Annotated in this window: 42 protein-coding genes (2 of these 42 running past the window's edge); 19 read left to right on the top strand and 23 right to left on the bottom strand. The window is 57.2% G+C overall.

The features are described 5' to 3' along the window. Together BFP70_RS19285 and BFP70_RS19290 are read left to right on the top strand one after the other, a co-directional pair. A protein-coding gene (locus BFP70_RS19285) for an antitoxin Xre/MbcA/ParS toxin-binding domain-containing protein (RefSeq protein WP_176715608.1) crosses the window boundary here: on the top strand, window positions 1-38 show its final stretch. It extends 430 nt beyond the left edge of the window; the window shows 38 of its 468 coding nt (coding positions 431-468); its start codon lies beyond the left edge, outside the window; its stop codon occupies window positions 36-38. Then, window positions 35-517, top strand: coding sequence for an RES family NAD+ phosphorylase (locus tag BFP70_RS19290; protein WP_083217625.1), 483 nt, complete (start codon window positions 35-37; stop codon window positions 515-517). Before BFP70_RS19285 ends, BFP70_RS19290 begins: the two co-directional genes overlap by 4 nt. Window positions 518-523: 6 nt before the next feature. Here BFP70_RS19290 and htpX read toward each other — a convergent pair whose 3' ends face one another. Then, the gene (gene htpX, locus BFP70_RS19295) at window positions 524-1,456 is read right to left on the bottom strand and encodes a zinc metalloprotease HtpX (RefSeq protein ID WP_066013628.1); all 933 of its coding nucleotides are present in this window, start codon (window positions 1,454-1,456) and stop codon (window positions 524-526) included. A 221-nt stretch (window positions 1,457-1,677) separates the two neighbouring features. On the opposite strand from htpX, the gene BFP70_RS19300 reads away from it, so the two are divergent. After that, the gene (locus BFP70_RS19300; protein ID WP_066013629.1) at window positions 1,678-2,052 is read left to right on the top strand and encodes a hypothetical protein; all 375 of its coding nucleotides are present in this window, start codon (window positions 1,678-1,680) and stop codon (window positions 2,050-2,052) included. Next, window positions 2,049-4,163, top strand: a complete 2,115-nt coding sequence (locus tag BFP70_RS19305) for a pyrroloquinoline quinone-dependent dehydrogenase (protein WP_066013630.1) — start codon at window positions 2,049-2,051, stop codon at window positions 4,161-4,163. The genes BFP70_RS19300 and BFP70_RS19305 overlap by 4 nt, the downstream gene beginning before the upstream one ends. Window positions 4,164-4,217: 54 nt before the next feature. Here BFP70_RS19305 and BFP70_RS19310 read toward each other — a convergent pair whose 3' ends face one another. Both BFP70_RS19310 and BFP70_RS19315 read right to left on the bottom strand, forming a co-directional pair. Further along, window positions 4,218-5,363 carry a CaiB/BaiF CoA-transferase family protein gene (locus BFP70_RS19310; protein ID WP_066013631.1) on the bottom strand — a complete coding sequence of 382 codons (1,146 nt, stop codon included), beginning with the start codon at window positions 5,361-5,363 and terminating at the stop codon, window positions 4,218-4,220. A gap of 3 nt (window positions 5,364-5,366) precedes the next feature. Then, entirely contained in the window at window positions 5,367-6,560 is a 1,194-nt protein-coding gene (locus tag BFP70_RS19315) for an acyl-CoA dehydrogenase (protein WP_066013632.1), read from the bottom strand. Window positions 6,561-6,676: 116 nt separating this feature from the next. Here BFP70_RS19315 and BFP70_RS19320 point away from each other — a divergent pair, with 116 nt between their 5' ends. Further along, window positions 6,677-7,558, top strand: a complete 882-nt coding sequence (locus BFP70_RS19320; RefSeq protein ID WP_066013733.1) for a LysR family transcriptional regulator — start codon at window positions 6,677-6,679, stop codon at window positions 7,556-7,558. Between the two features lie 275 nt (window positions 7,559-7,833). Here the strand turns inward: BFP70_RS19320 and BFP70_RS19325 are convergent, their stop codons facing one another. Beyond that, window positions 7,834-8,343, bottom strand: coding sequence for a hypothetical protein (locus BFP70_RS19325; RefSeq protein WP_066013634.1), 510 nt, complete (start codon window positions 8,341-8,343; stop codon window positions 7,834-7,836). A gap of 334 nt (window positions 8,344-8,677) precedes the next feature. Here BFP70_RS19325 and BFP70_RS19330 point away from each other — a divergent pair, with 334 nt between their 5' ends. Continuing rightward, entirely contained in the window at window positions 8,678-9,232 is a 555-nt protein-coding gene (locus BFP70_RS19330; RefSeq protein WP_066013636.1) for an exonuclease domain-containing protein, read from the top strand. A gap of 3 nt (window positions 9,233-9,235) precedes the next feature. Here the strand turns inward: BFP70_RS19330 and BFP70_RS19335 are convergent, their stop codons facing one another. The 4 genes from BFP70_RS19335 to fucP all read right to left on the bottom strand — a co-directional run bounded on the left by BFP70_RS19335 (window position 9,236) and on the right by fucP (window position 13,236). Next, entirely contained in the window at window positions 9,236-10,663 is a 1,428-nt protein-coding gene (locus BFP70_RS19335) for a hypothetical protein (RefSeq protein ID WP_066013637.1), read from the bottom strand. A 124-nt stretch (window positions 10,664-10,787) separates the two neighbouring features. Then, on the bottom strand, window positions 10,788-11,624 hold the full coding sequence (locus tag BFP70_RS19340; RefSeq protein ID WP_066013638.1) for an amidohydrolase: 837 nt from the start codon (window positions 11,622-11,624) through the stop codon (window positions 10,788-10,790). A 107-nt stretch (window positions 11,625-11,731) separates the two neighbouring features. Further along, window positions 11,732-11,860 carry a hypothetical protein gene (locus BFP70_RS21500; RefSeq protein ID WP_255356790.1) on the bottom strand — a complete coding sequence of 43 codons (129 nt, stop codon included), beginning with the start codon at window positions 11,858-11,860 and terminating at the stop codon, window positions 11,732-11,734. Window positions 11,861-11,949: 89 nt separating this feature from the next. Beyond that, window positions 11,950-13,236: an L-fucose:H+ symporter permease gene (gene fucP / locus BFP70_RS19345; RefSeq protein WP_066013639.1), complete on the bottom strand. Its 1,287-nt coding sequence runs from the start codon at window positions 13,234-13,236 to the stop codon at window positions 11,950-11,952. 260 nt (window positions 13,237-13,496) lie between these two features. Here fucP and dld point away from each other — a divergent pair, with 260 nt between their 5' ends. Then, a complete protein-coding gene (dld, locus tag BFP70_RS19350) occupies window positions 13,497-15,170 on the top strand; it encodes a D-lactate dehydrogenase (RefSeq protein ID WP_066013641.1) in 1,674 nt (557 codons plus the stop codon). 13 nt (window positions 15,171-15,183) lie between these two features. Here the strand turns inward: dld and BFP70_RS19355 are convergent, their stop codons facing one another. The 9 genes from BFP70_RS19355 to BFP70_RS19395 form a co-directional block, all read right to left on the bottom strand. Next, the gene (locus tag BFP70_RS19355; protein ID WP_066013643.1) at window positions 15,184-15,492 is read right to left on the bottom strand and encodes a cupin domain-containing protein; all 309 of its coding nucleotides are present in this window, start codon (window positions 15,490-15,492) and stop codon (window positions 15,184-15,186) included. 26 nt (window positions 15,493-15,518) lie between these two features. Further along, a complete protein-coding gene (locus BFP70_RS19360; RefSeq protein ID WP_255356791.1) occupies window positions 15,519-16,259 on the bottom strand; it encodes a FadR/GntR family transcriptional regulator in 741 nt (246 codons plus the stop codon). A 393-nt stretch (window positions 16,260-16,652) separates the two neighbouring features. After that, window positions 16,653-18,083, bottom strand: coding sequence for an amidohydrolase family protein (locus BFP70_RS19365; protein ID WP_218059697.1), 1,431 nt, complete (start codon window positions 18,081-18,083; stop codon window positions 16,653-16,655). A 35-nt stretch (window positions 18,084-18,118) separates the two neighbouring features. Further along, window positions 18,119-18,880, bottom strand: a complete 762-nt coding sequence (locus BFP70_RS19370; protein WP_066013645.1) for a DUF1028 domain-containing protein — start codon at window positions 18,878-18,880, stop codon at window positions 18,119-18,121. A 20-nt stretch (window positions 18,881-18,900) separates the two neighbouring features. Then, window positions 18,901-19,674: an ABC transporter permease gene (locus BFP70_RS19375; RefSeq protein WP_066013647.1), complete on the bottom strand. Its 774-nt coding sequence runs from the start codon at window positions 19,672-19,674 to the stop codon at window positions 18,901-18,903. After that, window positions 19,674-20,516, bottom strand: a complete 843-nt coding sequence (locus BFP70_RS19380; RefSeq protein WP_066013649.1) for an ABC transporter permease — start codon at window positions 20,514-20,516, stop codon at window positions 19,674-19,676. The genes BFP70_RS19375 and BFP70_RS19380 overlap by 1 nt, the downstream gene beginning before the upstream one ends. 14 nt (window positions 20,517-20,530) lie before the next feature. Then, window positions 20,531-21,661 (bottom strand): ABC transporter substrate-binding protein, encoded by a 1,131-nt coding sequence (locus BFP70_RS19385; RefSeq protein WP_066013650.1) that lies wholly within the window; start codon window positions 21,659-21,661, stop codon window positions 20,531-20,533. A 62-nt stretch (window positions 21,662-21,723) separates the two neighbouring features. Continuing rightward, complete coding sequence (locus BFP70_RS19390) at window positions 21,724-22,794, bottom strand: ABC transporter ATP-binding protein (RefSeq protein WP_066013651.1); 1,071 nt, start codon at window positions 22,792-22,794, stop codon at window positions 21,724-21,726. Window positions 22,795-22,900: 106 nt separating this feature from the next. Continuing rightward, window positions 22,901-23,815, bottom strand: coding sequence for a LysR family transcriptional regulator (locus BFP70_RS19395; RefSeq protein ID WP_066013653.1), 915 nt, complete (start codon window positions 23,813-23,815; stop codon window positions 22,901-22,903). A 98-nt stretch (window positions 23,816-23,913) separates the two neighbouring features. Here BFP70_RS19395 and BFP70_RS19400 point away from each other — a divergent pair, with 98 nt between their 5' ends. Further along, on the top strand, window positions 23,914-24,849 hold the full coding sequence (locus BFP70_RS19400; RefSeq protein ID WP_218059698.1) for an N-carbamoyl-D-amino-acid hydrolase: 936 nt from the start codon (window positions 23,914-23,916) through the stop codon (window positions 24,847-24,849). 86 nt (window positions 24,850-24,935) lie between these two features. Here BFP70_RS19400 and BFP70_RS19405 read toward each other — a convergent pair whose 3' ends face one another. The 6 genes from BFP70_RS19405 to BFP70_RS19430 form a co-directional block, all read right to left on the bottom strand. Continuing rightward, on the bottom strand, window positions 24,936-25,664 hold the full coding sequence (locus BFP70_RS19405; protein WP_066013658.1) for an amino acid ABC transporter ATP-binding protein: 729 nt from the start codon (window positions 25,662-25,664) through the stop codon (window positions 24,936-24,938). Beyond that, window positions 25,645-26,301, bottom strand: coding sequence for an amino acid ABC transporter permease (locus tag BFP70_RS19410; protein WP_066013661.1), 657 nt, complete (start codon window positions 26,299-26,301; stop codon window positions 25,645-25,647). Before BFP70_RS19410 ends, BFP70_RS19405 begins: the two co-directional genes overlap by 20 nt. Then, a complete protein-coding gene (locus tag BFP70_RS19415; protein WP_066013662.1) occupies window positions 26,298-26,975 on the bottom strand; it encodes an amino acid ABC transporter permease in 678 nt (225 codons plus the stop codon). Before BFP70_RS19415 ends, BFP70_RS19410 begins: the two co-directional genes overlap by 4 nt. 70 nt (window positions 26,976-27,045) lie before the next feature. Further along, complete coding sequence (locus BFP70_RS19420) at window positions 27,046-27,834, bottom strand: transporter substrate-binding domain-containing protein (RefSeq protein ID WP_066013663.1); 789 nt, start codon at window positions 27,832-27,834, stop codon at window positions 27,046-27,048. A 1-nt stretch (window position 27,835) separates the two neighbouring features. After that, window positions 27,836-28,564 (bottom strand): GntR family transcriptional regulator, encoded by a 729-nt coding sequence (locus BFP70_RS19425; RefSeq protein WP_218059699.1) that lies wholly within the window; start codon window positions 28,562-28,564, stop codon window positions 27,836-27,838. A 234-nt stretch (window positions 28,565-28,798) separates the two neighbouring features. After that, window positions 28,799-29,461, bottom strand: coding sequence for a GntR family transcriptional regulator (locus BFP70_RS19430; RefSeq protein ID WP_066013667.1), 663 nt, complete (start codon window positions 29,459-29,461; stop codon window positions 28,799-28,801). A gap of 257 nt (window positions 29,462-29,718) precedes the next feature. Between BFP70_RS19430 and BFP70_RS19435 the strand changes: the two genes are divergently transcribed. The 11 genes from BFP70_RS19435 to tssM all read left to right on the top strand — a co-directional run. Next, window positions 29,719-31,788: a hydantoinase/oxoprolinase family protein gene (locus tag BFP70_RS19435; RefSeq protein ID WP_066013669.1), complete on the top strand. Its 2,070-nt coding sequence runs from the start codon at window positions 29,719-29,721 to the stop codon at window positions 31,786-31,788. Then, entirely contained in the window at window positions 31,785-33,431 is a 1,647-nt protein-coding gene (locus tag BFP70_RS19440) for a hydantoinase B/oxoprolinase family protein (protein WP_066013671.1), read from the top strand. Before BFP70_RS19435 ends, BFP70_RS19440 begins: the two co-directional genes overlap by 4 nt. 91 nt (window positions 33,432-33,522) lie before the next feature. After that, on the top strand, window positions 33,523-35,052 hold the full coding sequence (locus BFP70_RS19445; protein WP_066013673.1) for an ABC transporter substrate-binding protein: 1,530 nt from the start codon (window positions 33,523-33,525) through the stop codon (window positions 35,050-35,052). Between the two features lie 3 nt (window positions 35,053-35,055). Next, window positions 35,056-36,012 carry an ABC transporter permease gene (locus BFP70_RS19450; protein ID WP_066013675.1) on the top strand — a complete coding sequence of 319 codons (957 nt, stop codon included), beginning with the start codon at window positions 35,056-35,058 and terminating at the stop codon, window positions 36,010-36,012. After that, a complete protein-coding gene (locus tag BFP70_RS19455) occupies window positions 36,009-37,904 on the top strand; it encodes a dipeptide/oligopeptide/nickel ABC transporter permease/ATP-binding protein (protein ID WP_066013677.1) in 1,896 nt (631 codons plus the stop codon). Before BFP70_RS19450 ends, BFP70_RS19455 begins: the two co-directional genes overlap by 4 nt. Further along, window positions 37,889-38,863 carry an ABC transporter ATP-binding protein gene (locus BFP70_RS19460; protein WP_066013679.1) on the top strand — a complete coding sequence of 325 codons (975 nt, stop codon included), beginning with the start codon at window positions 37,889-37,891 and terminating at the stop codon, window positions 38,861-38,863. Before BFP70_RS19455 ends, BFP70_RS19460 begins: the two co-directional genes overlap by 16 nt. Before the next feature lie 18 nt (window positions 38,864-38,881). Continuing rightward, on the top strand, window positions 38,882-39,727 hold the full coding sequence (locus BFP70_RS19465; RefSeq protein WP_255356792.1) for a creatininase family protein: 846 nt from the start codon (window positions 38,882-38,884) through the stop codon (window positions 39,725-39,727). A 402-nt stretch (window positions 39,728-40,129) separates the two neighbouring features. Beyond that, the gene (locus tag BFP70_RS19470; RefSeq protein ID WP_066013681.1) at window positions 40,130-51,928 is read left to right on the top strand and encodes an autotransporter-associated beta strand repeat-containing protein; all 11,799 of its coding nucleotides are present in this window, start codon (window positions 40,130-40,132) and stop codon (window positions 51,926-51,928) included. A 138-nt stretch (window positions 51,929-52,066) separates the two neighbouring features. Then, window positions 52,067-53,401, top strand: a complete 1,335-nt coding sequence (gene tssK / locus BFP70_RS19475) for a type VI secretion system baseplate subunit TssK (protein ID WP_066013682.1) — start codon at window positions 52,067-52,069, stop codon at window positions 53,399-53,401. Beyond that, on the top strand, window positions 53,398-55,134 hold the full coding sequence (icmH, locus tag BFP70_RS19480; protein ID WP_066013683.1) for a type IVB secretion system protein IcmH/DotU: 1,737 nt from the start codon (window positions 53,398-53,400) through the stop codon (window positions 55,132-55,134). The genes tssK and icmH overlap by 4 nt, the downstream gene beginning before the upstream one ends. A gap of 31 nt (window positions 55,135-55,165) precedes the next feature. After that, on the top strand, window positions 55,166-57,671 hold the 5' portion of the coding sequence (gene tssM / locus BFP70_RS19485; RefSeq protein WP_066013685.1) for a type VI secretion system membrane subunit TssM. 1,091 nt of this gene lie beyond the right edge of the window; the window shows 2,506 of its 3,597 coding nt (coding positions 1-2,506); its start codon is at window positions 55,166-55,168; its stop codon lies off the right edge, out of view.

The following is a 57,671-nucleotide window of genomic DNA, read 5'->3' on the forward strand; positions in this document are numbered from 1 at the left end:
ACCTGCTGCGCCGCGCAGACGCAGGGTTTGCCATATGACCACCCATCGGGGTTTGCCAAACCCGATGACAGCCTACAGGATTGGCGATCCAAACGGAGACTTTCCAATTTGGGATGCTGGTGGGGCACGCCTGGCGTCAGGGCGTTGGCATCAGGCGGGGGCCGAAGTCATCTATGCGTCGCAGAATTATTCAACTGCGATGCTAGAGAAACTGGTGCATTATCAAGGGGCTTTGCCCCCGAACCAGCATTTCTTGCAGATCACATTTCCCACAGGTCTGAGCTATGAGGTTGCAAATACCGATCTGATCGACAATTGGGCAGGCCCGACCAGTGACACGGCCCGGCAATTTGGCCGTACCTGGTATGAGGCCGCCCGATCCGCCATTCTACAGGTGCCATCCGTTGTGGCGCGGATGGAATATAACCTTGTGATAAACACCCGTCATCCTGATTTTGCCCGCATTCAGATCGGGCTGGAAACGCCAGTGTGGTGGGACAAGCGGCTGTTTGCCTAAGGCGTATCAGACCCAAGGCCCGCGTTTGCCGCCCTTGCGCACCTTGGGCACAGATGTGGTCGATGGGCCCATGTCGGTCTGGCGCATGCGGGGCGCATTTGGTTGCATGGTTCCTGCCAGCGCTTGCAGCGCCGCGATCCGATTTGCCGTCGCCGGGTGGGTTGAAAACAGCTTATCGCGGCTATGGGCATGCAGCGGGTTAATGATGAACATATGTGCGGTGGCGGGGTGACGCTCGGCCGCGTCATTGTCAATCTGCGCGGCGCCATGTTGAATTTTCTGCAACGCCGAGGCCAACCACATCGGATGGCCGCAAATCTGCGCGCCTGCCTTATCCGCAGCATATTCCCGCGTCCGCGAAATCGCCATTTGTACCAAAGCCGCCGCCATTGGTGCCAATATCATCATTGCCAAAGTGCCGATCAGGCCAAGCCGCTCGCGCGAGCCCCCAAAGAATAGCGCGAAATTGGCCAGCATCGAAATGGCACCCGCAAATGTAGCGGTGACGGTCATGATTGCTGTATCGTGGTTTTTGATATGTGCCAGCTCATGCGCGACAACCCCTGCCAACTCCTCGCGTGTAAGGCTGCGCATCAGCCCTGTGGTGACGGCCACGGCGGCGTTTTGTGGATTGCGCCCGGTGGCAAAGGCGTTCGGCTGTGGCGTGTCGATGATATAAACTGCCGGCATAGGCAGCTGCGCATTGCGTGCCAGCTGTGCGACCATATCCACCAGCCCGAACCGATCCCCGGCCGCCAAAGCCTGTGCATTGTGCATTTTCAGCACCATTTTGTCAGAGTTCCACCAGGTGAACAAATTCATCGCCCCAGCCATGACCAAAGCAATTACCGCGCCACCGGCACCGCCCATCAGATACCCAAGCCCCATGAACAGCGCGGTCATCGCAGCCATCAGAAACGTCGTTTTTACATATCCCATCGAAGGTCTCCGGAGTGGGGAACACTGATGCATTGGATATAGGCACGCCGTGGCACACTGCAATCCCAGCGCCTTGCTGCGTATCATCTGCGCCAAGGTTTCAGACCATAACATTGGCAAGCCGATCACAATTTCACACAAAACCTTTGATCTGTTTGATTGCGCGCTACCATGACCAACAGGCATCGCTATTTCAGATGCCTTGGCTGAAAAATTAGGGAATGACCATGCGTTCAGATTCAACCGCCGGGACATCACGCACGATTGTGATTTTCGCCGGCGCGCTCGGTGGGTTCGCCGTCGCACTTTATAATTATCTCACGCCATTAACGGGCGTGACCGGAACATTTGGCGCGGGGCTGGTGATTGCTTCGACGCTTTTGCTGGCCATCGCGGCTGTGTTGATACAGATCAGCCGACCTGGCGCATGGCGCGTTGTGTTGCGCATCTTGGTCGCATTGGGCGGAGTGCTGACCGCCCTTGCCGGATATTTCTTGCATGAATGGTGGTTGATCGTGGCAATGGCGATTGTTTTGCTTGGCCTGCTTTTCGACATTTACCAAGGCCGGAACAGCCAAACAGGAGCCTTCGCATGATCCGTTATTCTTTCCCCTTGGCTGTGGCAATTTTAGGGCTTGTGCCGCTGCATGGCCACGCGCAAGATACCGCAATGCCAGAGCCCGCAGCGCCCGCGACCGCCGTAGATACGCCGCCTGCCGCATCCGAGGCTGGTGCCGTGGCACAGACGGACACCGCATCGAATACAGGCGCACAGAGCGATCCGGCTGACCTGTTGCCCGGTGTCGCCGACCCAATCTTGAACCCAGAGGGCCGCACCCGATCTGACATCCCCCTGGTTCCCGAAACCGCCACATGGGATGGGTTCCACGGCCAGCTGAACGCACAAAAATATTCGCCGCTCACGCAGATCACAGTGGATAATGTGAAAGATCTGGAAAAGGTCTGGGATATCCACACCGGTGACGTCTCGGACGGCTCTGGCGATCTGGCGGCTACGGTTTGGTCCGCGACGCCGGTTTTTGCCAATGACACGCTGTATCTGGGCACGCCATTTTACCGCATCCTTGCATTGGACCCTGCGACAGGCGCAGAGAAATGGCATTTCAACACAGATAGTGCATTGGAGCCGTTGACACAGCCTGCTTTGAAAAACCGTGGCGTGGCCTATTGGGAAAACCCCACCCCGGTTGAAGGCGCAACGTGCCAAAAGATCGTCTATATCGGCACGATGGATGCGCAATTATTCGCGGTGGATGCGGATGATGGCCAGCCATGCACAGATTTCGGCAACAATGGCGTGTTGGACGTCAATCAATGGAATACGGTCAATGATCGCTTCCCATTTTCTGTGCTGCAACCGCCTACAGTGGCGGGCAACCATGTTGTGCTGGGATGGGCCGGTAAGGATTGGGAATATGCCGAAGCCCCTCCGGGCGCGGTATTTTCGGTCGATCCGCAGACCGGCGAATTACAATGGTCCTTTGAGACACTTCCAGAAGAAATCCGGCGGCAAACCGGAACGGCGAATGTTTGGACCGCGATGTCAGTGGATGAGGGGCTAAACCTGATCTATCTGCCGGTGGCTTCGCCTTCGCCCAATTATTGGGGTGGCAACCGGGTCGAGGAAATTCCCTACGCCACATCTACTACTGCCCTGGATCTGGACACCGGCGAAGTCGTCTGGTCGCGCCAGTGGGTGCATCATGACATCTGGGATTACGATATCAACTCTGCGCCGACATTGATGGATATCACGGTTGATGGCGAGGAAATCCCGGCCCTGATGCAGGCTACAAAAATGGGCTTTTTGTTCGTGGTGAACCGTGAAACTGGTGAAGATGTCTGGCCGATTGAGGAACGTCCCGTTCCCCAAGGCGACGGCACGATTGACGGCGAATATTATGCGCCCACACAGCCTTTCCCAACCAAACCCGCGCCACTGTTGGATCAATCGCAAAAGCCGAAAGTCTGGCCGATTGCGGATATTGTCGGGATGGGATCATGTTCCAAACTGTTTGATGACCTGTGGTACGAAGGGATGTATACCCCGCCGACAACCGAGGGCGAAGGCGTGCTGACCTATCCTGACAGCGCCGGCGGCGTCCAATGGGGTGGTGTGGCCTTTGATCCGGAAACACAAACTGCGGTCGTCAACACCTCGCATATCGTGCAATATATCAAGCTGTGGTCGCGTGAGGATTATGACGCGAACGCAGGTGGTTCGGGCAATGAGAACGGCTTTTATCCGCAAGAGGGCGCGCCCTATGGCATGAGCCTGATGAACGCGCTGAATTGGTTGGGAATGCCCTGCTGGGAGCCCCCGTTCGGCGAACTGGTGGCATTGGATATGCATACGGGCGATGTAAAATGGCGCAAGCCGCTGGGGTCGTCACAGCAATATGGGTTCTTTATGCCGGAATCGATGGGCTCGCCGACGATTGGCGGTCCTGCGGTGACAAAAGGTGGTTTGGTATTCATCGGTGCGACGATGGATGGCAAGGCGCGCGCCTATGATCTGGCTACCGGCAAAGAGCTGTGGTCCGATCAGATGGAAGCCCCGGTGGTCGCCAATCCAGCCATCTATGAGTATCAAGGCAAACAATATGTCGCTTTTGTTTCGGGTGGGAATTCGATCTTGAAGCCTGCTGTGGGCGATCAGGTTGCGGTCTACGCCTTGCCGAACTGAACTGCCAGAAAAGCGGAATGAATGGGGGCGGGCAACCGCCCCTTTTTCATGCGCTCAGGTCCAACCGGTGGTGCCGATTTTTGGCCCCAGTGGCGGGGCCGCGCTGTCATGCACCATGACTGATTTGGAAAAACCAATCGGCGTGCGCAAACCTTTGATCCCTTCGGGTGCGATTTGCAGGCCACGCGCGGCGATCTGCGGCTCGTCCAGAGCTTCAGCGACGGTGTTGATCGGGCCGCCGGGCACTTGCGCGCCCTCTAACGCGGCGATCAGATCAGCACGACTGCGCTGCGCTGTGGCCTGTGCCAGCAGTGGCGTCAAGCGGTCACGATGGGCCACACGGTCGGCATTTGTTGCGAAGTCTGGATCATCGCGCAACGCGGCCAGCCCTAGAATATCGCATAAGGCGCGGAATTGGCGATCGTTTCCGCAAGCGATGATCAGGTGCCCGTCATTTGCAGGAAATACCTGATAGGGAACAATATTGGGATGCGCATTGCCCAAACGTGTTGGGGTGACTCCGCCCAAAAGATGGTTCGTGGCCTGATTGGCCAAAACGCCGACACCGCAATCAAGCAGCGACAGGTCGACATGCTGCCCAAGGCCAGACCGCGCCCGTTCCGCCAAAGCCGCCTGAATACCAATCACACCATACAGACCGGTGAAAATATCGATCCACGCGACGCCAACTTTTTGCGGCTCGCCGCCGGGATCGCCTGTCAGATCCATTACACCACACATGCCTTGGATCAAAAAATCATAGCCCGGCTGCGCAGCACGCGGGCCATCCTGTCCGAAACCGGTGATCGAGGCATAGATCAGCCCCGGGTTTCGGGGCTGAAGGCTGGCATAATCCAGCCCGAATTTGCGCAGTCCACCCAGCTTAAAATTCTCAATCACAATATCGGCGCTGTCGATAAGCTGCTTGAGCTGCTCCAGATCAGTGGGGTCAGCGAAATCACATCGAACCGAGCGTTTGCCGCGGTTGGTCGCATGAAAATAGGCCGCGACGGTTTCTTCACCGCCCTTCCCATCGGGGCGGGTGATGAATGGCGGGCCCCAGCGGCGCGTGTCATCGCCTTCGGGGGCCTCAACTTTAATCACCTGCGCACCCAGATCAGCAAGGGTCTGGCCGATCCAGGGACCGGCCAAAATCCGCGCCAATTCAACGACTTTCAGGCCTTCCAATGGCGCGCCCATCGGTCAGGAAAACGCCTGAATATCGGTGATCGCGCGCCCCAGGATCAACGCGTGAACGTCATGCGTGCCCTCATATGTGTTGACGGTTTCAAGGTTCTGCGCGTGCCGCATCACGTGGTACCCGATCTGAATGCCGTTGCCGCCATGCATATCCCGGGCGATGCGAGCAATTTCCAAGGCTTTGCCGCAATTGTTGCGTTTGATCAGTGAGATCATCTCCGGTGCGAAACGGTCTTGATCAAACAGATGCCCCACCCGCAAACAGGCCTGTAGGCCCAGCGAGATTTCGGTTTGCATGTCGGCAAGCTTCTTTTGGTACAGCTGCGTCGCGGCCAGCGGGCGGTTGAATTGCTTCCGGTCCAGACCATATTGCCGCGCCCGGACAAAGCAATCCTCGGCGGCGCCCATCACCCCCCATGCAATGCCATAGCGTGCACGGTTCAAACAACCGAATGGACCGCCCATGCCCGATACATTCGGCAGCAAGGCCTCTTCACCCACTTCAACATTTTGCATCACGATTTCGCCGGTGATCGACGCACGCAAGCTGAGCTTGCCGCCAATTTTCGGTGCGGACAGCCCTTTCATTCCCTTGTCCAAGATGAAACCGCGTACCTTGCCACCATGGGCTTCGGATTTCGCCCAGACAACGAATACATCCGCAATCGGTGCATTCGAGATCCACATTTTCGACCCGTTCAGAACATAGCCACCTTCAGTTTTCACCGCACGGGTGGTCATGCCTGCAGGATCCGATCCCGCGTCAGGTTCGGTCAGGCCGAAACACCCGATCCATTCCCCCGATGCCAGCTTCGGGAGATATTTTTTACGCTGAATATCAGATCCATAGGCATGAATCGGATACATGACCAAAGAGGACTGCACCGACATCATTGACCGATAGCCACTGTCGATCCGCTCCACTTCACGCGCAACCAGACCATAGCTGACATAATTCGCGCCAGTGCCCCCGAATTCCTCCGGGATGGTCACGCCCAGAAGCCCGGCCCCGCCCATTTCCCGAAAAATCTCCGGGTCGGTCTCTTCGTTTAAATAGGCGTCTTCAACGCGCGGCAGCAGCCGATCTTCGCAAAAGGCGCGCGCAGCGTCAGAGATCATCTGCTCATCTTGTGTCAGCTGATCCGTCAGTAAAAACGGGTCCGCCCAATTAAATGCGATACCTTTATGCGACGCCATGCTTCCCCCTGAAATGTGACTGCCTGATTAGATCATGTATTTTATGATGGAATATCATGCGAAATCAGACAATAAAAACAGAGTTTGTCGATCAAAACATTCACAAAAGGCATGATATGCGGCAGCGACGCTTTCTTCCATCAATCCGGGTTCTGCTGGCGTTTGACGCGGTGGTGCGGCATCGCTCTGTCACGGCAGCGGCGCAAGAACTGAGCTTGACGCAATCCACGGTCAGTCGGCTGGTGCAGACATTGGAAGAACAGCTGGGCCGAGAACTGTTCTCGCGCCAGCGTAAGCGCCTGATCCCAAATGCCGCAGCGCTGACTTATCAGAAAGAGATTGGCCGGGCGCTGGATCTTATTCAACACGCCAGCACATCGGTTGTGGTGAACCCGCAAGGTGGATCGTTGTCACTGGCCGTGCTGCCCACATTTGCAACCCGTTGGTTGGGCCCCAGGCTGGGTCGGTTTCTACAAAGCCATCCGGGCGTTGCGCTGAACATGTCCACCCGGATACAACGCGTTGATTTTTCTACCGAACCCTTTGATGCGGCAATCTATTTCGGCACCCAAGATTGGAGCGGCCTTGACCATCTTAAACTGTTTGATGAACGTGTAACGGCTTGTGCATCTCCTGCGTTTCTGGCGCAAAATCCGGTGAGGCAGCCAGATGATTTGCAGGGGCTGCCATTGCTGCACCTGCAATCGCGACCCACTGTTTGGTCGGATTGGTTTCATGCACAAGGCGCAGATGTGCCCAAGGGGGGCGGCATGTTAATGGACCAATTTTCAATGGTTATTCAGGCGGCGATTTCCGGCCTTGGGATCGCATTGTTGCCCGATTACCTTGCGCAGGTTGAGATTACAGAGGGGCGTTTAGCGCCGGTTTTGCATCAAGGCGTAGCCGTGCGCGGGGCCTATTGGTTGGTCTGGCCGCCAGAGAAATCGAATGACGCCGCCTTACTTGCGTTGCGGCATTGGTTGGACCTGAACAGATAAAAAGGTGCCCCCGCAGGAGGAGGGTTCTGCGGGGGCGGATCGACATATACACTGCCGAGGAGGATCTGATCCGTTTTGAACATAAAAATACTTGTTAAGGCTACGGTTTAATACACAGCACCAACGCCAATTTTTACAACACTCTTGCAAGCACTCTTAACAGATACGGGTGACGCAAACAGAACTGGTGAAACAGGGCACTCGTTACGAAAACTCGTTAAAATAACGAACCAGATAGACGACAGACCGATACAAAAGGTCGCCGTATGGGGAGGTCAGCTACAGGCCGGAACGCCTTGACGGATCAATTCCGCGCCTCTGATACGGTAGTAATTTTTGCGGGCGTGACGGCCGGTTTTCATATACCAGCGCGCCAAATTCGCAGGGTAAAAGGATGCCATGCGGGCAGACCAATATTCGAATTTTTCGGCCGGCAACTCCTTTCCAGATTTACTTGGACCATGAAACCCGAAAACCGTTTTAGGGTAAACACATACATTCCGCAAAGAAATATACATTGTGCAGGCAGAGATACAGTAATCACCATTGATGACAACTTGGCGACCTGATCGTTCAAGCTGCGAAATTTCCTGAATCCGCGCGCTTAGCAGCCCACCAATGTCATTTCCCACGATCTTTGGCGGTAGTCGACGCATCGGTTCGGTTGCAAGGCTTGGTGCCGCGACCGCGGTAAGGGCACAGGTAATCACAAGGCCATGAACGATCCGACGCGACAGGGAAGCAGTGGCAATATACGCGTGCTTTAAGGTTTGGAGCGGTGTCATGGCGGTTCCTCTTTACAAAATGCCATCGGGCATCTGTTTACTGATACTCTCTGCTGTTTGATGTGGCAGTTTCTCCACGAGGCGCGGCCGTTTTGGCGCGGTGACATCGGCTGTCATGAGCGGTTCTTTGCAAACCCGCTGGTGACGCGTTGTCGATGAAACATATATGCGCGGCCTAGGGGACGAAAATGCGGCCAGCTGCGACTGACCACGGACAATGCAAAGGCAAGAACATGGCAGAGCCTTACAATTTATGTCAAAGACGCTGAAAATTAGAGCGGCTGGATGGGGCGAGAATCGCGTAATCTTGGCCCTTTACAGATGAAGGTAACGGATGACACAGCAGATCCCCGCAGGCACATTTCGCTTCATCGCATTGGATGTGGAAACGGCGTGCAGCGATGCTTCAAGCATCTGTCAGATCGGGATCGCCTGCGTTGGTTATGACAATCAGATCCAACAATATACGACCTATATCAATCCGCACTGCCGGTTCTCGCGGTTCAACATTCAGCTGCATGGCATTGGCCCCGATCATGTGGTCGATGCCCCCGATTTTGCCGAGGCGATGATCAGCCTGTCGCCACTGTTGGCACGCCATCATCTGATTCAGCACAGCAGTTTTGACAAACGAGCGATGGGGGCGGCGCATGATCTTGCCGGTTTGTCTGTGCCGCCCTGGGTTTGGAGCGATAGTGTGCGCATTGCCCGTGCCGCCTGGCCGGAGTTCAAGGGGAATGGTGGGCATGGGCTGGGGCATTTGAAACAGGCGCTGGGGCTGGAATTCACCCATCACGACGCAGGCGAAGATGCCCGCGCCGCCGCGATGGTTGTTTTGCTGGCCGAAGAACGGCTGGGCCGTAGCTTTGATCTGATTTTGCGCCGCTAATACCTAGGTCAGGATCAGGTCAGGCGTTTGCCCGGAATATTCCAAATGCCAATTTGCGGTCCAGTGGTCTTGGCGGCGGTTCAAAATCAGGAAGTTGCGCTCGGCAGTATAGCGGTTTTTCTGACCCGGCAAGGGGGCGATCCGGATCGGGTGTCCCTTGAGCGGAGCTTCCCCCAAGCCGGCCAACACACCCAGTCCGCGCGCATAGCCTGCAGGCGGCGCACGATGTGAGATGCCCGAGGCCACAAGCTGATGCACAGGCGCGGGCTGTGCCGCCAACACAGCGCGGGTGGCCAAGTGGATCTCACCAGAGACGACGGTCACAGGACTGGTATCGTGCCAGCGCAGCACATGGCGAAGCATTCTGCGCCATTCGTCCCGATGCGCCCGGCTTTGCCATTGGTCCCGCAGATCGTCTTCGTATTTTTGCATTCGCGGGATGGCCATCATCACCCCCTCGACCAAGGACAGGCGCGGGCCCAGCAGTGGCACGCTGGACACAAGGATAACGTGATTGCCTTCGGGCACATCAATGCCCTCCATTGCGGCCCAACCGTTTGGTCCCATCACTTGGCGGCGTCCGCGTTCCGAGCGCAAATCCGGGGCAATCAAGGTCACGCCGGGAAGCTGATGTGCCCATGTCAGGCTTGCCCCCGTGGGATCTTTGAACAGGGCAGGAATATCGCGCTCTACCGCACCGTGCTGAAACAGCAAATAGAACCGTCGCGCCACTTTGAACAGGCATTGCCCCACTGGACCCGCCGTCACCGGACGCTTCAACGAGCCCCAGCCGTCGCAAATATCGTGATCATCCCACACGGCCAAACTGGGCACCCGGGCCATGAGCCGTGCCGGGGCGCTGGCGGCCAAAACACGCATGTAGCGGTCGATGAACCGCGCGCTAAGATGCGCTTCCAGCCCTTGCAGATCTTCGTCCGAAACCTCTTCGGGCAGATCGTCGGGCCAGCTGTCGCTGAGCGGGTGGCCATCCGTCGCCTCGTCCGCATAGACCTGATCACCGCCTTGCAGCAAAATGGCCAATGGCTGCGCATCATGTTCCAGCCCCAGTCGGAGCCACATTGCGTTGCGCTCGTTTTCATTGCGGGTTAGATCACCGATCTCTTCGCCATTGCAGGAAACAAAGCCAATTCTGATATCGCCTTGATGATGGGTGACAACCGGATAAAATACGCCCTCAAACTGGTAGCCCTGTGCCGATTTTGGCAAGATCAGCATATAGCGCCAAACATCCAGCGCACCCAGTTGATCCAAATGTTCCGGCGTGAAAAGACGGTCTTCGACTGTGACACCGCCCGGTTCCCCCATGGCATGGGGGCGGATGACCAAGGCGTGCACATGAAGCCCGTGATCATCTGCGCGGCGGAAATATAAAACGGGTCCGATCTGATCTGGACAAGGGGGATGCGTCACGTCGGTCCTATCTTTGGCTGCGTTTCATTGCAGATAGGGGTGGCGGGACGAAATTACATCTGCCATCCCCATCACGGATGCGCCAAATCCTGTCAGTGGCCCCGAAAACCCCAATAATGAACTGTCACGACCCTCGGTCAAACCCAAACAACCGATTTGGGGTGTCCCATAAAATTGCCCGTTGCACAGCGGGATCAGTAAAGCGGGTCGCGAACAGGTCGACCAATGGTGCATAGTCCACCCGCTCTGTCGCGCGCAAAAACGGCCAATCGGATCCCCATACACAGGCTTGCGGGCCAAACGCCTGCAGCAGGGCTTGGGCATAGGGTGCTGTGTCGTGAAACGGATAGGACTGTGTCGAAAACTTCATATAGCCGGACAGCTTTACCGCCGCGCGCCCGTCACGGCCCAGTGTCAGCAACGCTTCAAACGCCGGTTGGTCCAAACCTTTGGCAGGTGCGGGCCGGCCGCAATGATCGAACAACAGCTTGACCCCGGAGGCCAGCAACATTGGCAACACATCCAACAACATATCATCTTCAACCTGCACCTGCGCATACATGTCCAGCGCTTGCAGCTTAGCCAAAAGCGGGGCACAGTTTTCGTAATGGCCGCGCGGGTGGAACGGTAGGTTCAGCGCGACCCCCACGATCCCCTTTGATTGCAGATCTGCCAGCGCTTTCTCAGAGATATCCGCGGCCACAACGGCAATTCCGCGATAGGCGCCGCCGCTGTTGGTGATGGCCGAAAGCATACAGGAATTGTCGTCCCCATAGCCGGAGCTGGGCTGAACCAGCAGCGCCCGCTTTACGTTATGGGTGGCAAAAACATGACCCATCTGTGCGTGCGTGGCGATTTCATGCCCTGTTGGATGGTAGGACACTTCTGGATTATAGGGAAACGCCGCCGGGTCAAACAGGTGGCAGTGACAATCAACCTTGGGAATATCGGAAAGAAACATCAAAAAGCTCTCGCATAAATTTGCCGTTGCGGGAAGTTTGTCCGTTTTAGATGTATAGGAAAAGTAGCAATCCGTCCGCAGCCATCACGAAGTGACAAGCGCGCAGGCTAACGGTTCAATGCGGCAATCTCATGTGGTTGCAACATGAACCGGGGGCGCCGTGGCAACTGCGCACTGTAAAGGCCAAGCGCACGGAGCGCGCGTGCATCGTTATATAACGCAAAAAAACCAAGCATGGGGTGCTCCTTTCTTAGTCAGGCACACCCCAGCATATTGGTTGGACATTTACGCAGACAAGACGCGCGATCTGCAGCCCGGTTTGCGCTTAGCGCATGGCCGCGGATTTGCGATTTGAGACAAGGTCAAACGCGCCATAGATCATCACCATCGCAAAACAAAGCCCCGGAACGATAAAGGCGATAGCCGGACCATAGGCATCAACGGTTGCTGCGTGGATCATCGGCATGATGGCCCCGCCTGCAATTGCCATTACCAACCCGGCTGCGCCGAATTTCGTATCCTCGCCTAGCCCTTGCAATGCGATGCCGTAGATGGTGGGGAACATCAGCGACAGGCAGGCCGAAAGCGCGACAACCGCCCAAACGCCCATGATCGATGGCACGCCTGCGGCAAACAGGGCCAATGCCACGCCGATCGCGGCCATCATCGTCAATAACAGCGACGGGCGAATGAACCCCATCAACCCCACCATAGCAAACCGCGCCACAAGGAACACAATCAGACTGATCTGCAAATACCGTCCCGCGCCGGCCTCATCCCCGCCGATCGCGCCCAGCACATATTGGATCGTGAAGGTCCATGTGCAGGTCTGCGCAGCCACATTGAAAAACTGCGCGACAACGCCAAAGGCATAGTGGCGGTTTTTCAGCAAGCGTTTGACCGTGGGGCGAAAATGCACGCGCGGGCTGATACGTGTGGTTTCATCCCGTGCCGGCATAGGCTTTAACGCGATCAGCACCCAAATGATCAGTAGAACAAAGGCGAAGGCAACATATGGGCCCATGACAGCGGCAAGCTCTTGCTCGCGAATTTCTGTCAGCTGTGATGGCAGCATCAGCGCACGTTGCGCATCGGTTGCTGGGTTCAAATTGGGCAAGATAAAGCTGGCCGACAGCAAAACACCGATATTGGTGCCCACGGGATTGAATGCCTGCGCAAGGTTCAAACGCCGTGTCGCGTTCCCCTCTGGCCCCATCGAAATTACAAAAGGGTTGGCCGAGGTTTCAAGGATCGACAACCCCCCTGCCAGACAAAACAGCGCGACCAGGAAAAACCCATAAGTCATCGCGATGCTGGCGGGATAAAACAAAAACGCGCCCAAAGTCGCCAAGCCAAGCCCTGTTAAAACCCCGGTTTTATAGGTGAACCGGCGATTGATGAACGCCGCCGGCAGGGCCAGAAGAAAATATGCGCCGTAATACGCAAATTGCACGAAAGAAGCTTGCAGCGTGCTCATGGAAAAGATTCGGGAAAAGACCTGAACCAAAGGATCGGTCATGTTGGCCGCGATCCCCCATGCCGCAAAACACACCACCAACAGAACGAACGGCAACCACATGCCCTTATACACAAGACGCGGTTTGTTAGCCATTTTTAGCCCCTCCAAGCAATTGTGTGTTGAGACCTAAGGCAGTTTCAATCGTATTCCCATGCTCAATGATGATATTTATCAAATAAAGTGACTAATTAATTTGGCGGGGCGGCATCCACGTCACTTTATCAGGCAAAATACACGGGGTGCGCGGCGTGCCTGTCTTTCCCTTGACCCGTAGGCTTGGACGCGTATTGCTGAGGCTGCAACCGCCGATCGGTGATTTTGCGCGATGCGCTCTTCTTTAAGGTGATGGCATAATGACAGGCAATGATGATCTAATCGGGCAATTGCGCAGCATCGTCGGGCGGCGCCATGTGCTGACAGAGCCTCGTGCGACCGAAAGATTTCGTCGCGGCTATCGCTCGGGGGAGGGGGCGGCGCTGGCTGTTGTTCAACCGGGCAGTTTGCTGGAACAATGGCAGGTGCTACAGGCCTGTGTGCGCGCGGATAAAATTATCATCATGCAGGCGGCCAATACCGGTCTGACCGAAGGCTCTACGCCCAAAGGCAGCTATGATCGCGATGTGGTAATCGTTTCGACCAGCCGGCTGACGAGGATACATCTGCTGGATGGAGGACGGCAAGTGGTGGCGCTGCCGGGTGCAACACTGTTCGGGCTTGAAAAGGCGCTGGACCCTAAGGGCCGCGATCCGCATTCCGTCATCGGCTCATCATGTATTGGGGCTTCCGTCGTGGGCGGGGTCTGCAACAATTCAGGTGGTGCATTGGTGGAACGGGGCCCATCCTATACCGAGCTGGCGCTATTTGCCCAGCTGGGTGCAGATGGCGTTTTGCGGCTGGTCAATCACTTGGGTCTGGCACTTGGCGACACGCCAGAACAAATTTTGACACGCGTGCAGGCCGGGGAGTTTTCAGTGGACGAGGCAGGAAACCGCCAAGCCTCTGACCACGGCTATGGGGCGCGTGTGCGTGATGTGGATGCACCAACGCCAGCCCGGTTCAATGCCGACAAAGGCCGATTATACGAGGCCTCGGGCTGTGCAGGAAAACTGGCGGTGTTTGCCGTGCGTCTGGATACGTTTTCTCAGCCCGACCGTAGCAAGACATTCTATATCGGCACAAATTCCACCGAAGTGCTGACCCGGTTACGCCGTAAGATCTTGTCGCAATTTAATACATTGCCGGTGTCAGCAGAATATATGCACCGTGAAGCGTTTGATATCACGCATCGCTATGGCAAGGACACGGTGCTTGCGATTGACAAGCTGGGCACTGCCCGCTTGCCGCGTTTTTTCGCCATAAAAGGTGCGTTGGACGCACGATTGAACCGGTGGTCATTGACACGCGGGTTGACCGATCGCGTATTGCAAGGGGTCGCCACGCTGTGGCCCGAGATCTTACCAAAACGTCTGCTGGACTATCGCAACCGCTATGAGCACCATCTGATTTTAAAAATGCGTGACGGTGGCATTGACGAAGCTGTCGCCACATTGCCAGAGTTGTTCGCACAGGAAGATGCTGATTTCTTTGAATGCGATGCAAGAGAAACCAAGATTGCCGGCCTGCACCGCTTTGCTGCAGCGGGCGCGGCCGTGCGCTACATGGCGCTGAACCGGGAAGCGGTGGAAGATATCTTGCCGCTGGATCTGGCATTGCGCCGAAATGATCGCGATTGGTTTGAAACATTGCCCCCGGATATTGACGCAGCGATCAGTCATAAAATGTATTACGGGCATTTCATGTGCCATGTGCTGCATCAAGATTACATCGTGAAACGTGGCCATGATGGTGCGGCACTCAAGGCGAAGATGCTGAAACTGCTTGATGCGCGCGGGGTGGAATACCCCGCAGAGCATAATGTTGGTCATCTTTATGTGGCCAAGCCGGATCTGGCGCAGTTTTATCGCGAATGCGATCCGACAAACAGCTTCAACCCGGGGCTTGGCAAGCAATCACGGTGCAAACACTAACTACGCAAGCTCATCACAAGAAGTCGTCGCGCCGTGGGGTGAAGCAATCTACCAGTTGGCCGGGCTCTAGGCATTCACAGCCGTGGCGCGCGCCCGAGGGAATGATGAAACTGTCCCCGGGGGTGACCTCAAACGACGTGTCGCCAAGGAAAAAGCGGAAGCGGCCGGACTCGCAATAGGTCGATTGCACATGCGGATGATCATGCAGCGCGCCTTTCGCGCCCGCTTTGAACCGGAAAGACACCACCATCAACTCTGGGCTGTCGGCCAGAACCTGACGTGTGACGCCGGTATCGGGATGTGCGATCGGAAATGTGGACATATTTAGCTCCTGTAAGAAAGGATCCATCAGGCCGTAGCCTGACGTAACAAATTACGATACCGGGACTGGCTGCCTTTCAGGTGCTGGCGCATTGCGTCGCGGGCGGCCTGTTCATTGCCATCTAAAATGGCTGCAACGATTTTTTCGTGCTCTGCATCCAGACCGCGCAGGTAGCTGTCTGTCGCGCTGTCATCATCGGTTTTTTCCAACGCGCGCCGGGGGATCAGATTGGCCCCGACCATTGACAGAAAATCGCGGAAACGGGGATTGTTGGTGGCATCGGAAATGGCCAGATGCAGGTCAAAATCCGCCTCAACCGAGGTTTTCCCCGCCTGGGAAAATCCGCGCAAAGTTTGTAGCGCATGGAGGATGTTTTCCTCTTGCGCAGGCGAGCGGCGCTGAGCGGCCAATCCTGCGGCCTCAACCTCTACGGCAGTGCGCAGTTCCAGCATCTCAATCATCGAAGAAATGCGAACAAAGTCGATATTTTTAAAGGGCAAATCTAAACTGGGCTTTGGGTCCAAAACGAAGACGCCGGCGCCCTGACGTGGCTCCACCAAGCCATCAGAGCGCAACGCAGCCACGGCCTCGCGCACCACGGTGCGTGACACGGAAAATTCCCGTGTCAGCTGCGCTTCAGAGGGGAGGCGCGATCCGGGGGGATAGGCCCCGGTTTCGATTTGTGTCCGCAACCGATCGCTGAGTGTGACAACAAGGGTCTTCCCGTTGCTGCGATCGGCAGAGGATTTCACGATTGGCTCGGCCACTGAAAGACCCTCACTTATTTTCCGGTGATAACCTATATGACAGGTTCGTGCGGCCACGTCCATATCTTTGACATCGAATAGGATATCTGACGCGGGTGATCACAACCATAAGCCAACATACCTAAATGAAAGGTTATATTTCCAGAACTGGGTGAATATTCTGACTGTGATCCTCGGGTATATTTCTGGCGTTCGACGGTTTTTGGGCTGCGCGTTGGTGCCGTTGCCTGAAAAGTTGTAACATAAATTTTTGTCCCATACTCTGACCTTTTGAACCGTCATGACAGCGCATAGGCAAAGCCCCCGACGCGATAGATCGCGCAGAGGCCTCAGGGCGATCCGCTCCGCGCCACAAGATCTATGGGCGGTCCGGCCACGGTTCCAGAATAGGGATCAGCTGCTTGCAAACGCGTCGCGGGCTTCGGGTTGATCCCAGATCTTTTGGATTGCGGCGCTGCCTGCGCGCGTCAACGCCTGTGCATCAGCAACCGCCAGCCTGCCGCCTGACACCAATATGCGCCCATCAACGATTACCGTGTCAATATTAGACCGATTGGCCAGCGCGATCAATGTCCGGCATGGATCGTAATGCGGCTGCAAATGCGGATGAGCCATATCAATAACAGTCAGATCCGCTTTTGCACCGGGCGCAATATGGCCCAGATCCGGCCGATTGAGCGCTTGCGCACCCGCCTCGGTCACAGAAGATATCAGGGCCGGCGCCGTCGCCACATCGGGGCGCCCGGCAGCGACCTTGGAAATCATCGCTGCCGCGTTCAATTCCCCCAACAGATCCATATTATACCCATCTGTCCCCACCATGACGCGCAGGCCTGCGGCCTCGAACCGGCCAAAGGCTGCGGTCTTACCGGATCGGCTGAACACACGCGGGCAGTTCATCACGGTGACGTCTTTGCTTTGCATCAATTGTAAATCGTTATCGGTTGCATAGACGCAATGCGCCGCCAAAAGATCGGGACCCAAAACCCCTAGCCAATCCAGATATTCGCTTGGCGTGCGACCTTCATAGCGTGCGCCAATCGTTTTCACCTCGCCAGCGCTTTGTGCGACATGGATGGTGTTTGGCACATTCAATTCCCGCGCCATCGCCGTAGCCGCACGCAGCAGATCGGGGTCACATGTATCGGTCGCATGCGGGCTCATCGCCAATCCGATGCGACCGTCTGCCTTGCCCTGCCACCTGTCATACAGCGCCTTCCACTGTGTCAGGTCGCGTTCACTATCGCGTCCTGTCGTCGAGGTGGTGTTATATTCCACACCATCATTCCCGGCCTTGGGATCTGCGGCTGAAAACAGATAGGGCGCCCCCCAAAACCGTAATCCCAATTCCTCGGCAGCGGTGAACATCTCTGGCAAAGAATTGCGGAAGGGCTCCATTACCGAAGTCGCACCGCCAAGCAATAACTGTGTAATGCCCATGCGCGCGACATCCAGACGCTCCTGTGGTGTCAGCACATCCAGACCGGTTTTTGAAAGCGGCAAAAGAACCGTATAAACGATGCTTTGATCGTTTTTCTTACCCGCACCGTCTTCGGCATGGCTGCGTGCGATTGCTTCAGAAAAACAGTGATTGTGCAGATTCATCAACCCGGGCAGGACAAACCGCCCCGGCGTGTCAATCACATGATCGGCTTGCGCGGGTCGTGATGGGTGGATCGCCGCGATCCGATCGCCTTCCAAGATCACCCAATGATCGCGCAAAACCCGTTGTCCGCCATGCGAGCCATCCAAGACATAGCTGCCAAAAATTGCGGTGGTCTGCTGGGCCACATTGGGCAGCGGCATAAGTGAGGGGCGTGGCATGCGTTATCCTTGTGGCAAAGCAGGGCAGGAAAGGGTTAGTCCGCAACGGTCCAGCTGTCGCGATGCGTGGCGGTAGGAAACCGTGTTTCCAGCCCCAATTGCGCAATCCGCTGAATACTGGCGTTGAATAGCTTGGCTTGCACCGGCACGGAATCAGGTTCCAGCGCAACGGCGCGCAGTCCTGCCTCTCGACCTTTATAAGCATCGAATAAGTGGCGAAGATCGGGCACGGCGCGCCCGTCCGAAATATCAACTCGCAGATCAACAGCGGCAATCCCATGATCGCCCGTTACCTGTAGGGCGGCAGATTTCAACGTGCCCAGCACTTCTCCGCCTGCGGCTAAACCGGCCTCCAGCGCCTGAAGTAAGCGCTCTGCCAGCGGCTGGTTGGGCTGCTGTTGGAAGGCATTGGCCATCGCATCTGTCACGTGCTCATTGTCCAAGATATTGCCCAACGCGAGACAATTTTTCCCTGTGCTATGGGTATAAATCGAATACATCCGGCGGCCGTGAAACACCGCGCTGCGCCCTGTGTGGTCCAATGCGCCCAGCTGGCGCCATTCAATATCGGGGGATGACGATATAACATGGGTGACTGCGTCATCGGCGGATTGGCCTTCTTGTAACGCAGCAATGCCCAGATCACCCAGCCGGCTGTCGGTGCGATGTTGCGACAACATCGCACCCCGTCCATGTGCCAGACGCACACAACGGTTTCCTACCGCAAGATCAGATGTAGCGATTGCAGCGCCGAACGCACCGGTGCGCGGGCAGTGGCCAATAATTGAAAATGTCATGCAACTATCCTTACGGCGGTTCAGCTGCGGCGCAGCGCGGCCAAAGAGGTGGCGATCAGCGTGATCAAAACAAAGATGGACGCGACAACCGCAATCACCGGGTCGACGGATTCCTGGATCCCTTCCCATATCATTTTGGGGAGTGTCTCGACGCGGCGCACGGTCAGGAACAGTACGCTGACGATTTCATCAAAACTAACGATAAAGGCGAAGATCCCGCCTGATATCATCCCGGGGCGGATTGCAGGGATGATCACGGTTCGGATGGTCATCCCAATGGATGCGCCCAGATTGCGCGCCGCCAACGGTAACCGGCGATCCATATTGGAAAGGGACGCAAAAACCGAAATCGTGACATAGGGCAGACCCAACAGCACATGGGCCAAAATTACCCCCAGATAGCTGTCGATCAGCCCCAGCGTGACCCAGAATTTATAAAACCCCAAGGATTGCACGACCGGTGGTACAAGGATCGGCACGATCATGATCCAGCGCACAATCATCGCCGCGCGATCTGACAGAAACCAAACCCCGATGCAAAATAACGTACCCAGACCTGTGGCAACCACCGCAACGACACAGCCAATCCAGATGCTTGTCCAGCTGGCGAACAGCCATTTCGTGGAATGCACGAATGTGTCGTAATGCTGCAAAGACAGGTGATCCTTGGGCAACCCGATAAAGGATGTATCGGTCAGGGACACCGGGATCACAACCAAGATCGGCAGCACCAGAAAGGCAAGGATGATCCAGCTGCCAGTGCCAAAAAAGATCCGTAACGCAGAAGGTGTCATTAGCGGCGCTCCAGGAAAGTGGTTTTCAGGTTCACAAAGCGGCTGGCGATCAGCAGCACGACAGCGGTGGCCATCAACAGCACCACTGACAGCGCCGCGCCCAGACCCCAATTCAGGAATTCTTGGATCTGATAGGTGATATATTCTGAAATCATCATCACGCGGCCACCGCCCAGCAGAGCCGGCGTCACATAGAACCCCAATGACAGCACAAAGACCAACAAACCTCCCGACATCACACCGGGCAATGTCTGCGGGAAATAGACCTCGCGGAAGGCGCGCCATTCGCTGGCACCCAATCCCCGCGCCGCTTGAATGTAACTGCCCGAAATACCACGCATATTGGTCAACATAGGCAAAACGGCAAAGGGTAACATCACATGCACCATTGCGATCAAAACACCCAGCTCATTATGCATCAGCCGCAGTGGCTGGCTGATAATGCCCGTTGCCATCAGCCCGTCATTCACCAGACCTGAACGCCCCAGCAGCACGATCCACGCGAATGATCGGATCAACACCGACACCCAGAACGGCAAAAGCACCAGCCCCAACATCAGCGGACGAACCCGTCCTGCAAGGTTTGAAATGGTATAGGCCACGACATAGCCAAGGATCAAACAGGCCACGGTGGTGATTGCAGCGATCCGAAAGGTCAGCACAAAGCTGACCTTCACCGCATTTGAGGCAAACATCCGTTCATAATTTTCAATCCCGACGGATGGCTCGGTGATGGAAATGCCCCATATGTTCAGGACCGGAAATATGTAGAAGATGATCATTACAGCAAGTGCCGGAATAATCAGCATCCAATAGCGGAGTTTTTCGGGAATATGGGGCATCTGACTATCCGGGCTTAGCCGATCAAGGCGTCAATATACAGCTCTTCGGCGCTAACTTGGTTTTTGCCATACCACTCGTCGCTGTAGATCACCTGCTTGACCACATTGGCGGGATCATTGGGGTTCCACTGCGCCAATGCGGCGGGCAACAAACTGGCTGCGGCGGGGTTGATCGGGCCGTTGCCAATCGCTTCAAACCAGTTGGCCTGTAGCTGCGGATCTTGCGCGCTGGCGATGAAACGCATGGCAGTTTCCGCCCCAGCGGGATTGCCTTTTGGCACCACCCAGATACCCGGCTGCAAGACAGCACCATCGAAGGTCATCGCAAAGCTGCCCGGCTCCATCTGATCTTTCAGCAAGAACGAGCGGCTGGAATAGATATTCCCCATTGCCACTTCGCCTTGCAAAAACAGGTTCTGGCTGTCCGATCCCGACCCCCAGACAATGATATTGTCGCGCAGCTCGCGGAATTTCGCAATTGCAGCCTTGATCCCCTCGTCATCAAGGAAGGCATAGACATCTTCCTTTGCAACGCCCATCGCCTGCGCGGCCATCTCTAACTGTCCCCGCACCGATTTACGGAAGGTGCGCATCCCGGGGAAGTCCTGCACATTCCACACATCTTCCCATGTCTTGGGTGCACCATCGGGCAGCATCGTGGGGTTCCACGCCATCGCATAAGAGAAAACGTAATTGCCCACGCCAAAGGGTAGGGCGGTGCCGTCCAGAACCTTGGTTTTATCCACGATGGAATAATCGATATCTTGAATAACGCCTGCACCATTCATCACGATGGCCGATCCTGCACCGCTGTCGCAGACATCCCAGACCACCGCGCCGCTTTCCACCATGGCGCGGATTTTTCCTGGGGAGGGACCTGCCCCATCGACGCGAACCGGGATGCCGGTTTCTTCCTCAAACGCTTTGCCAAGGATGTTCTTCAAAATCTCTTCTGCGGCACCGCCCCAGTTGCACACGACGATTTCGCTGGCTTGCGCATAGGCGCTACGGTTGCCCAGCATCGGGACAAGGCCAAGCGCGCCCATCGCGGTCAAGAAGCCACGTCGCGATAATCGTCCCGCCTTATATTTTTCTGCGGCAATGTCCATAAGATCGGCTTGGTAGCCGGTGTCATGCGTGTCCATAATTTGTCTCCTGCTGTTGGAAAGGGGCGGCTCTGACTGGCCGCTTTTTGGGGGTGGTTCGATCAAGAGGCGTCCAGCGCGACGCAGGCGCCAGCATCCCAACCAAAGCTGACCGGCATCTGCGGGGCGGGTTGCAATGCGGCATCCCATGTTGGATGTGACACAAGGATTTCGCCCAATGCGTCATGGCGCACCAACACCTGGCACCGTTCCCCTAAATAGCTGATCTGGGCGATATGGCCGTCAAAGGTTTCTTGGCCGGGCGGTCCCAACCGGATGCGTTCGGGGCGCAGCGCGAAGTTGACCTGACCGGTGGGGGAATTGGCATGATCATAGGTCGCGCAGAATTGGCGCCCCTCGACCTCGGCCAAAAGATGCTCCCCTTGTGTGCCGATCACATGCGCATTCACGACATTTGATTTGCCGAGGAAATTTGCGACGAATTGGTTTTTGGGCAAATTATACAGGTCATCGGGTGCGCCCTCTTGCTGGATCTTGCCGTCTTTCAAGATGACAATCCGGTCGGACATCGACAGGGCCTCTTCTTGGTCATGGGTGACATAGACGAAGGTCACGCCCAGCTTTTTATGAAGTGATTTCAACTCCCACTGCAGATCTGAACGCAGTTTTTTATCCAGCGCCGACAGCGGCTCATCCAGCAACAGAACATCAGGTTTAAATGAGAGCGCGCGCGCCAGCGCGATACGCTGCTGTTGCCCGCCGGACAGCTGATGCGGCATCCGATCCGCAAATTTTTCCATTTGCACCAAGGCCAGACATTCATGCACACGTTGTGCGATCCGGTCTTTGGACCATTTGCGCACCCGCAGCGGGTAGCCAACGTTCTGCGCCACGCTCATGGTTGGAAATAGCGCATAGCCTTGAAACACCATCGCAAAATCGCGCTTTTCGGGCGGCAAGCCCGAGATGTCATGCCCACGCGCATGCACTGACCCGTCATCCAGTGCGGTAAAGCCTGCGATCGCCGACAGTAGCGTGGTTTTGCCCGATCCCGACGGGCCAAGCAGGGTCAGGAACTCTCCTTCGTGAATATCCAGCGCAACAGCGTCAAGCGCACGGAATTTGCCATAAGTTTTGACAGCATGGCGAATGGAAATAATCGGATGGGTCATGGCTGTGCCTCTTGGGTCGGGGCTGCTCAATCGCCCCAACAATTGTCGACATGACAGCAGAGACCGCGCACATTATGAAATAAAATAAATACCCGCACGAATAACCCTAGGTTATGCCATAAAGCGCGCGCTGTTCTGGATCATTCAACGCTTTGCGCACGAAATCCTGAAATTGCAGCGCGATATTCGAAGTAGGGAACAGGTTGGACGTGACCGTGTGCAGAGCGACTTCGATATGTGGATCCGTTGGGCGTAAGGTGATTTCAGGTCTGGGCTTGCCCATCATCGCAAAACTGTCGATCAGCGCGGCGCCCGCACCCGCGGATACCAGTTCAAGCGCTGTGGAGGTGTGCCGCACCTCGCAGTAATAGCGCCGCTCAATCCCATTTTTGGAATAGACGCTGTCGATCATCTGCCCAAGTGGCGTGCCTGTTGCATAAGAAATGTGCCGAACGTGATTCAGGTCAAGGATCTTGACACGTTCCGAACTGCACAGCTCATGCCCATTTGGGATAGCACATAGCATTTCACCTGTTGAAATTGGTCGCACACTTAATGCTGCATGGCGCGGGGGGGTGATCGAAAAGCCCAGCTCAGCACGGCCGCTGACCAAATGGTTGATCACCTCGTCCACAGATCCCAGCTCTACTGACAATGTTATGCGCGGCCGTGTTCTGGTAAATTCTGACACCAGACGGGGCAACAAGGCATTCCCGATAGAGGGGCTTGCAATAACGTTCAGCCGTCCCACTGTGCCGCCACGAAGCTGGGTGATGATCCGTCCCACGCGCTTTTGCTGTGCGAACAGATGCTGTGCTTCCTGTGCGATATGGCGCGCCTCTGGCGTGGGAGTCAGCCGTCCTTTCTCACGTTTGAACAAGGGAAATCCAACAAGATCTTCAATATGGCGGATCATGTTTGACACCGCCGGCTGGCTGACGCCCAGGGCCTCGGCTGCGCCTGCGGTTGTGCCCAGCTCAATGACAGAACACAGGACTTCTAACTGGCGGACACGAACCATAGTCAATAACTTTCAATTATTCGTTGGGGTTTCTATTTTATTTCCAGATGATGTTTTCCTTGTCTACCCTGCATTCAAGAATTGCGAAGGAGCAGGCAATGAGCCGCAAACAAGTTTTTGCCGTGGCGCAGATGGGCCCGGTGCATCTGAACGATACCAAAGAGGCGACTGTTGCGCGATTGATGGAGATGCTGCAAGAGGCGCACGGCCGCGGCGCGCGCTGGGTTGTCTTTCCAGAGCTTGCGCTGACCACATTCTTTCCGCGCTATGTCTATGATGATCCTGCAGAATATGACCGCTTCTATGAAGAGGGCCTGCCATCGCCTGCGATGATTCCGCTGTTCGATTTGGCGCGGACGTTCGGGATTGGCTTTTATCTGGGCTACGCGGAAAAACTGGTCGAGAATGGCATTGTTCACCGGTTCAACACCTCGGTTCTGGTGTCGCCAACAGGTGAGATTTTGGGGAAATACCGTAAAATCCACCTTCCGGGCACCAAAGATCCGATTGGCGATCCAGAATTTGAGCATCTGGAAAAACGGTATTTTGAAGTCGGTGATATGGGTTTCCCGGTATTTAAAACGGATGCTGGTCCGATGGGCATGTGCATCTGTAACGACCGTCGCTGGCCTGAGACATTTCGCACGATGGCGTTGCGCGGCGCGCAGATATTTATGCTGGGCTATAACACGCCCACCCGCAATATTCACCACAATGAACCTGTGCATCTGCGCGAACATCATCATCGCCTTAGCCTAGAATCCGCGGCCTATCAAAATGGGGCATGGGTTATGGCGGCGGCAAAATGTGGGTCTGAAGATGGGTTCGCGATGATCGGCGGATCTTCTATCGTCTCACCGACAGGTGAAACCGTAACGCGGGCCGTTACCGAAGAAGATGAAGTCATTTCATATAATTGCGATTTGGACTTGGGTGCGTATATCCGTCGTTCAGTTTTCAACTTTGCCAAACACCGGCGGCCTGAATTCTATGGCCCTATCACCGGGCAAGTCGGGGTGGAAATGGATCCCTGAACACGGTGCCTGTCGCAAGCCGCAGCAGGTGAAGGACAGGCGGCGAGGTAGGGGTGTAACCCCTGGCCCCGCCGCGCCATCTGGTCTCAGCCGGTCATCCCGATAAAGCTGCGCAATTCCGGCGTTTGCGGGTTGTTGAACACTTGCTCTGGCGGGCCGGATTCGTGAATGCGACCCTGATGCATGAAGACAACGCGCGAACAGACATCGCGTGCGAATGCCATTTCATGTGTCACCATTACCAATGTCATTCCTTCGGCGGCCAGGTCGCGCACAACTTGCAACACTTCGGCCACTAATTCGGGATCCAGTGCCGAGGTGACCTCATCACATAACAGCGCCATCGGCTCCATAGCCAGGGCGCGGGCAATCGCCACGCGTTGTTGCTGCCCACCCGATAGCTGATCTGGGTAGCTGTCGAATTTATCCGACAGGCCGACCCGGTCCAACATCTTACGCGCCATCGCGACCGCATCCGCCTTGGGCCGTTTTTTAACCACCTGTTGTGCCAGCATAACATTCTGTCCAGCGGTTTTATGTGGAAACAGATTGAATTGTTGAAAAATCATACCAACCTTCAGCCGCAAGGCCCGCAGATGCAGCTCATCATTAATTAGCTGTTCACCCGCTACAGAAATTGCGCCGTCATTGATTTGCTCCAACCCATTGATACAACGCAAAAGAGTTGATTTTCCCGATCCTGACTTGCCGATCAGGGCGATCACTTCACCTTGTTTTACATGCAGGTCAATGCCTTTCAAAACCTCCGTTTTGCCGTAGCTTTTCTTCAGGGCGTCAATGGCGATGAGTGACATTCATTTTCCTTTCCAAGGCCTTGGCGCTGAGCGACAGTGGATAGCACAAGATGAAATAGATCAGGGCGACAAGCCCATAGACCGTGAAGGGCTGGAACGTGGCGTTGGCCAAAACAGTGCCGGCTTTTGTGACCTCAACAAAGCCGATAATAGAGGTCAGCGCGGTTCCTTTAACCACCTGCACCGAGAAACCAACGGTGGGTGGGATTGAGATTTTAAAGGCTTGGGGCAAGATCACATGGCGCATTTGTTCCACATAGGTCATGCCCAGTGATGCCGATGCCTCCCATTGGCCCTTTGCGATTGCGCTTACGCACCCGCGCCAAATCTCAACCAAAAAGGCTGCCGTCCAAAGGATCAGCGCGGTTCCTGCCGCAAGGCTTGGTGGCACATCGATCCCCAACAGCCCCAGCCCGAAAAACGCCAAAAACAGCTGCATTAATAAGGGTGTGCCCTGAAAAACTTCGGTGTAGATTTTCACGACAACGCGCAACCAGCTGACCTTTCCGATCCGCGCGAACAGCAGCACAATGCCCAGCAGGCCACCCCCAACAAAAGAGATCAGCGATAGAACGACGGTCCAACCGGCCGCCATGATCAGGTTCCAAAGAATATCCGCAAATCCGATCTGGCTCATCGCGTGGCCCTCCGTTTGGTTGCGAAGATCATGTCGCCCAATGCCAGCAGCGCAAAGCGCAGTGCTATGGCCAGTGCCAGATAAATCAAGGTGGAAACGAAGTAGGCCTCAAAGGCGCGGAAGCTGCGCGATTGGGTGAAATTGGCCGCATAGGTTAGATCTTCGACTGCGATCTGACTGACAACGGAAGAGCCAAGCATCACGATCACAACCTGACTGCACAGCGCGGGCCATATTTTTTGCAACGCGGGGACCAAAACGACATGACGGAAGGTCTGCAAAGGTGACAACGCCAATGACGCGCCGGCCTCTACTTGGCCTTTGGGCGTGGCCTCCAGACCGGCACGGATGATTTCGGCGCTATAGGCGCCCAGATTGATCACCATTGCCAGCATCGCAGCCTGCACTTCGGTCATGCGAAACCCCAGCGCGGGAAGCCCGTAAAAGATAAAAAACAGCTGAATCAAAAACGGCGTGTTACGAATAAGCTCAACATAGATTGCCGTAATAAATCCCAGCCATTTTGGCCCCTCAGATCTGGCCCAGGCGCATAAAATCCCAAGGGCGATCCCGACGATACCGCCCACCACGATCAACTGGATGGTCATCCAGATGCCTGCGATGAAAACCGGCCAATAGGTCGCGATCCAGTCAAAGTTGAACTGGTAACTCATGCGTGTCCTTTCCAAAGGGCGAGGATGGCGTGGAAGGGGGGGCGGCCGTCACTGGGCCACCCCCATAGGATTACAGATCGGCAGGCAGGGGCATGCCCAGCCATTTTTGGCTGATCGCGTCCAGGTCGCCATCGGCTTTTGCGGTCTCGATGATGCTGTTTAGCTTGGCCATCAGCTCGGGCTGGTTCTCGTTAAACCCGATATAGCAGGGTGAATTCTTGATCAGGAATTTCATCTCGGGCAGTTTCGGCGGATTGCGTTCGATCAACGCGGCAGCCACGACATTGCCGGTGGCGATGGCTTCGACCTGACCAGACAGGAAGGCGGAAATTGTGCCGTTATTGTCTTCATAGCGCTTTAATGTGGCATCTTGCGGCGCAACTTCGGTCAGTTCCAGATCCTCGATGGAGCCGCGGGTGACGCCGATGATCTTGCCCGACAGGTCGGACGCTTCAGTGATTTCCACATCAGCCGGCGCGAAAACACCATTATAGAAGGGTGCATAGGGCTCTGAGAAATCGATGACGGCGTCGCGCTCGGCATTTTTGCCCATCGATGAAATCACCAGATCAACCTTTTTTGTTTGCAAGTATGGGATACGGTTGGCCGAGGTGACAGGAACCAATTCCAGATCAACGCCCAGCTTATCCGCAATCAATGCCGCCATGTCGATGTCATACCCTTGCGGCGCCATATCCGCCCCGACCGAGCCAAACGGCGGGAAATCTTGCGGCACTGCGACACGGATTTTGCCCGCGGCTGAGATATCCTCAAGCGCGTTTGCCTGAATGGCGGGAGCCGTCGCCGCAAGGGTAAAAGCGGCGGCCAGCGCCGAAAGGAAGCTACGTTTTGAAAACATGTCAGATGTCCCTGTCGTGAAGGATGGTGTCGTTGGAAAGGGTGCCTTCGCGGTCCGCTCCGGTCGGCACCTGATCAAGCCGGAGGGTATGGCGCAGCGTGTCCAGCGACGATGGACCGATGTCGATCCGCAGGCCGGATTCCACATCGTCCAAATGATCGCGTGACAACGCGGCAGCGGTGGTCATGTCGCCTGCAGCAATCGCATCGAAAATCGCACAGTGATCTTCATGGGAGGCCAACGCATTGCGGTTGGACTGATAGCGCAAGCTGATCAAAATGGTGCGCGCCGTCAGATTACGCATCACCTCAATCAACGGGCGATTACCCGATTGTTCGACAATGCGGACATGAAAATCGCCCATCAGGCAGGTCAGCATGGCGCGATCTTCTTGCGCGATAGCGCGGCGTTCTTCGGCCATGTGGGCGGCTAATGCGTTGACTTCCGTAGAGCCAAACGGCGCAGCGGTCGCCAAAAATCCATATTCGACCGAACGGCGGGCGGCAAAGACTTCGGCAGCTTCGGCTGCGTCGGGGATATTTACAAACCAGCCGCGACGGGGCTGTACAGAGACAACATGACGGCTTTGCAGACGTGTCAGCGCTTCTCGTACTTTGGTGCGCGATACGGCGAATGCTTTGGCAAGCTCATTTTCCGACAAGCGGCTGCCCGGCGTCAGGCGGCCTTCGGTGATTGCCGCCAGCAATGTCTTCTCGATAGGATCTTGCATCGTCAGCTTTCTGGGCGACATAACTTGTATGCAAGGCATGTCGCCCAGCGTGGGGCATCACAAGCTTGCATGCTGCGATCAGTGCCTGCAGCGCGCTAAATTCGTTCGTCGCGCAAAATTTAGTCTTATTTTATCAAAGATGATGCATTCCTGCGCTGCGATAAGATCTTGGCGGCAACATACGCTAAGGTATCGCCTGTTTCAGGCCGGCCATGGGCAAAGGCCACAGGTCAATCAACGCGGCAGGCGCGTCATCAGCTCGGGCACCGGGGTCAAGTGACGCTCCAACAGGGCCACAGCCGCATCGGCATCACGATTTTCAAGAGCGGTCAGAAGGGCGCGATGTTCTTGATCAATGGTAACGCGGCGTGCAACATCCAGGGCAATAGCCGTGCGCGCGACCCGCGTTACACTATCATGCAGCCCCTCAAACACCCGCGTCATTGAATGATTTCCGGCACATTCCACCAAAGCATGGTGAAATTCACGGTTCAGGTCGACATGTTCGCCACGCTCGGCTTCATTGGTTTCGTCTAACCGTTCCATCCGGTCAATCATATCGTGCATTTTCCGCGGCACCTGCAGGCCCTCGGTGCAAACCCGGCGTGCGGCATGGCCTTCGATGACACGGCGCAATTCATATAGTTCCAGCAATTCTGTGGCTGTCACATGTCGGACCATCGTGCCACGGCGCGGCATTTGATCGACAAAGCCTTCGGCAGCCAAACGTGTCAAAGCCTCACGCACGGGGGTGCGCGATACCGCTGCCAGGGCGCACATTTGTTCTTCTTCGATAAAGCTGCCCGCGGGAAATTCACCAGTTAAGATCCCCCCGCGAATGCGGTCATAAGCCCGAAGCCGGGCAGATTTCTTTTCTGGTTGCGTTTTGCTGGCCATTATTATGTCCCTCTCCAAGCGTCTTTCACCAAACGCACCTCCACGCCGCTGGGCGCCGTTTATGTTGCTGCAGTCCGCATGTGTGCAAGTTGTTTTGCTTAGAAATGATCTTTTCATCAGAAACTTCGCTTAAAATTCGTGCCTTCCACAAAAAAACGAGCGTTCGGGCAGTTTCTTCTTTGGGATCAGCCCTTCATGTATTTTTCATGTATACACAAAGGGGCACTCGCGCCGCAAGAAATTGAAAGGCAAATATAATGGGCAAGTGGCGTGTCGGCGTGGACAGTGGCGGAACCTTCACGGATGTCTGCATGTTTGATGAGACGGCACGTCAGGTGAAGGTTTGGAAAGTGTCTTCGACACCCGATGACCCGTCGCGTGGCATTGCGCAGGGTGTGGAAGAGGGGCTGAAGGCATATACGGCTGTATCAGCTGACGCTCCCTTGACCGATGTCGCGTATCTTGGTCATGGCACGACAGTTGCGACCAATGCGCTGATTGAACATCGTGGCGCAAAGCTGGGTTTGATCACGACGCAGGGCTTTCGCGACCTGTTGGAAATCGGACGCCAAAAACGGCCTAGCTTGTATGACATGTTCGCGCAAAAGCCCCGGACGCTTGTACCACGACACCTACGTTTTGAAGTCGCCGAACGGCTGCTGCACGATGGCACGGTAGACATCGCGCTGGATGAGGCGGCGGTGCGTGCGGCGGCCAAATCCATGGCCAAACTGCAGGTAGAGGCGGTGGCGATTTGCTTTCTTTATGCCTTCGTTAACCCAGCGCATGAGGCCCGCGCCGCCGAAATCGTCGCACACGAGCTGCCCGATGTATTCATCTGCACCAGCCATGAAATTGCACCCGAATTCCGCGAGTTTGAGCGCCTGTCTACGGCCACGGTAAACAGCTATCTTGGGCCGATCATGCACCGCTATATAAAACGGCTGTCGCAGCGGTTCAATGATCTGGGCTTGGTTTCGGCACCGCATCTGACGCAGTCCAATGGTGGGGTGGTCAGTTTCGACGCCGCTGCGCGCACGCCCGTACGTTCGGTCCTGTCAGGGCCGTCCACCGGGGTTGTCGCCGCCGAGGTGATCGGCCTGCAAGCGGGCTATCGGGATATTATCACTTTCGATATGGGCGGGACATCATCTGATGTGGCTTTGATGCGCGGGGGGCATACGACCCAGGCTAACGAGGCGGTTGTCCACGGCTACCCGATCAAAGCGCCGATGCTGGATATTCACACGGTTGGGGCCGGTGGTGGCTCTATCGCGCATATCGATACCGGGGGTTTTTTGAAGGTTGGTCCACGCTCTGCCGGTGCGGATCCGGGGCCAGTGTGCTATGGGCGGGGCAATCACGAACCCACGGTCACAGATGCCAATATCGTCCTTCAGGTGCTGAACCCGACCCATATTCTTGGGGGACGTTTGCAGATCCACCGCGACCTTGCGGTCCGCGCAATGCAGGTCATGGCTGATCGTTTGGGGCTGGGCGTGATGGAAACCGCGCAGGGGATTATCTCGGTGGTGACCGCGAATATGGCACGGGCAATACGTGTGATTTCGGTGCAGCGTGGGCATGATCCACGAAATTATGCGCTGATGGCATTTGGCGGGGCAGGGCCGCTGCATGCCGTACGGCTAGCGCAAGAACTGGATATCGGCAAAGTGTTTATCCCGCGCAACCCTGGCACGCTATGCGCGATGGGGCTGCTGTTAACAGATTTGCGGGCGAATTTTTCGGTCACGCGGTTGACGCCGATCACCGCCGATCACGTCGATGATCTTAGCCACAGCTTGCAAGCGGTCGCGACACAGGCCAATGCGTGGTTTGATGGTGAAGGGATCGCACAGGACGCACAGCGTGTGATTTTGTCGATCGACATTCGCTATGAAGGCCAAAACTATGAGCTCAGCATACCGGTCCATACGGTGGCGCTGACAGCGGCGGTTGTCGCGGACACAATCACCCGGTTCGAGGCAGAGCATAGCCGGATGTATGGTTTTATTGCCGAAGGCGAGAAGATCAATGCCGTAACCTTCCGGGCCGAGGCCATCGGTCTTGTTGATAAAGCCGACCTGCCGGAAAGGCCAATGGCCGGACCAGACCCGCAGCCAGCAAAAATCGGCCAGCGCGATGTATGGTTCCCAGAGACCGAAAATTTTACTCCAAGCCTGATCTACAGCCGCGACATGATGACACCCGGCATGATCCTTCCCGGCCCAGCGGTGATTGAGCAGATGGATACCACCACGCTTGTGCCGCCCGGTTGGACAGCCACCGTCGACCGTTTTGAAAACCTGATCATGGAGATCGCATGACACAGCATGATCGCAGCCCCCTTGCCCCGCGCCCTGTTTCGCTAGATCCCATCACGATTGAGGTCATCGGCTCTGCTTTGGCTTCTATTGTGGATGAAACCGGCGAGGCTTTGGTTCGGGCGTCCTATTCCACCAATATCAAAGAGCGCAGAGATTGCTCCACCGCGCTGTTTGACCGCGAGGGTCGGACATTGTGTCAGGCGGAACATATTCCAATTCATCTGGGATCGTTTATTGAATTTGTGCCAAAGATTTTGGCCGAACATGTGTTGGAAGATATCCGTGCAGGTGATGTCTTTATCGGCAATGATGCCTATGCAGGTGGGGGCACCCATCTGCCTGATATCGTCTTGGCAGAGCCGATCTTTATCGATGCGTCATTGGTCGCTTGGACCGTCAACCTGGCCCATCATTCGGATTTTGCAGACCGCGCGCATGCCCATATCTATCAAGAGGGGCTGCGCATCCCGCCGATCCGACTGTATCGCGAAAGCGTTGTGAACAAGGATGTGCTGGATCTGATTTTGCTCAACTGTCAGGTCCCACGCGAGCGGCTGTCTGACTTGCGGGCGCAAATGGCGGCCAATCGGGTGGGCGTGCGCCGCTTTACCGATCTATGTGCGCGTCACGGCACGCAAACGGTTCTGGCTGCGGGCGATGCCTTGTTGGATTACGCAGAGCGCAAAATGCGCGCCGGGCTGGCCGCACTGCCTGATGGCACCTATCGATTTGAAGATATTTTTGACAATCTGGACTGGCCCGAGGCGCTGCCTCTAGCCGTGGATATCACCATCTCGGGTGATGAGATCACCTTGCAATTCGATGCGCCACCGCAGGTTCGGGCCGGGATCAACATGACCTATACCGCGCTTTTGGCCACGACCTATTATATCGTGAAATCGGTTGTTGATCCGACCATCTTGCCCAATGCGGGGTTGGCGCGTCCGATTACGGTCAAGGCGCCCAAAGGTTCCGTGGTGAATTGTGCGCATCCAGCGGCGGTGAATGGGCGGGTGCAAACCTGCCAGCGGGTGTCGGATCTGATTTTGGGCGCGATGGCACAAGCGGTGCCAGAACGGGTCTCGGCCTGCACAAACTCGGCCTGCACCGTGGCGGTTTTCGCGGGCACTCGTGAAGCCGGGCCGCAAAAAGATACGCTGTGGGTCTATTTGGAAACGATCGGAGGGGGGGGCGGTGCGCGACCCAATGCCGATGGTTTGGACGGGATCCATGTTCATGCCACGAATACATCGAACCTGCCGATTGAGGCCCTGGAGGTGGAATACCCACTGATCTTGATGAAATATGAGCTGGTCGATGGCTCTGCCGGGGCGGGGACTTACCGTGGCGGCATGGGGTTGCGGCGGGTCTATCGTGCCACAGAAGATTGCCGCATTCGGATTGATATCACTCGGTTGCAGCAGGGCAGCTGGGGTCTGATGGGCGGTGGTCGTGGCGGCACAAGCCGGATTGTGCCTGGACCCGGGGTCGCTCCGTTTGACATGGGCGACGGCGTTCTAAAGGCCGGCCAATGGTTTGAGATCATCTCGCCGGGCGGCGGCGGATATGGCGATCCTGCCAACCGTGCGCCCCAAACGATTGCTGATGATGCGCGCGACCAGATCACCTGCGCTGCGATGTAATCCCAATACAACGCCGCGGTCACAAGTGCGGCGAATGGAACAAATATACCTACTCAGCTGACCAAAACCATATTCCCGACAGGAGACGTTCATGACCCATTTTCTGACCCGCCGTGGCTTTATCGCAACCTCAGTTGCCGCGGCATCCGCAACTGCCCTGCACCCCCAATTGGGATTGGCACAGGGTACGAAGGTTCTGCGCTATGGTTTATCGGCCTTTCCGCCCAGCTTTGAAATGTGGGCGTCAACGGGGGCAGCGGCAGGTGCGATCAAATTGATGATCCATCGTGGCTTGGTCAGCTATGACCCGGAAGGCAAGCTGCGCGGTGAATTGGCCGAAAGCTGGGAGGTCGATGATGACGGGAAATGGACTTTTAAACTGCGCGACGCGACATGGCATGATGGCACGCCTGTGACGGCCGCCGATGTCAAATGGACTATCGAGCAGACTGGTGCTGATAACTCAACCGCATATCGTAAGGCCCAGATGGCCGCGATTACCCATATCGACACACCTGATGAGAAAACGGTGATTTTGACCACAGCGGAACCTGCGGCGACATTGCCGGGATGGTTTGGCCATTACGCGATGCCGATCTTGAAGGAAGGCTCGGAAACCACATCGACCAATGGTGCCGGCCCGTTCAAATTTGTCAGCCAAGAACGCGGAGTGAAAATTATTATGGAGGCCAACCCCGATTATTACAAAGAGGGTGAGCCCGCGTTGGACCGGATTGAGGCCATTGTCTATTCTGATGAAAATCTGCGCGTTGCGGCATTAGAGGCAGGAGATGTCGATCTGATCGAATATGTGCCCTGGCCCGCGATGGACCGATTGGAAGCAGACGCGGGTATTAAACTGGATCTGGTGCCCGGCCCGTTCATGTACATGGTTTTCAACGGGACCAAAGCGCCGTTTAACAATCCACTGGTGCGCCGGGCCATCGGGCATGCCATCAAGAAAGACGATGTCGTCGCCGCCGCGTTTTACGGGCATGGTGCGCCGCTTGATCACATGCCTTTTGACCCGTCCAGCCCGTTTTATAACGAAGATCTGGTAGATGGCTGGGCCTACGACCCAGAAAAAGCCAAGGCGCTTCTGGCTGAGGCGGGATACCCTGATGGGTTTTCATGCACCATGCTATCGACCGCGCAATATGGCATGCACCAATCCACAGCCGAGGTCGCCCAGGCCTATTTGTCGATGATCGGGGTGAACGTGACATTGGATCTGCCTGATTGGTCCACCCGCGTGCAGAAGGGCAACGCGGGCGAATATGATATTGCCGTCATGGGCACCACTGCGGATAGCAATGATCCTGATGGATATACCAATGTCATTGATGGGGCGTTGGCACCCGCCTATGTCCGCTCGTTCGGGATCGAAACGCCCAAAATCACCGAGGCATTGCACAAGGGGCGCCAGAGCTTTGATCAGGCGGAGCGCAAAGCGATCTACCACGAGATGGAAAAGGTCTGCATCGAGGAATCTCCGGTTGTGTTTCTATGTTCGCGCGCCCAGGGCTTTGCGATGAAAACCTCTGTCACAGGCTATTCCAATCTGCCGGGGCAGTTGACGTTTTATTCCGGCATCACGTTGGAAGAGACGGATATCGGTTGATCCATGCTCAGATATATCGCCAAACGTATCGGAATTGCGGTGGTCTTGGTCTGGCTTGTGTCAACGTTGGTGTTCTTGGTGCTGCATTTGGTGCCCGGCGATCCCGCGACGATGCTGTTATCATCGGGCGACAGTGCGCCTGACCCATCTGCGGTGGCCGAGCTGCGCCGGCAGATGGGGCTGGATCAGCCGATCATGACACAATACGGCGCCTATCTTCTGGGGGTGGTGCAGGGTGATTTTGGCGCATCGCTGCGCGATGGCACCCCCATCGCACCCGAGCTTTTGCTGCGTTTGCCGCGTACGCTGGAGCTGATCTTGGCCGCCACATTTATCGCCAGCTTGCTGGGCATTCCCCTGGGCACGCTTGCCGCGATGCGCGACGGGGGGCTGGCTGATCGCGTGGTCTCGATCGGGGCATCATTGTCCCTGTCGACACCGGTGTTTGTGGTGGGGACGGCAGCGATTTTGATTTTTGCACAAAAGTTGGGCTGGATTTCGGCGGGTGGCTATGTGCCGCTTGCCGAAGACCCGCTGCGCCATGTTGCCTTGCTGCTGTTGCCTGCGGGTACGATTGCCTTGTCTCTTTGGGCGGTGATTGTGCGAATGACACGCGCTTCGGTTTTGGAGGTTCTGGAACGTGACTATGTTCGCACCGCCCGGGCCAAGGGCGTGCCACGCATGCAGATCCTGTCGCGTCATGTCGTGCGCAATGCGATGGTCCCTGTGGTGACGGTTATCGGGCTGCAAATGGGCAATCTGCTGGGGTCCACAGTTCTGATCGAATATGTTTTCAACTGGCCCGGACTTTCAGGGTATCTTGTGCGGGCCGTAGAGGCACGCGACTACCCCGAAGTTGTGGGGATTGTCCTGCTAATCTCGATCATTTTCGTTCTTCTCAATCTTTTGGTGGACATCGCTTATGCGGTGCTCGACCCGCGGGTGAAATTGACCAGATGAGACATTCTAAAACACAGCTGTATTTTTGGCTTGGGCTTGCCGCCCTACTGGTCCTCATTGTTCTGGCCGCGCCCTTGTTGCCCTTGGGCGATGTGCGGGCGATGGATATTCCGCACCGGTTCGCGGGGCCGTCTGCCGCGCATTGGCTGGGGTTGGATCACTATGGCCGGGATGTGCTATCCCGGATTATTTGGGGCGCGCGTGCGTCGCTTGCTGTTGCCTTTGGGTCGGCGTTTGCGGCTGCCATCATCGGCACCATCTTGGGGCTGATCGGTGGTTACTTCCGCGGTATTGCAGAGATTTTCACCGTTCGCGCCACCGAAATCATCCTGTTCCTTCCGCCGCTGCTATTGGCGTTGCTGGTGATCACAATCCTGGGCGCAGGGGTTGGTACACTGATCTTGGCAATCACTATTCTATATGTGCCCAATTATACCCGCGTGGTTTATGCGGCCACCTTGCAAACCGCGTCGTTGGATTTTGTCACGGCGCAGCGCGCGATGGGCACCCATCCAGCGACCATTCTGGCACGGACTATATTGCCCAATATCGTGCCACCGCTTCTGGTTCAGTTCTCGTTGACGGTTGCCGCAGCGATCTTGCTGGAATCCGGCCTGTCCTTTCTGGGGCTGGGGGTTGTACCGCCTGCACCCAGCTGGGGCTTGATGATCCGTGCGGCGCGCGGCGCGTTGGATGCGGCGCCATTGCTGCTGTTGTGGCCGTCGCTTGCGCTGGCGGGTACGGTTTTGCTGCTCAATATCATCTGTGACAAGCTGCAAGATGTGTTGAACCCACGCAGCGCTGCGGTGGGTGGGGCGGCATGGTTGCGCGGCCTGCGCAATCGCGGCCCCGAAATTGACATCCCAACAGAAGCCCCAACGACAGACCCGCAAGCGGGGCCAGCCCTGCTTCAGGTAGAGGGGCTGTCCGTGGCGCTTGCCCATCCGACACATCCGCGCGTGTTGACGCGCAATATTTCGCTTCAAGTGGCCCCGGGGGAGACATTGGCGCTGGTTGGCGAATCCGGTTCAGGCAAAACTCTGACGGGATTGGCTATGACGGGCCTTTTGCCCAATGCGCTTTATACTGCCGGGGGCAGTGCCAAATTGCGCACCCGCGCCGGTGCGGTTGTTGATCTGACCGCTTTGGACGAAGATGCGCTGCGCTCCTTGCGCGGGCATGAGATTTCGATGGTGTTTCAAGATGCCTCTGCCGCGCTAAGCCCTGTGCATCGGGTGGGCGATCAATTGGCAGAAATTATCACATCGCATCGATCAGACCTGTCAGCGGCGCAGATAACCGCGCAGGTCACCGATTTGCTGCGCAAGGTTGGGATTCCAGATCCGGCGCGGCGGGCGCGTGCCTATCCGTTTGAATTGTCGGGCGGGCAACGTCAGCGTGCGATGATCGCCATGGCCGTCGCCAATAAGCCCCGCTTGCTGATCGCAGACGAACCGACGACAGCATTGGACCCGACAATTCAGGCACAAATCCTTACGCTATTGGCCGATCTGAAGGCAGAAAACCCCGAAATGGGCGTGATATTTGTCACGCACAATCTGGCAGTGGTGCATGAAATCGCGGACCGGGTTTGTGTCATGTATGCGGGCGAAGTGGTGGAACAGGGCACGGTGGAACAGGTTTTTGCCCATCCCGCACACCCATATACGAAGGCGCTTCTGGCATCCGTCCCCGAAAGCGACGCCGCGCGGCTGGAGTCCATCCCGGGCACGGTTCCCCAGCCGGCAAATATGCCCGAAGGCTGTCGCTTCGCACCGCGCTGCACCTATGCGCAACCCGGATGTAACGCCACGCAGCTGCTGCAACCTGTCGCGGTTGGTCGCACCAGCCGCTGCCTCCGCTGGAAGGAAATCCTATGTCCGAGCCCTTGATCGAAGTTCAGGATCTGGCGCGCAATTACCCAATTCGCCAAGGTTTGATGGGCAAAACCCGAAACGTGTGGGCGCTTGACGGCGTGAACTTGAAAATTGCCCGAGGCGAGACCCTGGGTGTTGTGGGCGAATCCGGTTGTGGCAAATCCACCTTGGGTCGGATCATGATGGGGTTGGACCGTGCATCACGCGGGCGGGTGCTGTTTGAAGGCCACAACCTGAATGAAATCAACGGTGCTGATCAGCGCCGTTTAACCAAACGCATGCAGCTGATCTTCCAAGATCCGTTCGGCAGCTTGGACCCGCGCCGCTCGGTCGGGGCGCAGATCGCTGATGGATTGCACAATCACGCCATTGTCGCAAAGTCCCAGATCGCACCGGAGGTGGACCGGCTGCTTGATCTGGTTGGTCTGGACCGATCTGCCAGCACCCGCCGCCCCCATGAATTCTCCGGCGGGCAGCGGCAGCGTATCGCCGTAGCGCGTGCCTTGGCACCCCGACCTGAATTTATTGTGGCGGATGAACCGGTCTCTGCGCTTGATGTCTCTATTCAGGCGCAGATAGTCAACCTTCTGGCGGATTTGCGCCATGAGCTGGATCTGGCAATGTTATTCATTAGCCATGACCTGCATGTGGTGCGCCATTTGTGTTCTCGGCTGATTGTGATGTATCTGGGCCGCGTCGTCGAGGACGGCCCCGCCGACGAGATTTTCCGCGCACCCCAACATCCTTATACGCAAGCGCTGCTGGGTGCGACGCCCTCGCTGAAACGCCCCCGTGGCGCCGGCGTCAAAGCCCTTTCAGGGGATCTTCCCAGCCCGCTGAACCCACCATCGGGCTGTGCATTCCGAACCCGATGTCCGATTGCCACACAAATTTGCGCGCAGAAAATCCCGGTTCTTACACGCACAGACCCGTCCCGCCGCACGGCCTGTTTAAAAGCTGGCACTGCCGCGTGACGCTTCTTGCGCTACGCCATGACCGCCCCATTCAAGACCGATTTGGAGAAGACAATGACCGATAAGCTCAAAATGGCCGAACTTACCTCAGAAGAGGCGCGGCAATATTTGACAAACGATGCCGTGATATTGCTGCCAATGGGGTCGCTGGAAGATCAGGGCACCCATGCACCAATGGGCGATTATCTGGCCGCTGAGCGTGTGGCCTTGGATATGGCGCAGGCGGCGCGGGACATGGGGGTGGCCACCTTTGTGGCGCCCGTGATCCCGTTCGGCGGAAAGGACTATTTTGAAAGCTCGCTTGGCGGGATGTCGATCCGAACCACGACATTGGTCGCGCTATTGGACGATATGATCGGGCAATTGCATCGCCATGGGCTGACCAAGATTATGTTCGTCAATGGCCATGGTGGCAATGTCCCCGCAATTACAGAAGTCGCCCTGCGCTGGCGTCAAAAAGCGGATATGATTATCCCCTCCATCTATCTGTGGCAGGTGGGCTATGAACTGCTTAAAGAGATACTTGGACCTGAGCAGGCAGCACAATCATCGGGCCATGGTGGCGATCCTTTGACCTCGGTCGGGTTGCATTATTATCCGGAAATTCTGCGGCCTGATCTGATGCAGCCCGCACCGAAAGGGCGCATGTTCAAAGGGCTGGATGTCGCAGGGTTTGCCGCAGTGAAATATGATGGCGCACGCATCCAGATTCCGATTGAGGCGATCGAGACAGCGCCACATGGTGTTTGGGGTGGCGATCCCAAACTGTCTTGCGCCGAAACCGGCAAGGCACTGACACAGCGTCTTGTGGCGATCGGTGCCGGGCTGATCCGCGACCATGTCGCCAAAGGTTTCGCGGAATAATACGAAACGACAGGGGCGGTGCGCTGCCCCTGCACACTGCGCTGATCACATCACTTACAGCACAAACCGCCATGGTGTATTTTCACCACAGATTGATCCGCCGGGATGATGACGCCGCACCTGTCAGCCCATGACCCAAAGCAGCCTGATTTACAGATCAAACCCGCGCGTCAAAGCCAATAAAAGGCCCCGCATTGGTGCTCTGATTGCGACAGAATATTTCCGTCGCAATTCTCACAAACGGTTGACTAAAGGTTAATGATTGTTTGTATGTGGGACAGATATTGAGCGGTGTTTTTTCCGCCGGCCAGATTTTGAAATGATTTTTTATCCAAAGGTTTTGGTGCGTTGACTGTAAATTCCAAGAAGCATGGTGTTAAGAAAACGTTTCAACTGACTTTGATGGGAAGCACGGCGCTTGTTGCTGTGGTCTCCAGTTCGCGGCTCGGCCACGCTGATGACTATTTCTGGAACGGACTTCTTCCAAGCACCTGGGCGGATGCCTCTGCGTGGAATTTGGGCCTGGATGGAACGCCCGGTGGCGGCGACACCGCAATCTTTGGCAATCATATCCTAAGTGATATTGATCTGAATGGTGCGCAATCTGCCGCGATCGTTCGTGTTACGGGTGAAGGGCTGACAGGGTCAGGGTATCAGTTCAGCAACGGTACATTGGCCTTGGCGGGGACGGATGCAGATGCGATCCCTAATACGGCGGATGACGCAGGATACATTATTGTCGAGGCGGGTGTTGGCACGGCCCAGGATACGACATTTGATATTGATCTGGAACTTGACGCCGATCTGGTCTTGGACATCCAAAGCGACACGGTTTTATCTGGTGGTTTTGCCGATACCGGCCCGGATGCCGCGACGGATGCATTTTCTGTGACAAAAACCGGTGCGGCGACGCTGACATTGACCCAAGCGGCGGCTTTTGATCAGTTGCTGACGGTCAATGATGGGACGTTCGCGCTGGGAACGGGTGGCGCACTCGCCAACTTGTCAACACTGGTGATCGAGACGACAGGAACGCAAGCGGCCTTTTCCACCAATGGGGCGCTGAACAGTGGCGCGGCGGTTGAGCTGCGCGACGGCACATTCACGGTAGCCGCAGATCAAACCGTCGCGTCATTGGATCTGTTGGGCGGCACGGTTGATCTCACGCAGGCCATTTTGACGGTGACAGATCCTGTGGTCGCCACCGCAGGGGCTACGACGATCACCGGCGCGGCGGGCATCACGACCGGGCAATTCGCAGGGACTGTGACGGTAGATGGCGATACCACATCGCTGACATTTGCCGATAGCGCGATATATGGCAGCACCACCTTGGATGTGACTGGCGGCGCGACTGTGACATTTGACGATAGCGCAGTGGCCAATGGCTTGCTGAGTGCGACGGTGACGGGCGTAGACAGCGATACGGTGTCCAGCCTGACGACCTCGGCCGCGGGGGGCAGTTTATCGGCGGCGACTGTACTGACATTGCAAGCCTTTGGTCAGGCCACGATCCTTGGGACTGAAACCATTGATGATGTGACGCTGGACGCCGATGCAGGGCTTGCGGTGGATGGATCCTTGACCCTGGATGACAGTTTCACAATGGCAGGCACCATTACAGGCACCGGTGATCTGGTGTTGTCAGATGGCGGCTCCGCCAGCAGTCTTGATGTGTCGGGCTTTACCGGCGGTGTCACGGTTGCGGGTGGCACATTGACGCTGGATGGATCGACCCAGCTTGGTGCGACGGCACTGTCCGTCGCCTCTGGCGCGGCCATGTCGACTGCGTCGACCGGGGGGGGCACGTTATCATCTGCCGCGCGGATCACATCACAAGGGGATCTGACATTCGGTGCTGAAACGATTTCAGAGCTGACGACAACCGGCGGCGCGATGGTTGTGAACGGCGATCTGGTGATTGATGGCAGTGGCGTTCTTGATACCACAGACAGTCAACTTGGCGCGGCAATATCGGGCACCGGTGGGCTGTCCATCGCAAATACCACAGCGACGCTGGAAACCGCCAATGGGTATTCGGGCGGCACACTGGTGACTGATGCCACGTTGGAGATCACGGCCTCTGGCGCGCTAGGCGCTGGTGGTCTTGCAATGATGGGCGGCAGCGCGAATTTGGGTGCGGCCGGGGCGATGGCCTCCGGGTCGCAGTTGACATTGGACGGGGGCGCAACCGTTCTGTTTTCAGTCGCAGATACGCTTGACACGAATATCATCGTTGAAAACGGCACGATTGCTGCGGCGAATGGTGTTGTCGCCACGGTCACAGGCACACTGACGGCGCAGGGCGACAGCAATGAGGCACTGACCTTTGGCGCGTTGGGCCAAGAGGGCACGATTGTGCTGGGGCCGATGTCTTCGGTATCATCCGTCATGCCCGTGGGCATCGCGGCGGGGACGGTGCAAGTGGCCGATAGCCTGGTCGGCACGACCCTATTTGCGGGCGATATATTGACGATGTCGTCGGGTGCCGCGCTGGATCTGAATGGCACGGATACCACCGTCGCGGGGCTGGTCGGGCAGGGCGTCATCACCACGAATGGCGCGACTGCCAGCCTTATCTTGACCGGCAGCGCAAGCACATTCGGCGGTGATCTGTCTGATGGGGCCGGGTCATTGGCGCTGGTGATCGATCACGCGGCACAGACGACCATATTGGCTCAAGATTACAGCTATAGCGGTGAAACGCGGCTGGCCGCCGGGCAATTGAATATCACAGGTACCATCAGCTCTGACGTGATCACGGTGCAGGCGGGTAGTTTGTCAATCGATGCGGCAGCGTTACAGGCCACGGCCGATGTTGCGCTGACCGGGCTGGGCGGTGCGTTTACGGTGAATGGTGCGCAGGTGCTGAACAGCGTGACCGCACAGGCCAGCGACACGGTGACGCTTAGCGACACACTGACCGTGACCACGGATGCCGATACCACCATTGCCGGGACATTGGCCGGGGCGGGGACATTGGTCAAACAGGGTATCGGTCAGCTGAGCCTAAGCGCGGATGGAAGCGGCTTTATCGGCGATATCGCGGTGGAAAATGGCACGCTCTCTGTGTCCAACACGCTGGCGGCCGCCACGTTGGACATTGACGCTGCAACCGTGGTTCTTGCTGCCGACACGGTGCTTAATGCACGTGTTGCGCTGAACACCGACAGCTCTGTCTTGCAGCTGTCCGGGGATAACAGCCTTACTGGGTTGGTCAGCGCTGCAAGCGGTGCGCAGGTGATGACAGGCGCCGCGCAATTGACGCTGAATGTGGCAGATAACAGCGCGGCTGCTGCGCCAGACCAAACATTTGCTGGCGTCATCGCGGGCACCGGCCCCTTGGTCAAACGCGGCGCTGGTGTGGTGATCTTATCAGGCGCGAACAGCTTTACCGGGGCAGTTACGGTTTCAGACGGCAGCTTGGATGTGACCGGATCTCTGGCCAGCACCGCGATCAACGTGGGTGCCGCAACATTGATCGTGGACGGGTCATCGCTGGCATCAACCGCCGATGTTCGGCTCAACGGTATTGGTGCCGCATTGACGGTGAATGGCGCCGAGACCATCGGCAGCCTGACGGCATCCAGCGACAGCCTTGTGACATTGAATGACACCCTGACGCTGGCCAGTGATGCGAATACCGAATTGTCCGGCGACCTGACCGGGATCGGCGGCTTGGTCAAACAAGGGCTTGGTTCCGTCACCATTTCAGGGGATGCGCTGTATAGCGGCGTCACCACCGTGACGGACGGTACATTGCGGCTGACAGGCGCGCTTGGCTCTGCGTTGGCGCAGGTGGAGGCCGGGGCCGAGTTGGATCTGGCCGGTGCGGATCTGTCCGCAACCGTGGTCACACTGGCCAATTCTGGCAGCGCGGTTGGCACATTAAGCCTGTCGACATCGTCACAGGTGGCGGGACTATCGGGTGCCGGTGCGGTGGATTTGGCGGGATATACGCTGACCCTAGGCGATGCCGGGGATTACAGCTTTAGCGGCCAGATCACCGGCACCAATACCAGCATATTGCGCAAAGTTGGCTCTGGCACGCTGAGCGTGACCGATCAGATTGCAAGCTATGGCGGCACGCTGCGGGTGGAAGAGGGCACCTTGCTGGCCAATGGGGCCAGCGCATTGGGGAATAGCAAGGTTGATCTGGCAGGCGGTCAGGTTAGTGTCACGCAGGATACAACTTTTGACGGCACACTTGAAAGCGGTATTGCGACCAGCTCTATACTTGCGGCGGATGTGAATACGACGCTGACCTTAGACGGCGCGTTGATCCATAATGGCAGCTTGCAGCTGGGGTCGGCCACCCAGGCTGGCACGATTGTTGCGAATTTCAGCATGGCGGCCACCTCTGCTGTGGCCAGTACGATCATCGCAGGCGGCACGGTGCAATTGGGATCTGCCGTGGCTGCGAACGGCTTGCTTCATAACGCGGGCTCGGTCGTGCTGGCCGATGCTGCGACATTGGATATCAACGGTCAGGCGGTCACTTTGACCGATTTGACCGGCGCGGGAACGCTGACCAATTCGCAGGCCCTTGGTACGTTGACCTTGGCAGGCACTACCCTCTTTGCAGGGGATATCTTGCGTGACACAACGCAATTGATCATCGACACCAACGACAGCGTGACCCTGACCGGACGCGCCGATTTCAGCAACTCGGAAACGCAGGTTACCGATGGGGCGCTGGTGTTGGACAGCGCAAATTTGCGCTTTGGGTCCATTGTGGTTGGCACCGATGGTGTTGTGACCCTAGATGCAGTGGATAGCACATCCGCAGTATCGGTGACGAATGCCGGGACAGGATCTTCCAACGCGGGAACGGTCGCACAGCTTCGCAATACCGCTGGCAGTTTCACAAATACTGGCACAATCGGCACGTTAAATGCCACAGGCGGCCTTATTTCAAATGAGGGAACGGTCACAGGCACCCTGATATCGGATACGACGAATATCAGTAATTCTGGCACAGTCGCTGGCATTGTGACCCTGACCGGAAGCGGCAATTTCACCAATTTCGGCACGGTAAATGGCGCCGCATCGGCCTCTGGCAGCACGGTTATCACCAATGGCAGCCCCGCTGCAGATACCGCCCGTTTTGCGCAAGATCTGCAAATTTCGGACACGGTCAGCCTGACCAATTATGCGGTGATTGATGGGCAGGTTTTGGCGTCGGGTGACAGCTCTGTCACCGGGCCTGGTGTGTTTGGATCTGATGTTACCCTATCGCAGCAGGCCAGTCTGACGCTGTCTGACGGGGCACAGGTGCAGGGGGCAGTTGCCATCACTGGCACAGGCACCCTGGCCGTGGCGCAAGGCAGTTCAGTGCAAGCCTTGACGACAATTGGCGCAGGCATCACCGCGCAGATTTCGGGCGATATTGCCGGATTGAACAGCTCTGGAACAGTGGGTTTGACCACATCGGCCAGCGCGGGTGACACTGCCATTTTGGCTGGCACATTAACCCATGCGGGCCAAATTGATGGCACATTGGTGGCCTCTGGCACCGCGTCGGTGGTGTCAACGGGAACTGTGTCAGGTGCCGTAACATTGTCCGATGCCAGCACGCTGTCTGTCGATGATGGGCAGCTGCTTGGCGATGTGGCGATGTCGGGCACGTCCTTGGTGCAGATCGCCGGCGCCGCACAGGTGGTGGGTGCGATCACCGTGGCCGACACTGCTGCATTGACTGTGGCAAGCGGTGCGCAGCTTGGCGGGGCACTGGCCGTGACCGGGGGCAGCGCCACGATTGGCACGACAATCGGCGCAATCACCAATTCGGGCACATTGCGGCTTTTGGCCGGTTCTGTTGCAGACAGCGTTGTCAGCTCTGCTGGGGTGGGGGTTGCCGCAGGCACGATTGGGACTTTGGCGGTATCGGGCGGCACATTTGACGCCCAAGGCACGGTCAGTGGGGCAGTGACTGTGTCAGGGGGGACAGTGACCAACTCTGGCACCATGCAAGACACGCTTGGCCTGACTTCGGCCACGATGACGCAGACGGGCACAGTCGCCGGGGCGGTGACGGCAGATGCCAGCGCGCTGACCCTTGGCGGCGGGGCGTTGAACGGCACGTTGACCCTGTCTGGCACCAGCACAGTGATGGCGCAGGCCGGGCGTGTTACAGGGCAAACCACAATCAATAGCGGCGCTGTGGTTACGGCCGCAGGGACTGATTTCAGCGATATCATGCTGGCAGGTGGCGCATTGACCATCCTTGCAGACACCACGGTTGATGGTGATTTGACGAATGGCGGCACGATCACCAGCGGCGCAAGCGACATGCAGGTAACGGTTGCGCAAACCTTCACCAATGCTGGGGTGATCGCAGCCTCTGGCGGTAATTCCTTGGTGATCGCGGCGGACACCATCGTGTTGGCGGCAGGGTCCAGCATCGCAGACGGCGCGAATGTGCGCCTGATTGGCTCCGTCGAAACCGCGACAGATCTGACGTTGGATAAGGATTGGGAAGGCGATCTGCGGATCGTGTCGGGCGGCAGTGCGACAGTGATCAATGATATCTCTGGCGCGGGCTATGATATCGACAACCGCGCGGCTGTCGCGCTGCAAGATGTGACGCAGCTTACCGATATTGCCGCGTTCACCAACAGCGGCACGGTGCAATTGGGGGCCGGCGCTGCCCTATCCGCACAAAGCCTTGGCACAACAAGCGGATCGCAGATGGTGCTGGGCGCGGGGGCTTCGGTCGCGGCGCAGACCATCGCTTCGGCGGGTGATATCACGGTCGGTGACGCCGCAACCCTGTCCGCCAATACCACGATCACCAACAGCGGCACGCTTAGCTTTACTGGCGCTGGCACGATATCGGCGACCGCGCTGTCCAATAACGGGACAGTCGATATTGATGGCGCACAGACTGTGTCCTTGTTTGGCGACACGGATCTGAACAACACCGCAGGCGGCACATTGACCATCGGCACAGGTAGCACATTGTCAGGCGCTACAACGTCGGTGCGCAATAGCGGCACTGCAACTGCCAAGGCACAGATTGCCGTGCACAACGGTGCCACGCTTGCAGTCGCCACATTGGAAAACGCAGCCAATGGGGTGATCGACAACGCCGGCACAATCACCTTGGGCACGACGTTGGTGAATGCCGAAAATGCGACTCTGACGACATCTGGTACGGTCAATGCGGATATCGATTCCGCTGGCGATATGACCAATTCCGGCACGATCGCGGGCGATGTGGCGCTGACGGGTGCCGCGACATTGACCAATGCAGCCGGCACCGTGCAAGGTGACGTGGTGCTGGCCGATGACAGCACGCTGACCAATACGGTGGGTGCACAGATCGTGGGCGATGTCACCGTCACAGACGGTGCAATTCTCAACGCAGGCAGTATCGCGGGTTCCACCGATTTAAGCGGCAGCGCCACGCTTAGCAACAGCGGGGCACTTACCGGTGCTGTGACGCTGAGCAATGGCACGCGGGTCACGAATATCGCCACCGGCGCGATCTATGGCACGACCACCGTTGGCGCAGGTGCTGTGCTAGAGGCCGCAGGAGGCTCTTTTGAAACGGTGACAGTTGCGACAGGCGGTCAGATAGATGTGTCGGCATCGACGCACCTGTCGGGAGATCTGATCAATGCGGGAACGTTGGAAAATACCAGCGACACGGCGTTGACGATTGATATCTCTGACGGAAGGTTCACCAATACGGGCACGGTCATCGGGGGCACAGGTAATCTGTTGACGATCACTGCCGACACGATTGTCGTGGATGAAAGCGGCACGATTACGGGCACAACATTGTACGGCGATATTGTGAGCGGTGGCACGATCTCGTTAATCGCAGATTTGACCGGCGCGATCATTACCGAAGCGGGCTCCGTGACCGAGGTCGCAAATACCCTGTCTGCGGCTAGCAACAATATCACGAATGGCAGTCTGTTCACTGTGCTGGAAGGTGTCGCGCTGAATGATGTTGGCGTGTATAGCAATGCTGGACAGACCACCATTGAAACAGGTGGCACGCTTGCCGCGCAGACGATCAATAATGCCGCCGGGGCGCAGATTTCTGTGGGCGGCGATGCCAGCCTGATCGGCACGGGCAACACACTGAACAATTCCGGTGTGATCCTTGTGGCCGATGGCGGCACGGTGACTGATGCGGGCAATATTGAGAACCTGTCGACCGGCGTGATCTCCTTCCTTGGCGGCGGCACACTAGAGGCCGATAACAACGATACGGGCAATGTGCTGAACAATGCTGGCGTGATCCAGTCGGCCGGCACAGGCAGCACGGTGGTTCTGGGCAATGGCGTGTCTGATGGGATCAACAACCTTGCCGGGGGGCAGATTGCCATCGGTGCAGGCGATACATTTGACGGTGCGGCAGTGCAGCTGACGTCGGCCGGGGATATCACCATCGGCGCGGGCGCAACATTGGCGCTGGCCGGATTGCAGACAGACACGGGTGCTACGGTGACAAACGCAGGCACCATCAGCGGCGATATCACGGTCGCAGGCGGCAGTTTCGTCACCCTTGCCAGCGGGACCACAGGGGATGTGACCGTGGGCGCGGATGGCAGTCTGAACCATGCAGGCACCGCTGCAACGATCACCAGCGCGGGCGATTTGACCCTTCGCGCAGGCGGCACCGCCCAGGCCGTTATCAGCAGCGGCGACGGTGCGACCAATGCCGGCACAGTTGGGCAGCTGACCGTTTCTGCAGGCGATTTTACCAATAGCAATATGATCACCGACGGCGCGACCCTGACAGGGGGCCAGCTTACCAACACCGGAACAGTGTCCGGCGCAGTTTCTGCCTTTGGCGCAGCCACTATGACCAATAGCGGGACGATCAGCGATACTGTCGAACTGGGCGCGGGAGCGACACTGACCAGCTCTGGCACATTGGCGGGTGTGGTGACGGTGGCGGATGGCGCGGCGTTGACGGTCACAAATGGCACAGCCGCGCAGATAGTGACCGCAGGCACAACCACGGTGCAAGGCGGTGCGATTGCCGCGGCGCAATCTTCGGGTGTGATGATGATGACGGGCGGAGCCGTGACAGATAGCCTGTCCAGCTCTGGCACATTGACCACGGTCGATAGCAGCTTGAACATATTGACAGTGACAGATGGCACCGCTGATCTAAGCCGCACGACGGTGAACAACCTGACCAACCGCGCAGCGGTGATTGCGGATGTGGACACGCAAATCGGAACGGTGATGCAGACGGCGGGGACACTGGCGCTGAACGGAACCGTGTCAGGCAGCACGGTGATTTCAGGCGGTGATGTGACCGTGTCCACCACGGGGCAGCTTGCAGGGCTTACGCAGGTCACAGGCGGCACAATGATCAGCGCCGGGTCCGTCGCGGATCTGTCCGTATCTGATGGCGGGCGCGCGACGCTAAATGCTGGAAGCGCACAATCTGTCACCATCGGCACAACCGGGGCCGTGACTATTGGTGCCAGTGCCAGCGCGCAGGCCGTCACCAATGCCGGCAGCCTGAACAGTGCAGGCACAGTTGCCAGCCTGACCAACACAAACGGCGTTGCGACCCTGACGGGCACTGTGACTGGCGATGTCCTGGCCAATGGCGGCACCGTCTTGTCGGGCGGAGCGATCGCGGGCGATCTGCAGGTCGATGGCGCGACAGTGACCGTTCAATCCGCAGCCACAGTGGCGGGCACAACCGATGTCACCGCCGGCACACTGACCGTGGCGGGGACCGTCGCAGATCTAACCAATGCAGCCAGTGTCGTGCTTGAGGCGGGGTCTACAGCCCAAAATCTAAGCAATGCCGGCGATCTTACGCTGGCCGGGCGCGCGCAGACCGTGGACAATACAGGCAGCTTGAATGTCGTGTCCGGGACGATCACCGGCGCGCTTACCAATAGCGCCACTGGCACCGCGACAGTGTCAGGAACAATTGGCGCAGACGTGACCAACCGCGACAGCGCCACATTGACCTTTGTAGGGGATACGGCATTGGCCGGGCTGGTGCAGGGCTCCGATGTGACCGCGACGGTGCAATCGGGAACAGTCACTGTGGCCGATGGCGGTACGGTTGAAAACGCCACCACTTTGGCGATCACCGGCGGCACGTTGACCGGGTCAAATACTGTCCTGAGCAATGCCGGCACCATGACCATTGGCACGGCAGGTATGTTGTCGATGGATCTGCAAAACGCCGCCGATGCGCAATCCGTGATCGCCGGCGCGCTGACCGGGGATGTGTCCAATGCGGGCACGATGACCGTTTCAGGCAGCCTCACCGGGGATGTAACAACAACCGGCCTGTTCACACTGGCCACAGGCAGGGCATTGGCGGGCGATCTGATGGCGGCGGCCACTGCGCAGACACAAGTTGCAGGTACGGTCAGCGGGGATGTGCAAAACCTTGGAACGCTGGGCTTGGCGGGTGCGGTTGATGGTGATCTGACCAACTCGGGTCGCGTGACGATCGATGGCATTGCAAGCGTCAGCGGCACGATCACAAACCTTGGCGATATGTTTGTCAATGACACGCTGGCATTCGGTTTGCTGACCAATGACGCCACCGTAGACAGCGCCACGGGTGATGGCAGTGATACGGTGACCGACGCGCGGTTGCAGGTGGGTGCAAGCGGTATTTTGGCAGGCAATGTGATCAATAACACTGTTCTGGGCGTGTCCGATGGTGGCTCTGTCACCGGGGCGCTGCGCAATGCCAGCATCTTGGTTGTGGATGGTGCGGTGCAGGCCGGTGGTGCGTTGACCAACGCCGCAGGCGCCGTCATCGACATGGCGGATGGTGCGGGCGACGATTCCATCACCGTTTCGGGTGACGCTGTTTTGAACGGTACGCTATATTACGATGTTGATCTGTCCGGCACCGCCAGCGCAGCCGATACGATCACCATTGCTGGGGCTGTCAGCGGCAGCCCAACCATTGTGTTGAACAATCTGGGCGATGACGAATACGGACAATTGTCGCAAGGTTATAACCTGATCGACTATGGCACCACCAGCAGCCTGACCCCAACCATTGAGGGTCTGCCCAGCGGTGGCGCAATCCTGTATCAGTTGACCAATAATGACGAGACATCGGCATGGCAGTTGAACTCCGGTGCCAACCCGGCTGTCGGTGGCTTGGCGTCAGGTCTGGCGCTGACGCAATCCTTGATCGGCTCGGTGGTCAACCGTCCGTCCAGCCCCTTCGTGTCGGGCTTGGCAGCCGCAGAAGATGATCCATGCGGCATTGGCGGTTGGGCGCGCGGCACGGGCGGGCAGGCCACGGCCTCTGGCACCACCCAAACAGCATTGGGTGAGTTTGAAAGCGCCATCGATGCAAGCTACGCAGGGCTGCAGGCCGGGTTCGATCATTCCTGCTTTGGTGGGCATTATAATGGCTGGGATCTGAGTCTGGGCGGGATTGCCGGGCTGAATATGGGGCGCACAGATCAGGCGGTGTACCGCTTTGACAGCTCCACCGGGACGGTCAATATGGCCGATGTCACCAGTTTCAACAAAACCGATTTCACTCAGGCCTATGGCGGTTTGTATCTGGGTGCGGCAAAGGATCGTTTCTTTGCCGATATTCAGATGCGATTTGAACAGACTACATTCGATTTGCAGAATGTGGTCACACCGGGCGGTGAACGTCTGGGCGTGTCCGATCAGACCTATAAATCCAAAGGCGCCACAGTGTCGGGCTCGATGGGATATGCGTTTGCCTTGTCATCTGCGCAGGGAATTTCCCTGGTGCCGTCGCTTGGCTTTTCAATTTCAAAAACCTCAACCGATGATTTGAAATTTGAAAATGACCCCAATGACCCGGATGATGATGGTCTGATGGTGATTGATGATGTGCATAGCCAGATCGGCTTTGCCTCTTTGACCATTGCTAAAAGTAAGGTGCTTCCATCGGGCACATCGGCGGTGAATTACTTTGGTACGGCCACCGTGTATCATGATTTCGCAGATCCGGCGGTATCGCGGTATTATGAGACGCTGGATGCCAACGGGCGCCCTGCCTCACAGGCGTTATTGTCCGAAAGTTCGAACCTTGGCACATATGGGGAACTAAGCTTCGGGATCAATTACACCAAGCTTTTGGACAGTGGCACAGCCCTGCCGGCGCGCCAGCTTGATGCTTCGGTGCGGGTGGATGGGCGCTTTAGCGACACGTTGGATGGCTGGGGCATCACGGCACAAATGCGGTTGCAATTCTAAGCCTATTTTCGCCTGACCTTGGGGCAGCCGTGCTTGACCAGGGCTGCCCCAACCGTCAAAGTTACGCCCATAAGGACCGTGGCCCGGCCATATTTCGGGGTCTAGGTGCAGATACGAACAGAGAGTTATTTTAAGCATATGTCCTGGTATTCCAAAGTCGCCTGGAAAGAGGGGCTGTTTCTTCAGCCACAGCATCTTCAGCAATCTGATCGCTATCTTGAACATCTGATCCGTGCCCGCACACAGGCCATCACCCCCTATCCCTGGGGTCTGTCAGAACTGCGGTTCAATCGTGATATGTTGCAACAAGGGCAGATTGCTGTCACCGCTGTGGCCGGGATCATGCCCGATGGCACACCCTTTGACGCGCCGGGATCAGTGCCGCTGCCGGTGCCTGTCAAGGTGCCCGAGGACGAGGCGCAGGGCCTGCAGATCTGGCTGACACTACCCGATCCATCGATCAATGGCCAAGATGTTGCACCTGATGGGGCCGATAATGCGACGCGATACCGGCTGGCGGCCGAAGCTGTGGCCGATAATGCCTCTGCCACCCGATCCGAGCAGATGGTAGAAATTGCGCAGCCCCGTCTTGAGCTGGTGGCGCGCAATACGCCGCGACCGGGCTACCAAAACATTCGTTTGGGCCGGATTATTGAGCTGCGCGATGGGATCGTGACGCTGGATGACACGCAACCACCAGTGGGTTTGGTTCTGTCGGTTCATGCGGTGTATGAAGGCTATCTCAGCCGGGTGATTGGCTGGATTGAGGCAAAGTTGGAAACGCTGGCACGCTATGCCTCTGATCCATCCTCGGGCGGGGGAATGCAGGCGACCGACTATCTGATGCTGATGGTGTTGAACCGCGAATTGCCAGTGCTGCGTCACTTGAAGGGTATGGCCCATGTCCACCCGGAGCGGCTGTATGAAAAACTGATCAGCCTGGCCGGAGAATTGGCGACATTCGATCAGGGCGCACGCCGTGCACCCGATTACGCCACTTACCGCCATGACGACCCCAAGGACAGCTTTACCCCGGTGGTGCAAGATATTCAGCGGTTCTTGTCGCGCGATGTGGGCCGTGCCGTGCGGTTGGATCTGCAAGAGGTGCGGGCAAATAGCTACGCGGCGATGGTCAATGACCGGACCCTGTTTTCGCAGGCAACATTCGTATTGGAGGTCAGCTCCGGCGTGCCATTGACACAGGTGCAGCAGCAATTTCCGCAGCTGTGCAAGGTGGGGCCTTCCACCCGAATGAAACAAATTATTACCAATAACCTGCCCGGGATCGGGCTGGTGCATTTGCCAAACCCACCACGGCAAATCCGGGTTGTGTCCAGTAATGTGTATTTCTTGCTGGATAAATCCACGGATCTTTGGCGCGAATTTTCCACCGCCCCAGCTGTGGGGCTGCATTTTGCAGGCAATTGGCCAGATCTGAAATTAGAGCTGTGGGCAATTCCGGAAAGCGCATGATGTCAGGCGATGACGACGATAAAACAGTGTTTGGACAGCCCTTGCCCGGTGGGCCGGGGCCAACGGCGCCACGTCCGGTTCCCCCGGTTGCGCGTCCTGCCCCATCCGCGCCACGCCAGTCACCGTCACCACCGGGTGGTCAGCCACCATCTGGCCAAACGCCCCCACCCGCAGGGGCAGAGCGAACCGTTTTCGGCCAACCGCTGCCCGGTGCAGGCCCGGGCCGTATTGCGCCCGCCGCACCGCCGCCGGCTGTCCCGCCACCTGCGTCAGATGCTTGGGGTGCACCGGGACAACAAGACACATGGCTGGGGGGCGCGCTGACACCTCAGCCCGGTCAACCGGCCGGGCATCAACCGCCCGGCTGGCAACCCGCGCCATCGCCCTATCCGCCCGCGCAGCAGCCGATTTACCAACCGGGAACCGGACAACCGGCGCCGGGATCGCAGATTTTCCCCGATATCACGCGCAAAGATACCGCGCCCCAGCAGGCCGTGCAGCCTCGGATCAGCCTAAGTGATGCGATGCGCGCCACACCTCAAGATGCGGGCGGGTCCTCCAACCCGTTGATCCGGGCCGGGGCGGATCTGTTGATCTTGCTGGGACGGCTGCGCACCGGATTGGTGGAGATGCAGGCTGGGCCGCTGATCGATCACGTCACCCGAGAGATCGACCAGTTTGAGCGCCGCGCACATGAGCTGGGCGTGACCGCGCAAGACGCGTTGGATGCGAAATACGCACTTTGTGCGACGGCGGATGATATTGTGCAAAACCTTCCCGGCGCGGATCGCGGATTATGGGTGCAATATTCTATGGTTGCCCGCTTTTTCGGAGAGCGTGCGTCTGGGGTTGGTTTCTTCCAAAAGATGGATGAGGCCATGCGCGCCCCGGCTCAACGGTTCAACCTGCTGGAGCTGATGCTGACCTGTCTGTCACTGGGATTTGAGGGGCAATATCGCGCCACCCAGAACGGCGCAGTTGACCTGGCACGTATTCGCACAGCCATTTATGAAACCCTGCGTCGGGTGCAGGCCCGCCCTGACGATGATATCTCGGAGCATTGGGACGCCGTGCCGATGATGGGTAAGCGCCGTCGAGGGGCCACGCCGCTCTGGGTGGTGGGGGCCTTGGCTGCGGTGATGCTTGTCGCGCTATTTGCCACGCTTTCGACGCTGTTGACTCGACAAGGCGCACAGGTGCGCGATGGGATCTTGGCGCTGCATGCAGGCCAGGCGCCAATCACGATCGAACGTTCTCAGCCTGTTGTGCAGGCCTATGTCGCGCCGCAAACCAGTCAGCTTGAACGTATTCGCGAAAACCTGACCGAACAGATCCTTTCAGGTGCGGTTGAGGTGGATCGCAAGAATGACTGGATTTTTGTCCGCGTAGGCGAGGCGCTGAAATTTGCCTCCGGTCAGGCGGTGCTGACCAATGATTTCAGCGATCTGGCCGCAGCAATTGGCGTGGCCTTGAATGACGAAACGGGGCCGGTGCGCGTTGTCGGCCATTCGGATTCCGTGCCGGTTTCGGGCCGGGGTCAGTTCAAGACCAATCAGCAATTGTCCCAAGCCCGGGCGCAGACGGTCACCGACGCGCTGGCGTCCGTTATGGCCGATCCAACGCGTCTGGAAGTTGAGGGCAAAGGCGCGGTTGATCCTATAGCCGATAACGCGACGGCGCAGGGCCGCGCCCGGAACCGGCGCGTTGAAATTATGATCCCGCGGGAGGGCTGAACCGATGCGAGGTTTGCTATTGGATCTGCCGATGAGCACGATCAAGACGCTGTGGAAATCCATATGGTTACGCCGGATCATGATTGCCGTTGGCCTGATTGCCGTTTGTGCCGCAATTTGGTTCGGCTTTCCAATGACGGGCTGGCCACCCCTATTGGGGCTTTGGCCACGGGTGATCGCGATTGGTGTGATCGTGGCAGGGATTGCCGCAGTCTATGTAAACCGCTGGCGTAAGCATCGCAAACGGGCGAAGGCGCTGGAAGACAGCCTGATGGTGGCCCCCGTTGGTGACGGGCAGGTGCTGAATGAGCGGATGCAAGATGCACTGGCCAAACTGCGCAAATCAGGTGGCAAAACCTATTTATATGATCTTCCGTGGTATATCATCATCGGGCCACCGGGGGCGGGTAAAACCACGGCGCTGGCCAATTCCGGGATCGAATTTCCCGGGCTGGACAGTTTGAAAGATCATGCGCAGGGCTTTGGCGGCACGCGCAACTGCGATTGGTGGTTTGCCGAAGATGCGGTGCTGATAGACACCGCTGGGCGTTATACAACCCAAGACAGCGATGCGCAGGCCGATCAAGCCAGTTGGCACGCGTTTCTGGACCTGTTGAAAAAGGGGCGCCCGGATCAGCCGATCAACGGCGTCATGCTGGCATTTTCCGTCGAAGATATGATGAATGCCACAGAAGACACGCTGGCCGCACATGCCCAGACGGTGCGCGACCGTCTGGCGGAAATCCATGATGTGCTGAAAATCGACTTTCCCGTCTATGTGCTTTTCACCAAAGCGGATCTGATCGCAGGGTTTCGGGAATATTTCAGCTCGTTCAGCCAATCGCGGCGCAAGCTGGTCTGGGGCACCACATTCCAGACCCGTGATCGCGCCGCGCAAACGTGGCAAAATGTGCCGGCTGAATTTGATGGGCTGGTGGCGCGCCTATCCGATGAGGTTATCGACCGGATGAGCGAAGAACCCGATGGGATTTCGCGCGTGGCCATCTTTGGTCTGCCCGGTCAAATGGCCATGCTGCGCGATACGATGTCGGATTTCCTGCGCCGGGTGTTTGAGCCAACGCGCTACAAAACCAACGCGATTTTGCGTGGGTTTTATTTCACCTCTGGTACGCAAGAGGGAACACCGATTGATCAGGTTCTGGGTGCCATGTCGCGCAATTCCGACAGCGGTGCTGCCTTTCAGCCCGCGTTCATGTCGGGCAAGGGCAAAAGCTATTTTTTGCATGACCTGCTGACCAAGGTGATTTTTGCCGAACGCGATTGGGTTGGGTTTGATCGCAAGGCGATTGCGCGGCGTTCTATTTTGCGCAGCGTGGCCCTATCGGCCATTGGCGTTGTTACATTGGCACTGATGGCGGCATTTGGTTTCAGTTTTTGGCAAAATGCGTCCTTATTGCGCGCCGCCGAAGTGGACGCGGTGACATATGCGGATCATGCCCGCAATGAAATTGCCCGGCCGGTGATCGAAGATACCAATCCGTCGCTGATCATGCCTCATCTGCAAGCGTTGCGACAGATGACAGCGGGATATGGCGATCCGCGCAGGCCGTCGCTTTGGGAAGATTTCGGCCTGTCGCGTTATACTGAACTGCACCTGGCCGCCGACAGGGCCTATTCCGATGGGCTGGAACGTATGCTGCGCCCACGGATGATTTTGCAGATGGAAAACGATATTCCGCAGTTGATCGCCAATGATGATACAGCCGGGGTGTATCGTGCGCTTAAAGTCTATTTGCTGTTAGGCGGGCAGGGAGAGGGAGCAGGGTCCGATGACGACGCCGCCATCACCACCTATTTCGACACGATCTGGCGGCAGGAATTCGACACCCCCGGACAGTTTGATGAACGTGATCAGATTACCGCGCATCTGGCTGCAATGCTGGAACTGGACGGCGATCGCACACCCATCATTTCCATCGATCCCGAGATCGTCAGCCGCGCGCGTGAGGCGATCGTCAACCTGCCCTTGGCGCAGCAGGCCTATGCATCAATACAAGACCGTGCCGCGACCTCTGGCGTGCCTGATTTCAATCTGAACGACCGGATTTCAGGGGCGGTGGCGCAGGTGTTTGAAACCACCGATGGCGCACCGCTGGCGCAGGTCACGGTGCCCGGGCTATATACGTTTGAAGGGTATTGGGGCTACTTTCTGCAAGAGCTGACTGAGGCGCGTGACCGGTTGCGCGAAGATCAGTGGGTCTTGGGCGAGGCCGCAGGCCGGGTGAATTACGAGACCCAGCTTTCGTCCTTGGAACGCGAATTGCATCGCATGTATCGGTTGGATTTTGCGCAGGCTTGGCGGGATATGTTGAGCCGGCTGGCCGTGGCGCGCATGTCCGCCGACCCGCCGCAATATGAGGCGCTGGCCGCGCTGTCGTCGCCTGTCGCATCACCGATGCTGGAACTGGTAGAGGCCGTGGACGAAGAAACCCGGCTGACCCGATTGTATGATGAGATCGACGCATTGACCCCAGAACAATTGGCGAGCGGATCGCTCAGCGGTGATCTGGGCAGCA

The organism is Thioclava sp. SK-1 (genome assembly GCF_001705665.1).
GTDB lineage: Bacteria > Pseudomonadota > Alphaproteobacteria > Rhodobacterales > Rhodobacteraceae > Thioclava.

Coding starts and splice junctions, on each gene's coding strand:
- BFP70_RS19460 (WP_066013679.1), top strand. CDS start 37,889: ATGTCCGAGCCCTTGATCGAAGTTCAGGATCTGGCGCGCAATTACCCA.
- BFP70_RS19365 (WP_218059697.1), bottom strand. CDS start 18,083: ATGCCACGCCCCTCACTTATGCCGCTGCCCAATGTGGCCCAGCAGACC.
- BFP70_RS19450 (WP_066013675.1), top strand. CDS start 35,056: ATGCTCAGATATATCGCCAAACGTATCGGAATTGCGGTGGTCTTGGTC.
- BFP70_RS19455 (WP_066013677.1), top strand. CDS start 36,009: ATGAGACATTCTAAAACACAGCTGTATTTTTGGCTTGGGCTTGCCGCC.
- dld (WP_066013641.1), top strand. CDS start 13,497: ATGACAGGCAATGATGATCTAATCGGGCAATTGCGCAGCATCGTCGGG.
- BFP70_RS19315 (WP_066013632.1), bottom strand. CDS start 6,560: ATGGCGTCGCATAAAGGTATCGCATTTAATTGGGCGGACCCGTTTTTA.
- BFP70_RS19425 (WP_218059699.1), bottom strand. CDS start 28,564: ATGCAAGATCCTATCGAGAAGACATTGCTGGCGGCAATCACCGAAGGC.
- BFP70_RS19355 (WP_066013643.1), bottom strand. CDS start 15,492: ATGTCCACATTTCCGATCGCACATCCCGATACCGGCGTCACACGTCAG.
- BFP70_RS21500 (WP_255356790.1), bottom strand. CDS start 11,860: ATGCTTGGTTTTTTTGCGTTATATAACGATGCACGCGCGCTCCGTGCG.
- BFP70_RS19410 (WP_066013661.1), bottom strand. CDS start 26,301: ATGAGCCAGATCGGATTTGCGGATATTCTTTGGAACCTGATCATGGCG.
- BFP70_RS19320 (WP_066013733.1), top strand. CDS start 6,677: ATGCGGCAGCGACGCTTTCTTCCATCAATCCGGGTTCTGCTGGCGTTT.
- BFP70_RS19420 (WP_066013663.1), bottom strand. CDS start 27,834: ATGTTTTCAAAACGTAGCTTCCTTTCGGCGCTGGCCGCCGCTTTTACC.
- BFP70_RS19440 (WP_066013671.1), top strand. CDS start 31,785: ATGACACAGCATGATCGCAGCCCCCTTGCCCCGCGCCCTGTTTCGCTA.
- BFP70_RS19330 (WP_066013636.1), top strand. CDS start 8,678: ATGACACAGCAGATCCCCGCAGGCACATTTCGCTTCATCGCATTGGAT.
- BFP70_RS19325 (WP_066013634.1), bottom strand. CDS start 8,343: ATGACACCGCTCCAAACCTTAAAGCACGCGTATATTGCCACTGCTTCC.
- BFP70_RS19390 (WP_066013651.1), bottom strand. CDS start 22,794: ATGACCCATCCGATTATTTCCATTCGCCATGCTGTCAAAACTTATGGC.
- BFP70_RS19430 (WP_066013667.1), bottom strand. CDS start 29,461: ATGGCCAGCAAAACGCAACCAGAAAAGAAATCTGCCCGGCTTCGGGCT.
- BFP70_RS19340 (WP_066013638.1), bottom strand. CDS start 11,624: ATGTTTCTTTCCGATATTCCCAAGGTTGATTGTCACTGCCACCTGTTT.
- BFP70_RS19380 (WP_066013649.1), bottom strand. CDS start 20,516: ATGCCCCATATTCCCGAAAAACTCCGCTATTGGATGCTGATTATTCCG.
- BFP70_RS19445 (WP_066013673.1), top strand. CDS start 33,523: ATGACCCATTTTCTGACCCGCCGTGGCTTTATCGCAACCTCAGTTGCC.
- BFP70_RS19300 (WP_066013629.1), top strand. CDS start 1,678: ATGACCATGCGTTCAGATTCAACCGCCGGGACATCACGCACGATTGTG.
- BFP70_RS19310 (WP_066013631.1), bottom strand. CDS start 5,363: ATGGGCGCGCCATTGGAAGGCCTGAAAGTCGTTGAATTGGCGCGGATT.
- BFP70_RS19370 (WP_066013645.1), bottom strand. CDS start 18,880: ATGACATTTTCAATTATTGGCCACTGCCCGCGCACCGGTGCGTTCGGC.
- BFP70_RS19405 (WP_066013658.1), bottom strand. CDS start 25,664: ATGTCACTCATCGCCATTGACGCCCTGAAGAAAAGCTACGGCAAAACG.
- htpX (WP_066013628.1), bottom strand. CDS start 1,456: ATGGGATATGTAAAAACGACGTTTCTGATGGCTGCGATGACCGCGCTG.
- fucP (WP_066013639.1), bottom strand. CDS start 13,236: ATGGCTAACAAACCGCGTCTTGTGTATAAGGGCATGTGGTTGCCGTTC.
- BFP70_RS19465 (WP_255356792.1), top strand. CDS start 38,882: ATGACCGCCCCATTCAAGACCGATTTGGAGAAGACAATGACCGATAAG.
- BFP70_RS19395 (WP_066013653.1), bottom strand. CDS start 23,815: ATGGTTCGTGTCCGCCAGTTAGAAGTCCTGTGTTCTGTCATTGAGCTG.
- icmH (WP_066013683.1), top strand. CDS start 53,398: ATGATGTCAGGCGATGACGACGATAAAACAGTGTTTGGACAGCCCTTG.
- tssK (WP_066013682.1), top strand. CDS start 52,067: ATGTCCTGGTATTCCAAAGTCGCCTGGAAAGAGGGGCTGTTTCTTCAG.
- BFP70_RS19290 (WP_083217625.1), top strand. CDS start 35: ATGACCACCCATCGGGGTTTGCCAAACCCGATGACAGCCTACAGGATT.
- BFP70_RS19400 (WP_218059698.1), top strand. CDS start 23,914: ATGAGCCGCAAACAAGTTTTTGCCGTGGCGCAGATGGGCCCGGTGCAT.
- BFP70_RS19385 (WP_066013650.1), bottom strand. CDS start 21,661: ATGGACACGCATGACACCGGCTACCAAGCCGATCTTATGGACATTGCC.
- BFP70_RS19435 (WP_066013669.1), top strand. CDS start 29,719: ATGGGCAAGTGGCGTGTCGGCGTGGACAGTGGCGGAACCTTCACGGAT.
- BFP70_RS19375 (WP_066013647.1), bottom strand. CDS start 19,674: ATGACACCTTCTGCGTTACGGATCTTTTTTGGCACTGGCAGCTGGATC.
- BFP70_RS19470 (WP_066013681.1), top strand. CDS start 40,130: ATGGGAAGCACGGCGCTTGTTGCTGTGGTCTCCAGTTCGCGGCTCGGC.
- BFP70_RS19415 (WP_066013662.1), bottom strand. CDS start 26,975: ATGAGTTACCAGTTCAACTTTGACTGGATCGCGACCTATTGGCCGGTT.
- BFP70_RS19305 (WP_066013630.1), top strand. CDS start 2,049: ATGATCCGTTATTCTTTCCCCTTGGCTGTGGCAATTTTAGGGCTTGTG.